This window comes from Algoriphagus aurantiacus (assembly GCF_035156405.1).
Taxonomy (GTDB): Bacteria; Bacteroidota; Bacteroidia; order Cytophagales; family Cyclobacteriaceae; genus Algoriphagus; species Algoriphagus aurantiacus.
In genome coordinates, this window is sequence record NZ_JAXRUT010000020.1 from 57,672 (window position 1) to 115,342 (window position 57,671).

The 57,671-nt window shown below is 40.3% G+C and carries 53 protein-coding genes, 1 tRNA gene and 1 pseudogene (2 of these 55 cut by a window edge); 29 read left to right on the plus strand and 26 right to left on the minus strand.

Features of this window, described 5'->3' with window-relative positions; translation table 11 throughout:
- The 14 genes from SYJ56_RS18235 to SYJ56_RS18300 all read left to right on the plus strand — a co-directional run.
- Positions 1–581: the end of a serine hydrolase domain-containing protein gene (locus SYJ56_RS18235; protein WP_323836610.1), read on the plus strand. The gene continues 1,021 nt to the left of window position 1, outside the view; only the last 581 of its 1,602 coding nucleotides appear in the window; the start codon falls outside the window, past its left edge; the stop codon is at positions 579–581.
- Positions 582–731: 150 nt separating this feature from the next.
- Positions 732–1,361 (plus strand): NAD(P)H-dependent oxidoreductase, encoded by a 630-nt coding sequence (locus SYJ56_RS18240; protein ID WP_323836612.1) that lies wholly within the window; start codon positions 732–734, stop codon positions 1,359–1,361.
- 105 nt (positions 1,362–1,466) lie between these two features.
- On the plus strand, positions 1,467–1,796 hold the full coding sequence (locus SYJ56_RS18245) for an MmcQ/YjbR family DNA-binding protein (protein ID WP_323836614.1): 330 nt from the start codon (positions 1,467–1,469) through the stop codon (positions 1,794–1,796).
- Between the two features lie 81 nt (positions 1,797–1,877).
- Positions 1,878–2,414, plus strand: coding sequence for a DUF2975 domain-containing protein (locus tag SYJ56_RS18250; protein WP_323836616.1), 537 nt, complete (start codon positions 1,878–1,880; stop codon positions 2,412–2,414).
- 3 nt (positions 2,415–2,417) lie between these two features.
- Entirely contained in the window at positions 2,418–2,624 is a 207-nt protein-coding gene (locus SYJ56_RS18255; RefSeq protein WP_323836618.1) for a helix-turn-helix domain-containing protein, read from the plus strand.
- A gap of 77 nt (positions 2,625–2,701) precedes the next feature.
- Positions 2,702–5,038, plus strand: a complete 2,337-nt coding sequence (locus SYJ56_RS18260) for an FdhF/YdeP family oxidoreductase (RefSeq protein WP_323836620.1) — start codon at positions 2,702–2,704, stop codon at positions 5,036–5,038.
- A gap of 266 nt (positions 5,039–5,304) precedes the next feature.
- Positions 5,305–5,517 carry a hypothetical protein gene (locus SYJ56_RS18265; protein ID WP_323836622.1) on the plus strand — a complete coding sequence of 71 codons (213 nt, stop codon included), beginning with the start codon at positions 5,305–5,307 and terminating at the stop codon, positions 5,515–5,517.
- A complete protein-coding gene (locus SYJ56_RS18270; RefSeq protein WP_323836624.1) occupies positions 5,514–6,926 on the plus strand; it encodes a sodium:solute symporter family protein in 1,413 nt (470 codons plus the stop codon). Before SYJ56_RS18265 ends, SYJ56_RS18270 begins: the two co-directional genes overlap by 4 nt.
- Positions 6,916–8,295 (plus strand): glycoside hydrolase family 88 protein, encoded by a 1,380-nt coding sequence (locus SYJ56_RS18275; protein WP_323836625.1) that lies wholly within the window; start codon positions 6,916–6,918, stop codon positions 8,293–8,295. The genes SYJ56_RS18270 and SYJ56_RS18275 overlap by 11 nt, the downstream gene beginning before the upstream one ends.
- Positions 8,292–9,737 (plus strand): oxidoreductase, encoded by a 1,446-nt coding sequence (locus tag SYJ56_RS18280; protein WP_323836627.1) that lies wholly within the window; start codon positions 8,292–8,294, stop codon positions 9,735–9,737. Before SYJ56_RS18275 ends, SYJ56_RS18280 begins: the two co-directional genes overlap by 4 nt.
- Complete coding sequence (locus SYJ56_RS18285) at positions 9,734–10,504, plus strand: 3-ketoacyl-ACP reductase (RefSeq protein WP_323836629.1); 771 nt, start codon at positions 9,734–9,736, stop codon at positions 10,502–10,504. The genes SYJ56_RS18280 and SYJ56_RS18285 overlap by 4 nt, the downstream gene beginning before the upstream one ends.
- A gap of 207 nt (positions 10,505–10,711) precedes the next feature.
- Entirely contained in the window at positions 10,712–10,933 is a 222-nt protein-coding gene (locus SYJ56_RS18290) for a DUF433 domain-containing protein (protein WP_323836631.1), read from the plus strand.
- Positions 10,930–11,271, plus strand: coding sequence for a DUF5615 family PIN-like protein (locus SYJ56_RS18295; protein ID WP_323836633.1), 342 nt, complete (start codon positions 10,930–10,932; stop codon positions 11,269–11,271). Before SYJ56_RS18290 ends, SYJ56_RS18295 begins: the two co-directional genes overlap by 4 nt.
- Before the next feature lie 72 nt (positions 11,272–11,343).
- Complete coding sequence (locus SYJ56_RS18300) at positions 11,344–12,444, plus strand: Gfo/Idh/MocA family protein (RefSeq protein ID WP_323836635.1); 1,101 nt, start codon at positions 11,344–11,346, stop codon at positions 12,442–12,444.
- 298 nt (positions 12,445–12,742) lie between these two features.
- Here SYJ56_RS18300 and SYJ56_RS18305 read toward each other — a convergent pair whose 3' ends face one another.
- The 5 genes from SYJ56_RS18305 to SYJ56_RS18325 form a co-directional block, all read right to left on the minus strand.
- Positions 12,743–13,546 (minus strand): 3-keto-disaccharide hydrolase, encoded by an 804-nt coding sequence (locus tag SYJ56_RS18305; RefSeq protein ID WP_323836637.1) that lies wholly within the window; start codon positions 13,544–13,546, stop codon positions 12,743–12,745.
- A gap of 81 nt (positions 13,547–13,627) precedes the next feature.
- Positions 13,628–14,530 carry a diacylglycerol/lipid kinase family protein gene (locus SYJ56_RS18310; protein WP_323836639.1) on the minus strand — a complete coding sequence of 301 codons (903 nt, stop codon included), beginning with the start codon at positions 14,528–14,530 and terminating at the stop codon, positions 13,628–13,630.
- A gap of 13 nt (positions 14,531–14,543) precedes the next feature.
- Positions 14,544–15,587 carry a phosphatase domain-containing protein gene (locus SYJ56_RS18315; RefSeq protein WP_323836641.1) on the minus strand — a complete coding sequence of 348 codons (1,044 nt, stop codon included), beginning with the start codon at positions 15,585–15,587 and terminating at the stop codon, positions 14,544–14,546.
- 32 nt (positions 15,588–15,619) lie between these two features.
- Positions 15,620–16,672 carry a M42 family metallopeptidase gene (locus SYJ56_RS18320; RefSeq protein WP_323836643.1) on the minus strand — a complete coding sequence of 351 codons (1,053 nt, stop codon included), beginning with the start codon at positions 16,670–16,672 and terminating at the stop codon, positions 15,620–15,622.
- A 138-nt stretch (positions 16,673–16,810) separates the two neighbouring features.
- On the minus strand, positions 16,811–18,694 hold the full coding sequence (locus SYJ56_RS18325; protein WP_323836646.1) for an amidophosphoribosyltransferase: 1,884 nt from the start codon (positions 18,692–18,694) through the stop codon (positions 16,811–16,813).
- A 736-nt stretch (positions 18,695–19,430) separates the two neighbouring features.
- Between SYJ56_RS18325 and SYJ56_RS18330 the strand changes: the two genes are divergently transcribed.
- Positions 19,431–20,834, plus strand: coding sequence for a sigma-54-dependent transcriptional regulator (locus SYJ56_RS18330; RefSeq protein ID WP_323836648.1), 1,404 nt, complete (start codon positions 19,431–19,433; stop codon positions 20,832–20,834).
- Here the strand turns inward: SYJ56_RS18330 and SYJ56_RS18335 are convergent.
- The 7 genes from SYJ56_RS18335 to lepA all read right to left on the minus strand — a co-directional run bounded on the left by SYJ56_RS18335 (position 20,831) and on the right by lepA (position 28,352).
- Positions 20,831–23,359: a hybrid sensor histidine kinase/response regulator gene (locus SYJ56_RS18335; protein ID WP_323836650.1), complete on the minus strand. Its 2,529-nt coding sequence runs from the start codon at positions 23,357–23,359 to the stop codon at positions 20,831–20,833. The genes SYJ56_RS18330 and SYJ56_RS18335 overlap by 4 nt on opposite strands.
- A gap of 45 nt (positions 23,360–23,404) precedes the next feature.
- Positions 23,405–23,947, minus strand: a complete 543-nt coding sequence (locus SYJ56_RS18340) for a DsrE family protein (protein ID WP_323836652.1) — start codon at positions 23,945–23,947, stop codon at positions 23,405–23,407.
- Between the two features lie 75 nt (positions 23,948–24,022).
- A complete protein-coding gene (locus tag SYJ56_RS18345; protein WP_323836654.1) occupies positions 24,023–24,565 on the minus strand; it encodes a HEPN family nuclease in 543 nt (180 codons plus the stop codon).
- Positions 24,566–24,836: 271 nt separating this feature from the next.
- Positions 24,837–24,920: transfer RNA gene (locus tag SYJ56_RS18350), tRNA-Leu, on the minus strand.
- Between the two features lie 126 nt (positions 24,921–25,046).
- Entirely contained in the window at positions 25,047–25,928 is an 882-nt protein-coding gene (locus SYJ56_RS18355) for a bifunctional 5,10-methylenetetrahydrofolate dehydrogenase/5,10-methenyltetrahydrofolate cyclohydrolase (protein WP_323836656.1), read from the minus strand.
- Positions 25,929–26,181: 253 nt separating this feature from the next.
- A complete protein-coding gene (locus SYJ56_RS18360; protein WP_323836658.1) occupies positions 26,182–26,376 on the minus strand; it encodes a four helix bundle protein in 195 nt (64 codons plus the stop codon).
- Positions 26,377–26,558: 182 nt separating this feature from the next.
- A complete protein-coding gene (gene lepA, locus SYJ56_RS18365; protein WP_323836660.1) occupies positions 26,559–28,352 on the minus strand; it encodes a translation elongation factor 4 in 1,794 nt (597 codons plus the stop codon).
- Between the two features lie 214 nt (positions 28,353–28,566).
- Between lepA and SYJ56_RS18370 the strand changes: the two genes are divergently transcribed.
- Positions 28,567–29,106, plus strand: a complete 540-nt coding sequence (locus tag SYJ56_RS18370; protein ID WP_323836662.1) for a DUF4924 family protein — start codon at positions 28,567–28,569, stop codon at positions 29,104–29,106.
- 31 nt (positions 29,107–29,137) lie between these two features.
- Here SYJ56_RS18370 and SYJ56_RS18375 read toward each other — a convergent pair whose 3' ends face one another.
- Complete coding sequence (locus tag SYJ56_RS18375; protein WP_323836664.1) at positions 29,138–31,069, minus strand: AAA domain-containing protein; 1,932 nt, start codon at positions 31,067–31,069, stop codon at positions 29,138–29,140.
- 63 nt (positions 31,070–31,132) lie between these two features.
- Between SYJ56_RS18375 and SYJ56_RS18380 the strand changes: the two genes are divergently transcribed.
- Both SYJ56_RS18380 and SYJ56_RS18385 read left to right on the plus strand, forming a co-directional pair.
- On the plus strand, positions 31,133–31,738 hold the full coding sequence (locus tag SYJ56_RS18380; RefSeq protein ID WP_323836666.1) for an acyl carrier protein phosphodiesterase: 606 nt from the start codon (positions 31,133–31,135) through the stop codon (positions 31,736–31,738).
- Complete coding sequence (locus SYJ56_RS18385) at positions 31,725–32,183, plus strand: hypothetical protein (protein ID WP_323836668.1); 459 nt, start codon at positions 31,725–31,727, stop codon at positions 32,181–32,183. Before SYJ56_RS18380 ends, SYJ56_RS18385 begins: the two co-directional genes overlap by 14 nt.
- A gap of 20 nt (positions 32,184–32,203) precedes the next feature.
- Here SYJ56_RS18385 and SYJ56_RS18390 read toward each other — a convergent pair whose 3' ends face one another.
- The 5 genes from SYJ56_RS18390 to SYJ56_RS18410 form a co-directional block, all read right to left on the minus strand.
- Positions 32,204–32,743, minus strand: coding sequence for an inorganic diphosphatase (locus SYJ56_RS18390; protein WP_323836670.1), 540 nt, complete (start codon positions 32,741–32,743; stop codon positions 32,204–32,206).
- A gap of 90 nt (positions 32,744–32,833) precedes the next feature.
- A complete protein-coding gene (locus tag SYJ56_RS18395) occupies positions 32,834–33,919 on the minus strand; it encodes a hybrid sensor histidine kinase/response regulator (RefSeq protein ID WP_323836672.1) in 1,086 nt (361 codons plus the stop codon).
- The gene (locus SYJ56_RS18400) at positions 33,912–36,008 is read right to left on the minus strand and encodes a 7TM diverse intracellular signaling domain-containing protein (protein WP_323836674.1); all 2,097 of its coding nucleotides are present in this window, start codon (positions 36,006–36,008) and stop codon (positions 33,912–33,914) included. Before SYJ56_RS18400 ends, SYJ56_RS18395 begins: the two co-directional genes overlap by 8 nt.
- Positions 36,005–36,691: a hypothetical protein gene (locus SYJ56_RS18405; protein WP_323836676.1), complete on the minus strand. Its 687-nt coding sequence runs from the start codon at positions 36,689–36,691 to the stop codon at positions 36,005–36,007. Before SYJ56_RS18405 ends, SYJ56_RS18400 begins: the two co-directional genes overlap by 4 nt.
- Before the next feature lie 5 nt (positions 36,692–36,696).
- Entirely contained in the window at positions 36,697–38,964 is a 2,268-nt protein-coding gene (locus SYJ56_RS18410) for an Rv1355c family protein (RefSeq protein WP_323836678.1), read from the minus strand.
- A gap of 196 nt (positions 38,965–39,160) precedes the next feature.
- Here SYJ56_RS18410 and SYJ56_RS18415 point away from each other — a divergent pair, with 196 nt between their 5' ends.
- Positions 39,161–39,634, plus strand: a complete 474-nt coding sequence (locus SYJ56_RS18415; protein ID WP_323836680.1) for a response regulator — start codon at positions 39,161–39,163, stop codon at positions 39,632–39,634.
- A gap of 3 nt (positions 39,635–39,637) precedes the next feature.
- Here the strand turns inward: SYJ56_RS18415 and SYJ56_RS18420 are convergent, their stop codons facing one another.
- Genes SYJ56_RS18420 through porX form a run of 3 tightly spaced genes read right to left on the minus strand, consistent with a single transcriptional unit; the run spans position 39,638 to position 42,835 of the window.
- The gene (locus tag SYJ56_RS18420) at positions 39,638–40,849 is read right to left on the minus strand and encodes an alanine dehydrogenase (protein WP_323836682.1); all 1,212 of its coding nucleotides are present in this window, start codon (positions 40,847–40,849) and stop codon (positions 39,638–39,640) included.
- The gene (gene tsaE, locus SYJ56_RS18425) at positions 40,839–41,270 is read right to left on the minus strand and encodes a tRNA (adenosine(37)-N6)-threonylcarbamoyltransferase complex ATPase subunit type 1 TsaE (protein WP_416377812.1); all 432 of its coding nucleotides are present in this window, start codon (positions 41,268–41,270) and stop codon (positions 40,839–40,841) included. The genes SYJ56_RS18420 and tsaE overlap by 11 nt, the downstream gene beginning before the upstream one ends.
- An 8-nt stretch (positions 41,271–41,278) precedes the next feature.
- Complete coding sequence (gene porX / locus SYJ56_RS18430; RefSeq protein WP_323836684.1) at positions 41,279–42,835, minus strand: T9SS response regulator signal transducer PorX; 1,557 nt, start codon at positions 42,833–42,835, stop codon at positions 41,279–41,281.
- A 59-nt stretch (positions 42,836–42,894) separates the two neighbouring features.
- Between porX and SYJ56_RS18435 the strand changes: the two are divergent.
- From SYJ56_RS18435 to SYJ56_RS18460, 6 genes and pseudogenes are all read left to right on the plus strand, one after another.
- A pseudogene (locus tag SYJ56_RS18435) lies at positions 42,895–44,222 on the plus strand (HD domain-containing protein).
- 17 nt (positions 44,223–44,239) lie between these two features.
- Complete coding sequence (gene lpxD, locus SYJ56_RS18440; RefSeq protein WP_323836686.1) at positions 44,240–45,262, plus strand: UDP-3-O-(3-hydroxymyristoyl)glucosamine N-acyltransferase; 1,023 nt, start codon at positions 44,240–44,242, stop codon at positions 45,260–45,262.
- 38 nt (positions 45,263–45,300) lie between these two features.
- Positions 45,301–46,695 (plus strand): bifunctional UDP-3-O-[3-hydroxymyristoyl] N-acetylglucosamine deacetylase/3-hydroxyacyl-ACP dehydratase, encoded by a 1,395-nt coding sequence (locus SYJ56_RS18445; protein ID WP_323836688.1) that lies wholly within the window; start codon positions 45,301–45,303, stop codon positions 46,693–46,695.
- Positions 46,692–47,471, plus strand: coding sequence for an acyl-ACP--UDP-N-acetylglucosamine O-acyltransferase (gene lpxA, locus SYJ56_RS18450; protein ID WP_323836690.1), 780 nt, complete (start codon positions 46,692–46,694; stop codon positions 47,469–47,471). The genes SYJ56_RS18445 and lpxA overlap by 4 nt, the downstream gene beginning before the upstream one ends.
- A 2-nt stretch (positions 47,472–47,473) precedes the next feature.
- Positions 47,474–48,127 (plus strand): ABC transporter ATP-binding protein, encoded by a 654-nt coding sequence (locus SYJ56_RS18455; protein WP_323836692.1) that lies wholly within the window; start codon positions 47,474–47,476, stop codon positions 48,125–48,127.
- Between the two features lie 25 nt (positions 48,128–48,152).
- Positions 48,153–48,641, plus strand: coding sequence for a hypothetical protein (locus tag SYJ56_RS18460; RefSeq protein ID WP_323836694.1), 489 nt, complete (start codon positions 48,153–48,155; stop codon positions 48,639–48,641).
- A 47-nt stretch (positions 48,642–48,688) separates the two neighbouring features.
- On the opposite strand, the gene SYJ56_RS18465 is transcribed toward SYJ56_RS18460, so the two are convergent.
- Positions 48,689–51,076 carry an endonuclease MutS2 gene (locus tag SYJ56_RS18465; RefSeq protein WP_323836696.1) on the minus strand — a complete coding sequence of 796 codons (2,388 nt, stop codon included), beginning with the start codon at positions 51,074–51,076 and terminating at the stop codon, positions 48,689–48,691.
- Positions 51,076–51,426, minus strand: coding sequence for a DUF4296 domain-containing protein (locus SYJ56_RS18470; protein WP_323836698.1), 351 nt, complete (start codon positions 51,424–51,426; stop codon positions 51,076–51,078). The genes SYJ56_RS18465 and SYJ56_RS18470 overlap by 1 nt, the downstream gene beginning before the upstream one ends.
- Before the next feature lie 106 nt (positions 51,427–51,532).
- On the opposite strand from SYJ56_RS18470, the gene SYJ56_RS18475 reads away from it, so the two are divergent.
- The 4 genes from SYJ56_RS18475 to hemN all read left to right on the plus strand — a co-directional run bounded on the left by SYJ56_RS18475 (position 51,533) and on the right by hemN (position 55,802).
- Positions 51,533–52,411, plus strand: a complete 879-nt coding sequence (locus tag SYJ56_RS18475; protein ID WP_323836700.1) for a DUF58 domain-containing protein — start codon at positions 51,533–51,535, stop codon at positions 52,409–52,411.
- Positions 52,404–53,300 (plus strand): hypothetical protein, encoded by an 897-nt coding sequence (locus SYJ56_RS18480; RefSeq protein WP_323836702.1) that lies wholly within the window; start codon positions 52,404–52,406, stop codon positions 53,298–53,300. Before SYJ56_RS18475 ends, SYJ56_RS18480 begins: the two co-directional genes overlap by 8 nt.
- On the plus strand, positions 53,281–54,324 hold the full coding sequence (locus SYJ56_RS18485; RefSeq protein ID WP_323836704.1) for a vWA domain-containing protein: 1,044 nt from the start codon (positions 53,281–53,283) through the stop codon (positions 54,322–54,324). The genes SYJ56_RS18480 and SYJ56_RS18485 overlap by 20 nt, the downstream gene beginning before the upstream one ends.
- A gap of 119 nt (positions 54,325–54,443) precedes the next feature.
- A complete protein-coding gene (gene hemN, locus SYJ56_RS18490; RefSeq protein ID WP_323836706.1) occupies positions 54,444–55,802 on the plus strand; it encodes an oxygen-independent coproporphyrinogen III oxidase in 1,359 nt (452 codons plus the stop codon).
- Here hemN and SYJ56_RS18495 read toward each other — a convergent pair.
- The 3 genes in view from SYJ56_RS18495 to ccoG are tightly spaced (at most 24 nt apart) and all read right to left on the minus strand, a layout consistent with a single transcriptional unit that may run on beyond the window.
- Positions 55,799–56,500, minus strand: coding sequence for a sulfite exporter TauE/SafE family protein (locus SYJ56_RS18495; RefSeq protein WP_323836708.1), 702 nt, complete (start codon positions 56,498–56,500; stop codon positions 55,799–55,801). The two genes, hemN and SYJ56_RS18495, sit on opposite strands and share 4 nt — an antisense overlap.
- Positions 56,501–56,926 (minus strand): FixH family protein, encoded by a 426-nt coding sequence (locus SYJ56_RS18500; RefSeq protein ID WP_323836710.1) that lies wholly within the window; start codon positions 56,924–56,926, stop codon positions 56,501–56,503. It lies immediately after the preceding gene.
- Positions 56,927–56,950: 24 nt separating this feature from the next.
- On the minus strand, positions 56,951–57,671 hold the 3' portion of the coding sequence (ccoG, locus tag SYJ56_RS18505) for a cytochrome c oxidase accessory protein CcoG (protein WP_323836713.1). The gene runs 692 nt beyond the window's last position; the window shows 721 of its 1,413 coding nt (coding positions 693–1,413); its start codon lies off the right edge, out of view — the gene reads right to left on this strand; its stop codon occupies positions 56,951–56,953.

Sequence of the window (57,671 nt, forward strand, 5' to 3'; positions counted from 1 at the left end):
TCCCTAGATTAAATACCAATGGAGACTGCGCTATTATGAGCGGATATGGTTTTGGACTGGGAATATATCAAAACTGCAATGGCACTAAATGGGTTTCTCATGGAGGGGCTTTACCTGGGTTTGGGAGTAATTATCGATTCTTCCCCGAGTTTGGGATTGGGATTATGGCTTTCTGCAACCTGACTTACACTACCCCATGGCCACTAGCAGAGATTGAGGCTTTGCTTTATGAAAAAGGGGTAATGGAGCCAAGAAAATTACCAGTTTCAGATATTTTAGAAAAGAGAAAAAATCAGTTAGTAGTTCTAATTCAAACGGGAAACAAAGAGCTTGAAGAATCCATATTAGCTGAAAACTTCTTTTTGGATCGCTCAAAGGAGAATCGTTATGCCGAGTATAAAGCTATTTTAACTCAAGCAGGCGAAATCAAAAACGTCACCGCTGTAAAACCTCGTAATCAACTTCGCGGCAGCTTCACACTAGAAGGAGAATATGGAGATGCTAATATTTTCTTTACCCTGACACCAGAGAAGGAACCAAAGATCCAACAACTGGATATCAACTTCAAAAAGAAGGAGTAAATAACAGCTGTTCACTATTTCATTTGAATCTTAGTAACACCCATGTATATACATTTATCTCCTAAACATTGAACTTTGAGATACATACTTTGTTTACAAATCATGGCTTTGGGCGAAAACTCACAGGCAAGAAAACTAAACCAAGAAATTATGCAGGTACTAGAAAATCTGAAATGGCGATATGCCACCAAATCAATGAATGGGATACCAGCCCCTCAAGAAAAAGTTGATTACATCCTAGAAGCAGTTAGGCTTTCAGCTTCTTCCTCAGGGTTGCAACCCTATGAAATTTTGGTGATCACTGATCAGGAAGTAAAAGAGAGAATCAAACCTATTGCTTGGAATCAAAGCCAAATCACAGACGCGTCACATGTACTCGTATTTGCTGCTTGGGACGATTACACACCTGAGCGAATCAACAGCGTTTTCAAATACAACAACGAACAGAGAAATCTCCCAGACTCTGTCACTGATGACTATCGTAACAAACTTATAAATTCATATACAGCCAAAACTGCTGAAGAAAACTTCAATCATACTGCCAAACAAGCCTACATCGCGCTTGGCACTGCATTGATAGCTGCTGCTGAGCAAGAAGTAGATTCGACTCCTATGGAAGGTTTTGATGCTGCCGCGCTGGATGAAATACTGGATCTAAAATCAAAAGGACTTCGAAGTGTGGTAGTACTACCTCTAGGTTATAGAAATGAGGACAAAGACTGGTTGGTCAACATGAAAAAGGTGCGTACACCCACCGAAAAATTTGTAACAGTTATCTAACTGGACAATTATTCTCACTTGCAAAGCGGATTGGGCAATGACTCAATCCGCTTTTTTATTTTGTGCCGGGAAATCGTGAACTTAGGAATGACAACAATTTCCTCAATGATAACTCCTGAATCATTTGCCCAGCTGGCACTTTCTTTCCCAGAAACTGAAAGTGCTCCACACTTTGACCGAACAGCATTTAAAGTGGTAAAGAAGCGGATATTCGCAACTTTACATGAGAAAAACCAATCAGCGAATCTGATACTTTCGCTAGAAGAACAAACTGCTTTTTGTGAATTTGACTCTACTTCCATCTATTCCGTTCCCAACAAGTGGGGAGAAAAAGGCTGGACTACTTTTGAGCTTCAAAAAGTCTCGAAGGAGGTGATTTTCGAAGCTCTGAATTCTGCCTATTTGGATGTAATCAAAAAGAAGACAAAAAAGTAGGCATAAAAAACAATTTCAAATTTATTGTTTTTCAATAAATATCCATTGATATTTGATTATCATTTATCAACTATCAATGATATGAAATTGAGAAAAAAGACAAGTACAGAGCAAATACTGAAAGTGATGCAAGCTTTGGCCTGGATACCCTTTGTAGCCTATGGAATTGAAACAGGCGCAATTATCATCTCTTTTATCATTAGTCTTAACAATCCTATTGCATCCCAAGATCTTTATCTGGGGCTCGATTATTCTGCGATTAGAGATCATAGCTTTTGGTATTATGTATGCGCCGTCAGCTTGCGAATAAGCATCCCAGCCATGCTTTGTAATGTGTGGATTTTGGCATTGCAAGCCATAAGAAAGGTAAATCTCAGTAATCCTTTCCAAGAGTATGTTGCATTGAAGCTTGAGAAAATCGGCTATGCTTTATTTTCTACATGGGTTCTGATGATGGTGGCCAATGGATATTTTGCCTGGCTTCACAAAGTGACAGGAGAAGTATTGGAAGTTTGGTCAAGTAGCCAGTTTATCTTTATGTCAGGGCTGATATTCATTATTGCTCAGATCTTCAAGCGAGGAGTAGAAATTCAATCCGAAAATGAACTAACCGTATAAGCCATGCCTATCGTAGTAAATCTTGATGTGATGATGGCAAAGCGAAAAATGTCACTAAATGAGCTTTCTGAGAAGGTAGAATTAACATTGGCAAACCTCTCTATTCTCAAAACAGGAAAGGCAAAAGCAGTCCGATTTAGCACCCTTGAGGCAATTTGTAATGCGCTTGACTGCCAGCCTGGAGATATTCTGGAGTATAGGCCAGAATAGAAAATCACATGTATTGTGATCTTTGATGCGATCATATTTCTTTAACTTTAAGCAACTCCCAAGAGAACTATCAGCCCATGCCCTCATCAATAAGAAAAAATATTCAGACTCAAAGCTCCACCGATTTTACAGGTATTGAGTTGAAAAAACCAGCTTCCTATGCTGCGGGATTCACGGGTATAAAAGTCGCACTGCAACACACCTTCAAAGAAATGGGAGTGATAAAGTCGCTCCAGACACTTTCTCATATGAACCAAAAGGATGGTTTTGATTGCCCTGGCTGCGCTTGGCCAGATTCAGAAAACCGATCCAAACTAGGAGAATACTGCGAAAATGGAGCAAAGGCTCTGGCTGAGGAGGCTACTTATAAGATGGTTGACAATGCTTTTTTCTCTAATTATTCTGTACAAGAAATATCACGCTGGTCAGATTACAAAATCGGGCAAAGTGGCCGATTGGTCGCTCCCATGCACTTGAAACCAAACTCAAATCACTATGAGGAATGTACTTGGGAGGAAGCTTTTAGAGTCATTGCAGATCATCTTCATGCACTTGACAATCCTGACCAGGCAATTTTCTATACATCAGGCAGATCGAGCAATGAAGCTGCATTTTTATATGGTCTTTTTGTCAGAGCTTTTGGTACGAATAATATGCCCGACTGCTCAAATATGTGCCATGAATCCAGTGGAATTGGGCTTTCGGAAACTTTAGGTATAGGCAAAGGCTCAGTGAAATTGGAGGATTTTGATAAAGCAGAAGTGGTGATGGTCATCGGACAAAATCCAGGAACCAACCATCCAAGAATGCTTTCTGCATTAGAAAAATGCAAGCGAAATGGCGGCAAAATTATCAGCATTAACCCACTTCAAGAAGCAGGGTTGATTAGATTCAGAAATCCTCAGGGAATAAGTGGAATGTTACTGACCGGACACGGCTTGACAGATATTTATCTTCAGGTAAAGATCAATCAGGATGTGGCACTTTTAAAGTTGATTGAGAAAAAACTAGCTGCATTGGATAAATCCGACGGGAATGTATTTGACCATGAATTCATCGAGAAATACACCGAGGGGTACGAATTACTCCTAGCTCATCTAGACACTCATTCTGAGCAAGAATTACTGGAACTATGTGGAGTGCAAGAGAAATTGATAGATGAAGCAGTAGCACTTTTAGCGAAAAAGAACAAAATCATTATCTGCTGGGCGATGGGGCTGACACAGCACAAAAATGGCGTGGACAACATCAAAGAATGTGTAAACCTTCTGCTGCTAAAAGGAAGTTTGGGGAAGCCTGGCGCCGGAACTTGCCCAGTTCGAGGACATAGCAATGTACAGGGAGATCGAAGTGTGGGGATTATGCATTTTGTATCCAAAGACCTTAATTCTGCCATCAAAAAAACTTTTGGCTTTGACGCACCTACCCATGAAGGAGTAGACGTGGTCAAAGCGATTCCAGCTATGTACGAAGGAAAAGCAAAGATTTTCGTTGGCTTGGGAGGCAATTTTGTATCTGCTGCATCCGACACGGAATACACTGCCAAAGCACTTCAAAACTGCGAACTTACCGTTCAGATCAGCACCAAGCTAAACCGTAGTCATTTGGTAACTGGAAAAACCGCCTTGATTTTACCCACGCTTGGAAGATCTGACAAGGATTTAAAAGACGGAAAGCAACGGCATTTCACTGTGGAAAACAGTATGGGAATAGTTCATCAGTCCAAAGGCTTTCTGGATCCAATTTCTGACGACATCAAAAGTGAACCCGAGATAGTGGCAGGCATTGCTTCGGCATTTTTCAAAGGAAACCATCCTGTGAAGTGGAAGTTGCTCGGTTCAAATTATGAATTGCTTCGGGAAAAATTAGGAGAAGTGATCACTGGATTCAAAGACATGAATTCAAAGTCAGCAGGTTCTGGGTACTACTTGCCAAATAATGTAAGGGACTTGGATTTCAGTAAACTACCAAATCAAAAAGCCCAGTTCAGTAAAACAGAACTTCCCTTCCACAACCTGAAGGAAAACGAATACTTATTGATGAGCATACGCTCTCATGATCAGTTCAACACGACGATCTATGGCCTCAATGATCGATATCGAGGCATTCATAATGAACGTAGAGTGCTTTTTATGAATGAATCAGACATGGTTCGTGAAGACCTAAAAAAAATGGATATAGTCAATATCCTAAGTAATTATGATGGGCAAGAGCGCAAAGTTTTTCAATTTTTAGTCATCCCCTATCGAATTCCACAGGGTAACCTAGCTGCCTATTTCCCCGAAACAAATCCACTGGTTCCAATCCAAGAATACGCCATCAAAAGTAATACTCCTATTAGCAAGTCTATCCGTGTGGTCTTGGAGAAAGCCAATGAAATCGAGCATGGCGAAGATCGTCACAGAGTGGGATGATTATCTACCATAGACGTTTGTGTCATGCTCGATTCCATGGAATCCATTTCGTAAGAAAATCAATGCAGCGCATCACCACAGGTTAGAATTAAAAAAGATAATTGCTATTTTAAGCCGACCTTAAAATGATTTTTAGGTCAAACCCGAATTATCCAAAATAACCATAACCTATTCCCATGAAATCGAGCATGTCATAAACGACACAGGGAGGGATAATTATCCTTAAATGCGAGATTCCATGTGACCATTAAAAAAATCATAAACACATGAAATCCAAACAATGGAAAACACTGGTACTTGCTGTGATTGTCTTGACAGTAGGCGCTTTCCTGTTTTTATTCAAAGAACACAAACTTGAACCTACGCTGGCTGGAATCCCTTTCACCTTTTGGACCGGTCTTCTTATCAGTATCCTTGTGGTATTCGCCACGTTTTTAGGATCTAAATTTTTCCCATTTGAAGATCCCAAGAAGCAATGATTGGATGGTTAATATTCTTCTTCACGCTATTCCTAGCCATGCTAGGCTACGCTTCTTATCGATCGTACAAGAAAGATCGAACTTCTGATGATTTTATTTTCGCAGGTTCCAACATAGGTACCATTTTAGGTTTCTTGACATTCTCTGCTGCATTATTCTCTGCCTTCACTTTTATGGGAATGCCGGACTTCTTCCGAACGCATGGCGTAGGCGCATGGATATTTCTGGCGTTATCGGATGCCCTGATGGTATTTTTCCTGATTTGGTTTGGATATGCTTTAAGAAAACGTGCTTCAATTAACGGATACAAAGGAGTAGCCGGACTGATGAAATCTTGCTATGGCAATTCGTTTGCCGGCTATTTGGTATTCGCCAGTGCCTTCCTATTTCTCATCCCTTATGTAGCCATCCAAATCCGGGGGATCTCCATCTTTTTGGATGCCGCCTTCCCTGACATGCTCCCTTACTGGTCTTGGTCAGCATTACTGGTATTCATCATGCTGATTTATTCTGAAATCGGCGGGCTCAAAGCCATAGTGTATAGCGATGCAATCCAAGGTGTGATCATGCTAACAGTGATTTGGATTATTGGAGTGACTTGTCTTCAAATGAGTGGGGGACTGGAATCAGGTTTGGCAAAAGTATCAGAAACAAATGCTGATCTATTGACTCTTCCAGGTCCAAAAGGCTTATTTACCAGTCCATTCCTGATCGCTTCCGCCATAGCAATTGTGCTGATACCAGTTTCTCAGCCACAATTCACTACCCGCTTGGTGGTCATGAAAAATTTAAAATCCGTACATCGGATGGCATATGCCGTAGGGATTTTCGCGATTCTGGTAATTTTACCAACAGCATTTATAGGGCTCTATGGAGCTATCAAATATCCTGATGCAAGTACAGCAGATTTCCTGACCAATGCACTCTTATTTGACCAGGCGGTTCCCGTTGCTGCCTTGGCTGTGGTGGGCTTATTCGCTGCCTGTCTTTCTACCACCAATGCACAGATTTTCGCATTGGGCACAGAGCTTAGGTCCATGCTTTCCGGATCTGACAAATCCAACATGCGGGTCACCAAGATTTCAATCTTGATCTTCTCATTGATCGTTTTGGTATTTTCAACTTATATGAGCGATGAATTGGTATTGCTGGCACGCGTGAGTTTTGCAGGCACATCAATGATCGCTCCTGTGGTCCTGGGAGCTGTGATATTCAAAAACCCTCCCAAAGAACTGATCTGGCTATCCACTTTCGCGCTTTCCACTTTCGTATTATCACTTGTAGGAGTCGTCCCTACTATCATCTCAGGATATCCACTGGATTTCTTGATGTATTGCGTACTCTTTGTTATAACTTTTATCTTGATGCTACGCCATCACTTGACTCAAAAAACAACTCATGAAGCTTGATTCTAACATTTCAATAAACCAATTAGAAAGGTCCCTCAAAAGATTTTGGGAGCTTTCTGGAGAAAAAATTAACTTGATTGAAGCCTCATTCGACACAGCTAATGGCGCTCCTGTTTTCACCGAAAAAGGAAAATATGTAACCCGAGGCTGGACAGAATGGACCCAAGGCTTTCAATACGGTTCAGCAATTCTCCAGTTTGACGCCACGGGAGATGAGCAGTTCCTGAAAATCGGACGGGATAATACATTGAATAAAATGGCTCCCCATCTCACACACACGGGGGTTCATGATCACGGCTTCAACAATGTAAGTACTTATGGAAATCTACTCCGGCTAATCGAAGAAAAAAAAATAGAGGGTACAGATTGGGAGAAAAATTTTTACAAACTAGCGCTGAAAGTTAGCGGAGCAGTGCAAGCAATGCGCTGGACTTCTACCTCTGATGGTGGCTATATTTATTCATTTAACGGACCACATTCCTTATTTGTGGACACCATTCGTTCATGTCGCGCTTTAGTGGTTTCGCATGCCTTAGGCCATGTATTGCAGGGGGAAAATGACAAGAGAATCTCACTTATTCAACGGGCAATCCAGCATATTCTGAGTACAGTTCGCTATTCCATTTTCTATGGGAATGGTAGGGACTCCTACGATGTCCCCGGCAGAACTGCGCATGAAATTATCTTCAACACCAATGACGGAAATTACCGCTGTCCGAATTCACAGCAAGGCTATACTGGATTTAGCACTTGGACTCGCGGACTTGCCTGGGCTATCTGCGGACTGGGTGAAACGCTGGAAATACTTGAGCAAATCGATGAAAACGATTATTCAGCAGTCATTTCCAAAAAAGACTTAATCAAAGAACTTTCTGAAGCCGCAAAAGCTACCGCTGATTTCTATTTAGCCAATACCCCTTCGGACGGGATTCCCTATTGGGATACTGGAGCGCCCGGCTTGGCTAAAATGGGAGATTACCTCAACATAAAATCAGATCCATTTAATGCACACGAGCCAATCGATTCTTCTGCTGCCTGTATCACTGCTCAGGGATTTGTCAGAATCGGAAATTGGATGAAAAACTCAGACCCTGCACGATCAGACAAGTACATTAAAACAGGAATTCAGATCGCAGAAAATCTTTTTTCCGAACCTTATTTATCCACTGACCCAAGTCATCAGGGATTAATTTTGCATTCTATCTACCATCAGCCAAACGGCTGGGATTATCGTCCCGATACAAACAAAGCTCCGTATGGCGAATCCTGTATGTGGGGTGATTATCATGCACGGGAACTTGCCTTGCTTCTGCAGCGCATGCAAAAAGGCGAAAACTATTACAGCTTCTTTAACTGCGTTGGCAAATGAGCACTGGAAAATATAAACCACAATACCCGCGTGTTGCCCAGCTAAAAACGGGAGAAAACCTGCGCGAACATTTCGACAAAGAAGGAATCTCCTTAGATTTTGATGAGGAACTAAAGTCGGGATCTGCTTCACCATTTGCGAAAACACATACCACACGAGCAGGTAACAGGATTGGAAATTCATTCTGCATCCTTCCAATGGAAGGCTGGGATGGCACTACCGATGGCAAACCTACAGAACTCACCAAAAGACGCTGGAAGAACTTTGCGATCAGTGGAGCTAAATTATTGTGGGGATGCGAAGCTGTGGCTGTACAACCTGCCGGTAGAGCAAATCCCAATCAGCTTATGATCAATGAGAAGAATCTGGCTGATTTTGAAGGGTTGTATCAACTAGTTAAGAATGAACACAAGAATGTTTTTGGAAACTCAGATGATTTGCTAACTGGCCTGCAACTCACGCATTCAGGCAGATTTTGCAAGCCGAACAGCAAAACCAAAATGGAGCCTAAAATTCTCTATTCTCATCCGGTTTTGAATAAGAAATTTGGTCTATCAGAGGATTATCCGCTGATGTCCGATGGAGAAATATCCGAATTGATCGATGCCTATGTAATTGCCGCAGTGCGCGCACAGAAGACCGGATACAAATTCGTCGACATCAAGCATTGTCATGGCTATTTAGGACATGAATTCTTAAGTGCTTATGACCGTGAAGGAAAATATGGCAAGTCAATCGAAAACCGCACGCGCTTTATCCGAGAGATCGTAGCGGGAATCCGAGCTGAAGCACCAGGCTTAGAAATTGGTGTTCGCATGAGCATTTTTGATTGGATGCCTTTCAAGCAAGGGCCAGAAGGAATTGGAATTCCAGCCACCGAAAGTCCCTATAAATATGCCTTCGGTGGAGATGAGTCTGGTCAGGGAGAAGATCTCAACGAGTCTTTCCAATTTCTTAAAGAACTAGAAAAACTCGATATAGAATTGCTGTGCACTACAGCTGGGAGTCCTTATTATAATCCGCACATTCAGCGTCCGGCACTATTCCCCCCTTCTGATGGGTACATGCCTCCTGAAGATCCGCTGCATGGAGTAGCGCGCCAAATAGCTGCTGTAAGCGAGGTGAAGAAAGCCTTCTCTAATTTCTATGTTGTGGGTTCAGGATACTCTTACCTCCAGGAATGGCTACCAAATGTAGCGCACCATGTATTGGACGCAGGAAAAGCAGATTCCATTGGTTTAGGAAGAATGGTATTAAGCTATCCCGAATTGCCAGCTGATGTCATAAAAGGAACTCCTATGAAGAGAGCAAAGATATGCCGCACGTTCTCAGATTGTACAACTGCCCCGAGAAACGGGATGATATCAGGTTGTTTTCCTTTGGATCCTTTTTACAAAAAAATGGAAATACACGAAACACTTAAAACCATCAAAGCATCATGAGTCGAGTAGCATTAGTCACCGGAGGATCGCGTGGGATAGGTTTAGGAATAGCCCGAAAACTGGCTGAAGAAGGCATTGACTTAGCTATAAATGGCGTGCGCGAGGAGGAAAGCGTAATGACAGCACTGGAAGAACTGAGAGCTTTAGGTGTTCGAGTAGAATATCTTCAGGGAAATATTGCCTCGCGAGAGGATCGGGATTCGATTCTAACAGACTTAAAATCCAAGTTTGGAAACATAGATATTCTGGTAAATAATGCCGGTGTGGCACCCAGGACTAGGAGTGACTTTTTTGAGGTTACCGAGGATGATTATGACCACCTTATGGATATAAATCAAAAAGGCACTTTTTTCTTAACTCAAGCTATCTCAAAATGGATGGCCGAACTGAAAAAAGAAATGCCAGCATCAGAGATCTCCATCATTAACATCACTTCCATATCTTCTACTGTTGCCTCCACTACGCGTTCATCTTATTGCATGTCAAAATCAGCACTGTCCATGTTATCCAAAGTTTTGGCTGTGAAAATGGCGGAATTTGGAATTCCTGTTTATGAAATTCGCCCAGGAGTAATAGAGACAGACATGATCGAAAAAGTCCGTGAAACCTATCATCAAGCTGTGAAAAACGGGATGACGCTTGAGCCGAGGATGGGAGTTCCTGAGGATATAGGGAAAGTGGTTGCCGCTTTAGTGAGAGGTGATCTCCCCTATTCCACCGGTCAAGTCATTTCTGTAGATGGCGGAATGACTATTGCGAGGATGTGATAACAGTTTCATCTGTTTATAATTGATTTTTAATGGTCAGATAGCCTGTCCCGTCCCGATAGTTATCGGGATCGATTCGGGAGAATTTCGCAGGGGTCTTATAATCATCCCTCTGTGTGACGCTTCTGTCATGCTCGATTTCAGACTATTAAAACAACATCAAAACTATTTCGTAGACTTTCTTACCTGAGTTTACGACCTTTAGCTATGGAATTTAATAAGTATATCGAAATCAATCCCACCAAACGATTTGGTCAACCATCTATCATCGGTACTAGAATTTCGGTGGCGGATGTTTTAAACTGGCTGGCAAGCGGGATGACTAAAGAAGAAATCATTTCTGATTTCCCTGAATTATCCTTAGAAAGTATCAACGCATGTTTATTTTTTGCTGCAACTAGGGAAAAACACCTAGGAATTGCATCATGAAGCTTCTGTTCGACCAGAACATTTCGTATAGAATTGTCAAAAATCTTTCAGATATCTATCCAGAAGCGAAGCAAGTAAGAGAATTAGGGATTGAAGGCTTTACTGATCGAGAAATATGGGAATTCGCCAAGAGTGGAGATTTCATTATTGTCACCTTTGACGCTGATTTCTATCATTTCTCCCTTGTCTGGAATCACCCTCCAAAAATCATCTGGATTCGTTCAATTGTCCAAACCACCCCGGTAATTGAATCTTTATTAAGAAAACATTTGCGAGATATAGAACTTTTTAAGGTTGACTCCACCCTCTCTTGTCTCGAATTAATTGGAAAGCAATAAAAAGTAAATTCAATCACTTTCTTGCAAAGCCAATCCATTTTCTCGATTTTTTAGTTCTTAAACCCAAATCCCATGAAAGCCCTCTTCATTTTCAGCTTCTTCATTTTAGCCCTTAGCACTCAAACTTTTGCGCAGCAGAAGCGAACAAAGATCGGAGTAGCCGGTCTTACGCATGGACATGTGGGTTGGATTCTGGAAGCGAAGGATCGTGCTGATTTGGAGATTGTCGGAATCGCCGAACCGAATAGAGAATTAGCGAAAAGGCTTGCAGAGCAGCATGGGATTTCTATGGACCTGGTATTTGATTCCCTGGAGGAAATGTTAGAAAAAACGAAGCCTGAGGCCGTTACTGCTTTTGGTAATATTTATGATCATCTTGCTGTAGTAGAAGCCTGTGCCCCAAAAGGCATTCATGTGATGGTAGAAAAGCCTTTGGCTGTAAGCTTAGAGCATGCTCAAAAAATGAAAGAGCTTGCGGAGAAACACAATATTCACCTTATCACCAATTACGAAACCACTTGGTACCCGAGTACTTTTAAAGCTTATCAGATTCTCCAAAATGGAGAAGTCGGTGACCTGCGTAAAGTGGTGGTGCGCGATGGACATCGAGGGCCTAAAAAAATAGGAGTGAGCGATGAGTTCCTGGAATGGCTGACTGACCCAAAACTGAATGGCGGAGGTGCAATCATAGATTTTGGATGCTATGGAGCAAATCTGGTCACTTGGTTGGAAAATGGAAAACGTCCAAAATCAGTGACGGCAGTGACTCAGCAACTTCAAGCCGAAAACAATCCAAATGTGGATGATGAAGCTACCATTATCCTTAATTATGAAGATTCACAGGCCATCATTCAAGCTTCATGGAATTGGCCAATTGGCAGAAAAGATATGGAAATCTACGGACTCACAGGCGTTATCTACGCAGATAATCCTACTGATCTGAGAGTGAGAAAAGCAGAAGGATATTCCGGGTTTGAAGAAAATGAGTTCAAATTAGAATATGAGAATACACCTTTCGAAGATCCTTTCACTCTTTTCCTAGCTGTGATCAATGGGGAGCTGACTCTGGATGAGTATGCCCTCCCCTCACTGGAAAACAACATGATTGTAGTAGAAATCCTTTCTGCTGCTGTGGAAAGTGCCAGGACAGGTAAAACAGTGTATTTGAAGTAGAGTTTGTGAGACGGAAGACAGGAAACTGAAGTAGCCTAATTTTTAGCATCTGGCTGACCTATTAGGTATAGCATTTATTTATTATTCCAAAATAAAAAGCCGTTCGTGAGGACACGAACGGCGGCAATAGGATAAACGAATGGCGGAACTATGTTATAATAAATTACTGCACTTTGACAGAACAAACGACAGTAATCTAAAGGACTAATTCATACAATCTCTGCTCTAAGTCCTTGATTCTAAAATCTTGACTCTAGTATCTGAAATCTTGATACTTATGTCTTACTACTAGATCTTCTTATAGCTCTTTAATCTTCAGATTCTTAAAGACCACTCCCTGCCCTTCACTCTGCAATCCGATATATCCTTCGGTTAGCGCTTTACCATCCACTTTGTATTTGGGATCAAAATTAGCAGCTACTCCTCCGCCGATCTGAGGCTTGGTGTACTGAAGTACTGTATCTCCATTCACCATATGAATTACTAATGAATCGCCGTACACGATCAGGTCAGCCTTCACCCATTCATCCCATTTGAAAGTTGGAGAAGTAGAATTGATACAGTGACGTGGATCTTTTTCACCTTCGAAAAATACATCCGTACCTGGCGAGCACATGTTTCCTGTAGGCCTAGAAACCCCTTCCTCTTCCTCTGCCAGCATTTGCCACTCCACAGAAATAGGCCAGTCCTGCTCTTTCAATATTGTTTCTGGTGCTTGTGAATGAAACATTACCCCGCTATTTCTATAGGTGTAGCTGGCTGCATCTTCCAGCCATTGATCGGTAAATCTATATTCCCAAGTCATATGGAAGGCTGAAAAAGGCTTCTTGTAAAACAAATGCCCATAGCGGTCATTGAAGCCCTCATTGTAATCATCGTAATTCACGGCTATTGTGCCATCTACTACTCGAAATGTATTTTGATAATTATCGCCAGTTTCATGATGATAGATTTTCGGTGTCCAATCTTCCAGATTTTCACCATTAAACATCTCAATCCATTCTGCTTTTGGTTTTTCTGCAATTTGATTTTCACTTTTCTCTGACTTACAAGAAATCAAGGCACTTCCCAAAATGGAAGCTATTAGTACTTTTCTAAACATGGATGTAAAAGTTGATATAAAAAGATAGAGGGTAAGGTAAGAAATTCTGGAATTAAAAAAGTCAGTTTGGGATGAGTGAACTCAATCCGAGGAAATTTGGCAAGGTTTAAATGATTTGCCAGTCACAAACTTAAATGCATGTTTTTCTATCGTAGCCGTGACTGTTTCAGGAGTATTCATCATTTCACCATCAATCTGAAATTTTGCCCCTTCCAAATTTGTGATATGACAACTGGATACACTCCACGAATATATAGCTTCCAGTTCATCCAGATCGCCTTTCATAAATGCCACTGTCACTTTCACATAATCCTCAGCAGACTCTGGATTGAGTGATATCACTTCAAATTTACCATCATCCATAATGCCTTTGCAATTAATAATTGCACCTGTCCCATATTTATCTCCGTTGGCGATCACTATCATCTTTGCCGTGATGTCTATCGTTTCATTGTCCAACTTCAATTTGAATTTTTTCGACTCTGAAGTAAATATCTCCGACAATGAATTTTTGAAATAACCGAACATCCCCCGAGAATCATCTTCCTCAAACTTTTTGATCAGGTTTGCATTCATTCCAAAATCTGCCAAGTGCAGACATAGTTCTCCATTGATATGAATTGCATCGATATTGTGAACTTTAAAGTCACGAACAGCCTCCCAACCATCAGCAATCATATCAATTCCCATGCATTTTGCCAATCCATTGGCCGATCCCATCGGAATAATGGCCAAAGGCACATCTTGCTCTTTCAGGCTTTTGGCTACCATTTTCACTGTACCATCTCCTCCTCCTATTATTACAAGCTCAGGTTGATGTTTTTGAAATTCTCTCAGTACCAACTCATCATCCTTCTCACCTGTTGTTTCTACCAGAAATGGTGTAAAATTAGGAAGCTTCACTTCAAGCATCTCTACAATTTCATCCCTTTCAAACCCATTAGAACCAGATATTGGATTAAACACAAAAAGACAGTTTTTCATAATCTAGCGCTGGCTATTTAATGCTCATTTCGTGTTCTAAAATCTGTATTGCCTCTTGGGAGCTTTCAATAAAATGAAAATTGGTTTGAGAAATAGCCTTCTCCAGGTTTTGCCTCCTATCCGAGTCCAACTCATCAACTAAGCGGATAAATACTCCTTTCACGCGATTGGGGTGCTTCTCAATTACCTCTGCGTAGATTTCCGGATCTTTTTGCCCACTATCACCAATTAAATAAAAGGACATTTCAGGATACAGCTTAAAAAGCAATTCTATCTTTTCGAACTTGTGATTATGATTACCTCCTCCCGATTTCCATACATTGGATAGGTTAATATGCTTGTCTTTGAGCAAGATCGGCCCATTTGGAATATGGCGGAACCGCAGAAAATCCTTGATCAAATCAAATAATGACCAATCACTGCTGGATACATAGAACATTGGATATGAGCCATTTTCGGTTAGTTTTTTATAAAACTCAGATACGCCAGGAAGAGGTCTTCTGGTTAATGCATTTTTAGATATGGAGAGCCAAAATTTTTTCCCTATGTCTGTAGAATGAGAAATGATAATAGTATCATCTATATCAGAGATGGCGCCTACGCTCCCTGAATATCTTTCGACCTCCATTGTAGCTGTAGAAGTCGAAGATTTCCTAGTGACTGGCTCTAGTACTACGAAGGTAACCATCTCATTATGTGTATCAACGGGTCTGGAATCCCCGATCTGTAACTCAAATACCCCATCATCGTCAGTTGCCACAGTATAGCTTTTCTCTTGAAAAGTAATTTCTACTTTAGCCATAGAAACAGATGATCCAGCATACCTTCTTACTGATGCGATGATATTAGATAGCCAATTATTACGGGAAGAAGGCCTTTTCTGCGTATAAGGCTTAATTACTCTCCCCTTGAAAAAAACATCTGTGTTGTTTCCAAAGGCTAAAAAAGGCTCTACTTTTATTTTATCCTGCTTGTTAATACCCATTAAATAAACTGCTAGTTGATATGCCATTATAATGGCAATAATCACGCAGATAATAATGGATATCTTTTTCATACCAATGGGGCAGATTACGTTACCTTACTGAATCAATACTTCCAATCGTATTGATCAATCTGTTCCAGACAGGCTTTTAACAACGCAATAGATTCAGCTATATCTTTTTTGTTAGCCATTTCTATTACTTGATGTAGATGTCTAGTTGGGATGGAAATAGCTCCTGCTATAGCTCCTTGCTTACCCATTCTCTGCACACCTGCTGTATCAGTACCTCCTGCAACCAAAATCTCAGGCTGCCATGAAATCGAAGCCTTATCAGCAGTCTGCTTCATAAATTCCACCATACGATAATCGCAGATCGTCATGGCATCCATAATCTTAATAGCTGTGCCTTTTCCTAGTTCTGTCACTTTTTCATGAGCCTGAGCTCCCGGCACATCAAAAGCAATCGTCGTATCCAGTGCAATTCCGAAATCAGGATTAATTCCATGTGCAGCCACATTAGCACCACGTAGACCAACCTCCTCCTGTACAGTAAAGGTAGCATACACGTCATATGCTGGATTTTCCAATTGCTTGAGTGTTTCAATTAAAATAAATACAGCTACTCGGTTATCGATCGACTTACAATTCACACAATCACCCATTTCGATTAATTCCCGATCTCTTGTCACAGGATCTCCAATAGTGATATATTTCTCAACCTCCTCCTTAGACATTCCTAGATCAATAAAAAAGTCTGTGGTTTTCGGGAGTTTGGTTCTTTCTTCAGCTGACATCACATGAATAGGCTTGCTACCCATTACTCCTACCAAATCCTTTTTACCATGGACAATCACACGCTGTGCAGTGAGTGTCTTAGGATCAAAGCCTCCCAAAGTATGAAACCTTAAAAAACCATTATCATCAATGTGAGTAACGATAAAGCCGATCTCATCCATGTGAGCGGCGATCATTACCCGCTTACCATCAGGATTTCTCTTGCCTTTTTTGACGGCAATTACATTTCCTATGTTATCTACTTTGACCTCATCCGCCAGTGGAGTGACTAAGTCAATTACTAAATCACGAACTCTTTTCTCAAAGCCAGGTGCTCCGGCTATTTCACAAATTTCCTTTAAAAGGGCTACGTTTATGTCCATTATCTATTTTATCTTAGTGGGTGAAATTAATAATTTGAAATGTCTTGAAAGAAAAAAGGCACAAAGAATAACTTCAATGTGCCTTTAATAATAAGTTTTTATGCCCTAAATGTGCATAAGTTATATTTGCCAAAAATATTAGTAAGCTCTTACAGTCTTGCCTTCCATGAAATTGACAAAAGACTTATTTACTACTCTCATCCCACCTGTGGTAGGATAATCCCCAGTAAAATACCAGTCGCCAAGATGATCTGGGCAGCATTTGTGAAGGTTGCTTACTGTCTGGTAAATCACTTTCACTTCAGCCTTAATATCTTCATTGGTTACTATCTCGGAGATTTTTTCAGATATCTCATCATCGGTAAAAGAGTTGTAAACACCTTTTACAAAATTTTCAGTAGAATAAGGTGACGCTACACAAGAATCATACACCTGATCTAACGTGTTTTCGATTTTTCTCTCTTTAAGCAAAGCCAAAGCTGCTCTGAAAGCAATGAATTCCTTCATCTTAGACATATCTATGCCGTAACAGTCAGGGAACCTGATCTGAGGAGCTGAAGAAACGATTATGATGCGCTTTGGATTTAGCCTATCGAGTGTAGTTAGAATACTTTTCTCAAGTGTGGTACCCCGGACAATACTATCATCTATCACTACAAGCGTATCAATACCCGACTTGATCACCTCATAGGTAGTATCATACACATTGGCTACTATCGTATCGCGATCCTCGTCATTAGTGATGAAAGTCCGCAATTTCACGTCCTTGCTTACGAGTTTTTCTACTCTGGGACGGAAATTCAGCAATTCATCCAAATCACCCATATGTGGCTTACCATCCACGAACACCTCTCTACGCTTAGCTGCTAAATAATCCTCCAACCCTTCAATCATACCAAGAAAAGCAGTTTCAGCGGTATTTGGAATGTAGGAAAACACAGTATTCTTAAGGTCGAAATCAATCGCTTTCAAAATCTGAGGAATTAAAGCTCTACCGAGGTTTTTCCGCTCTTGGTAGATATTTGGGTCAGTACCTCTGGAAAAATAAATCCGCTCAAACGAGCATGATTTCTTCTCCCTAGCAGGCATAATTTCTGATTCTGCATATGAGCCATCCTTATTGATAACCAAGGCATGGCCAGGCTGAATCTCCTTGATGGAATTAAAATTGATATTGAATGCCGATTTGATAGCAGGCTTTTCAGAAGCAACTACAATCACCTCATCATCAGCATAATAATACGCGGGACGAATGCCCGAAGGATCTCTCACCACGAAGGCTGAGCCATTCCCGACGATACCAGCCATAGCATAGCCCCCATCAAAATCTCTACAAGATCTCCTGAGTATCCTAGCCATATCCAATTCATTTTCAATCAATTGCGTGATCTGCTCATTAGAGAATTGGTGCTTGTACTTATCAAAAATGCGTTGATTTTCCTCGTCAAGGAAGTGGCCAATTTTCTCCATCACTGTGACGGTATCGGTTTTCTCCTTAGGGTGCTGACCTAACTGCACAAGCTTGTCAAAAAGCTCCTCTACGTTAGTCATATTGAAGTTACCAGCCATTACTAGGTTCCGGCTTCTCCAGTTGTTTTGCTTTAGGAAAGGGTGACAAGTCTCTATCGAGTTTTCGCCGTGCGTCCCATATCTCAGGTGCCCAAGCCAAACTTCCCCAGTAAAAGCAATATTCTCTTTCAGCCAATTACCATCCGTAAGGGCATCATGGCCTCCGATTTTCTTGGCTTTTTTGTATTTACGGTTGATTTTGTCAAAGATGTAATTGACGGCTGACGGCTCAATTGATCTATATCTGCTGATATATCGAGTCCCAGGCTTGGTGTCAATCTTGACATTGGCGACACCCGCGCCATCCTGACCTCTATTGATTTGTTTTTGCATCAAAACATAGAGCCTGTTAGAGGCAAAAGCTGCTGTTCCATACTTATCAATGTAATATTGGGCAGGTTTTCGCAATCTAATCATTGCTATGCCGCATTCGTGTTTGATAGCGTCACTCATAGAGTCTGGCAAATGTTATTTTGAAGATTCAAAGGTAGTTGTTTTCTGAAGATAATCTGGGCTAAATAAGTTCTCTTTACTTCCAATAAATTTGGAAATCAGAGCCTATTTTGATCTATCTCAAATGAGCACCATGCATACTTATGCGTAGTTTTTAAGGGATTTTATAAGGACATTCCAACATCACTACTCCTGAATTCAGCCTAAATCAGTCCTATCTCCCGATAATCGAAGTCGGCACAAGGATGGACAACTAACTAAGCCAAGGTAATATGGGCTGATAATTGTTGGTTTTCCCTGGAATCCAAAATCCATTTCACATCTGTTGAAAGCTGTTTAAATTTCTAAATTTATTTTTGGGTCATTCGTCTTCGATCTACCATTTCAGAGAACACAGCAAGCACAAACGTAGCAGGAACATGAAAACCATAACCTGCGACAAAAAGATAAGTGATGAATTGAACTAGAAGCTTTAGCCAAACTAATCAAGCAGCAATAGCTGCACATAATAAGACTTCTGGCTTACGTATCCTAAAAGCTTGATAAATGTTGCATTTTGATGGCACATTTCGAAACGAAGTCCTATTAGGTTACAAACCTGAAGTGGAAATCGCGAAAAAATATTATCGTTAAGGGATAGAAACTCGAGATTAGTTGCCCAATTACCCAAGTTATAATGCATCGTGCACTTGTCTGGTGCTTTTTTTGTTAATTGGTTTTACAAAGAAAGTTATTCATGAAGCATATATTATTAGTAGAGGATGACCTGACTTATTCAAGGATAGTTAAAACTTTCCTGGAGAAAAATGGATTTACAGTTCAGACTGCCATCAAGGTCAAAGAAGCTCAACAACTTTTTAGCAATTCTAAATTCGATTTGATCATCGCCGATTTCAGATTGCCTGACGGAACAGGGATGGAATTGCTTCAGTGGTCAAAAAGCAACTATCCACAAACTCAGGTTATTCTTATCACTCACTACTCGGATATAAGAATTGCTATCAAGGCCATGAAATTAGGGGCTTTCGAATATATCACTAAACCAATAAACCCCGATGAGCTTTTGGCAACAGTGAAAGAATCCCTATCAGCTAAAATACCTGACACCAGGTCAGTCGATACTACCGCTATCCCCTCTTCTTCTCCTAAGAAAAATTTCAACAGTAGCTATGTAATTGGTAGCTCAATAGAAGCTGAAAAACTAGAAAAGCATATCCAGCTGGTCGCACCAACTGACCTGAGTGTTCTTGTTTTGGGAGAAACCGGGACAGGAAAGGAATTTATTTCAAAAAGAATTCATGATTATTCCACCAGAAAAGACGGCCCTTTTATCGCGATAGATTGCGGAGCTTTGCCCAAAGAACTTGCTGGAAGTGAACTATTCGGTCATGTAAAAGGAGCTTTTACAGGAGCACTGGAAAATAAAACGGGCCACTTCGAAATGGCAAATGGCGGCACTATATTTCTGGATGAAATCGGAAACTTAAGCTATGAAGTTCAGATACAATTACTTAGAGCAATCCAAGAAAGAACAATTCGGAAAATAGGTGGCAATAAAGAAATCCAAATCGATGTACGAATTATAGCAGCTACAAATGACAATCTAATATTGCAGGCAGGAGATGGACATTTCAGAGAAGATTTATACCATAGGTTGAACGAGTTTACACTAAGTGCTATTCCGCTTCGAAGCAGAAAAGAAGATCTCGAAGACTTCGCAGATCAATTCTTGGAAGAGAGTAATGAGCGACTCGGAAAAAGTGTCAAAGGCTTCACTCCTGAGGTTTGGGAGATATTTCTTGGCTATGATTGGCCAGGCAATTTGCGGGAATTACGTAATATTATCAAACGCGCCGTACTCCTATCATCGGAATCTCATGTGGAGAAAGAAGCGCTGCCTGCGGATTTGTATGAAGCATATCCTAGCATAGAGGGGACAAGGGGAAGTCATAACTCCTTATCAGGCAAGGCAGATTTACCTTCTCCTAAAGATTACAAATCCCAATGGGTAGAGCAAGAAAAGGAATTGATTCAAAAAGTACTGATGGACACTAAGTTCAACAAGTCGAAAACAGCACGAATTCTCAATATGGATCGTAAGACGCTTTACAGTAAAATGGAAAAATACGGTCTAGACTAACTTTCTACGCTTGCTGTGTTTTTGATGGTCTCGGTAAGCGCAGTCAGCAAGATGTTTACTTCCTCATCTAGCTGATTTAGCGTATCACTGAGACCATTTTTATTTCCTATTTTCAAACTGTTTTCCACCCTTCTGGCAGTATGGCCGGCAGAACTTTTTATTTGTCCCAGTCGACTTCCAAGTTGATGACAGATCTCAAGTATCTGGTCATAGTTATCATTCAATCTGGCCTTTTTCATCTTGTTGAGATCATTTCGGGTCTCTATCACCAATTCCCGCACTATATCCTGTAGCAATATTTCATCCCCCATGCAGAACCTCGCCAAATCTTTCAACTGAAATAAACTGCTGTCTGATTCGCTAATCTTCTTACTCATAGGCGTATCTTTCACTACATGATCTGGGAAAAATTTACCCAAACACTCAATCAAAACCCGCTCTTGGAAAGGCTTGAAAATAATCTCCGTGAAGCCACTGTCCATCATTTTTTCTCGCTCCTCCACAAAGACATTAGCCGTCATCGCTAGAATCGGAATTTCCTTGTACTTGTCAATAGATCGTAACTTTTTTACAACATCAAAACCTGAAAACTCAGGCATCTGTATATCCAAAATCGCAAGATCAAAATCAATCTCTACAAACTTATCGCGGAAATTGGTTCCACCAGGATAGGAGATGATCGATGCGCCAAAGTAACTAAGAATAGTTTCCAAATATCGTATACCCACCTTGTCATCATCCACTAAAAGGATTCTTACCCCAGACAGCTCAAGAGAAACTACTTCATCCGGATTGAATTCTACTTGCTGAGATTCGGTACAAACCATTGGCAATTTCACCAACATGGAAGTACCCCCATGCTCCACACTTGAGGCAGTAATCTCACCCTTCATCAGAGATACCAGGCGCTGCACAATCGCCAAGCCTAGTCCAGTCCCTCCATATTTTCTTGAGATCGAAGTATCCGCCTGATCAAATTCCCGGAATACCTTCTCAAGCACTGCAGGAGACATTCCGATACCGGTGTCCTTAATTTCCACAGTTAGTACATCTTTCTCCCACCCCACTTTTACACAGATTGACCCTTCTGAAGTAAATTTAAATGCATTGCTTAGCAGATTATTCAGTATTTGCTTGAGTCGCAGTTGATCTCCGACCAGCCACTTATCTTCAGGAAGATCCAACGACCATTCAAAATCGACTTTCTTCTCGGAAGCCTGCAACTCGAAGAAATTCTGCAAAGAGGAAAAAAGCAATTCCGGATCAAATGGATGTGACTCCAACTTCAATTTACCCGCCTCCAACTTTGAGAAATCCAGTACTTCATCTACGATTTCCATTAGGGTATCAGAAGCAAAACCTATCATTCTCAGGTGAGATTGTTGACCGGAATCCAGCTCAGACTTTTCTAGCACAGACCTATAGCCCTGAATCACATGAAGAGGATTTCTAATTTCATGACTCATATTAGCCAAAAACTCCTGCTTGGATCTCGCAAGCTGCTCTGATTTTTGTCTGGAAGCCTCAAGATTTTCCTGATATTTTTTAGTTATTTTGATCTCTTTCAATATTGAATAGACCATAATAGCCGCTCCTATTACTGCCAAGATCACAATCATGATCAAGATATAGGTCATATCGTAGGTCAGCTCATAGGCCGAATCGTTTTGCCTATCAGATTTCACTACGGCGCGCTGCTGAAGGGTGGTTACCAGATTTTGAATTGTATTGATGATCTCGCTTTGGCTGACAGAAATATCAGCTTCCATTTTAGCAAGTCTTTGTCTTTGCAAAGACTCTTCTCTGTTGACTCTATTTATTACCCCTTTAATATTGTATAACACACTATCCAAGGTTTGCTCAGGAGGTAAATTGGGGTCACGGAGATTTTGTTTCTGCAAGTCGCGCAAATACGCTATAGACTTGTCATTCTCCTTTGCAATAATTGTCTTTTGCTCTTCCTTATTAGACTTGGCTTCCTGACGGGAAGTAATCTCCTGCTGAAGCTCATTAAAAAGATAGTCTTTAGGATTGATTTTTTCTATAGGTTGCAGCTCCAAACTAGCTGCACGTCTTCGAATTCCAAGCTCCACTTTATTGAGTGCTTCTTGTGTGAAATTCCGATTCGCCAGGTTGGTCTTTATTTCATACAGGTTAATAAACCCTACGATAAGGGTATCCAAATTAGTTTGCACGCTATGGATATAGGAGTTCTCAAGGGAATCTTCGGCTAATGAGCCTAATTCCCTTAGCTTTTTCTTCAATGAAATGATACTGGAATCCTGAACCCTAAAGTCCTCATCAATTCTGGAATGATCCACTTGCGTAATCTGGATAATCTCAGCCTGAAGCTCAATAAGAAGATTAAGTTTTTGATTAGGCGAAGCCAGGTCCTTCATGGTATCAAGAAGCCTATTCTGAGTATAAAAAGTCAACCCTGCCATTCCGATCAGGAAAATGGCGGATATGAAAAAGCTGGTAACGACTTTCCCTGCTGTACTGGAACTTGGGAATTTTCTCTTCATCAAAAACACATTACCCTAGGAACCAATAATTATTCCAACTGGATATTAAAATTTAAAGACAGTATAACCTTTTGGTACATACGTAGTCACAGTGGTCATGGCCGAAAGTGCCACATCTACCCCTAAGTATAAATCAGCTTTTTTGAAGCCTCTGGCATGCAAGGATTGCCCACAAACGAGCACCTCTACACCCGCTGCCTCCAATGCCTCGTACACTGGAAGATTTGGGTTGTCTGTATTGAAACGCTTATTATACTCCTCATTATTCAGCAAAGTGAAGATCGCCCCACCATGAACGACTACCTTCACATGCATACGCTCTTGAGAAACACCAGCAAGGCCATGAAGATTCATCATGCGAGCCACATTATCTACCCAACGACTGATTTCAGCATTTTCTGCACCACCCGTGGACATATCCACTAAGATATAATAATCCAAGCTTGCATCTGGCCTTTCGATGGCATCCGGCACATCATAGATTCCTCCAAACCCCTTTACAAGAGGAAATTGGGCTGTTTGGGCAAAAGTAAACTCAGTAGCCAGAAAAGTAAGACAAAAGATAGCCGAAGCAAATAAACGAGTCATAAGTCAGTAATTAGGCTGAAAATGTAAGGAAAATAACGGGGAGAAGGGAAGGGGTTGGTGGAAAAATATACTTCTTTAAGGATTCAGATCATTCCTGTCAATGGCTTGCAAATGCCCTACATATCTCCTAAAAATATTTTGAAACTGCTCTAACAAATAACCCATACCACTTAGTGGGACAACTATTTCACATACTCTAGAACCACTTTCATTTTTATCTAAAAAGTTTACAGAAACATTCGGTTTAAATGTGACTCTAGCGTGTGCAACAGCATTACGAATATGTCTCACAAAATCAATAGACTTTGAATCGGATTCGTAGGTTGAAGAGGCTTTCAATTTAATTAGATCAATAAATTTATTTAAATTATCGAACTCAGCAGGAAATTGATTCTCTAACAATTGTTTAGGCATTACTAACATTGCATATAAAGTCATTAGTAATGCACCTTGATTATCAACTTGTATTTGCTTTAAAGAATTTTTTATAAATGGATCTCCAAATTTCATTTGGTCATAATAATCTGATTCGAAAAAATTGTTATTCTTTAATTCAACCAACAAAACGGTAGTGAAATGAGCCTGAAGTAGTAAATTATCTTCTTGAGATAGAGTCATAATTATTCTTTAAATATTCAATGGCAATATACCTTTACAAGCCTAAACAAAACTATTCCGTTCCACCGTTCGTGCAAGACGTTTCCCTATTTCTATTTGTTAGTCCTGCAAGGCAGCCACAAGCCGAGGTACGCGAAAATAAACAAGTCCAGCTTCTGGAGAAGCAGGATAACTCAGCGACCTCCGCGAAAAACTCTGCGTCCACCGCGGTTAAATATCCAAAATTATAAATAAAAAAGCCTCAACCGAATAAACGATCAAGACCTTTATGTGCGCACGAGAAGATTCGAACTTCCACACTACTTAAAGCACCAGCCCCTCAAGCTGGCGTGTCTACCAGTTTCACCACGTGCGCGGGTTAACAGATTGCAAAAGTACCCGACTTGCCTATTCCATGCAAATCCGATTCAAACCTTTTACGTTTATTTTCTTTGGAATTACCATTAGGCCTCTGTTCGTGTTCCACGAACAGAACTAACTATCACCCGTAAACTTTCTTTTCTGCCGCCAAGAGCGTATTGTATAGCAAAGACGCTATCGTCATCGGTCCAACTCCACCCGGCACCGGAGTGATCGCAGAAGCAATCTCAGCTACTTCGTCAAACTTCACATCTCCAACCAATTTGAAACCAGACTTCTTGCTGGCATCTTCGATTCTATGGATTCCCACATCGATTACCACCGCACCAGGCTTGACCATATCGGCAGTGACAAAATGAGGTTTGCCCAAAGCTACGATCAGGATATCAGCAGTTTTGGTGATTTCCGGAAGATTGGCAGTTCGGCTATGAGTCAGTGTCACCGTTGCATTTCCAGGATAGCCATTTCTAGCCATGAGAATACTCATCGGACTTCCAACAATATGACTTCTACCGATCACCACGCAGTGCTTGCCTGATGTCTCAATATTGTATCTCTTAAGCAATTCGATGATCCCATAAGGAGTTGCCGCCACATAAGCTGGCCAGTTCAAAGCCATACGTCCTACGTTTGCAGGGGTAAAACCATCCACATCCTTTTCAGGCTTGATCTTATCGGTCACTTTCTCCACAGAAATATGCTTAGGCAAAGGAAGCTGAACAATCAATCCATCGATTGACGGATTTTCATTGATATCAGCAACTACTTTCAGCAGTTCTGCTTCAGAGACATTGTCATCCAATCTCACCAAGGTGGATTCAAAACCACATTCTCCACAAGCCTTCACCTTTGCATTCACATAAGTTTGGCTGGCACCATCACTGCCCACGAGAATAGCCGCTAGATGGGGAGTTTTGCCTCCTTCGGCTTTGATTTCCGCTACCCGAGCAGCAATTTCTGATTTGATTTGTGATGAGGTGAGTTTCCCGTCAATTAAGATCATTTGATTTACGAATTACGATTTTGGATTTACGAGATCCTCTGGAACTCCAACCCTTGAATTATATTATAAAGCATCTTAGAAGCTATTTAATTATTATTTCGTTCAGCAGTCTCCACACTTTTAACAAAGATTAAAATCAACTGGTTACATTCATTCTGTAGACCAACTATTGCTTGACTATCCAGATGAAGCTTAGCTTTTTCAATAATCTTGATGGCTACACCACTTTCTCTCAGTTCTTTCAGCACCACTTTCATCTTATGGAAAAATCCTTTCGGGATTCTCCAGACTGCGCTTCCCCATAATTCAGAGCTGGTGAAGTACCACTTCGGAGAAGCTGATTTGCCATATGGTTTCCAGCTTTGGAATTCACCATGGAATCGGTAAAGGAAATAATAGCAGCAGCGAACTCGATTAATCGATTCTCTAAATCATATTTCCTTTCCATGGGCAAATATTTTTAGCAGCTCGTCCTTAGAGAATTATTTCTTTATTTGATATTTAGCGTCCGTGATAAAACTTTACTTCATTATTCGAAATTCAGTATTCTACATTCGATATTAAAATGCATAAATAATGAACACCGAATGATGAATATTGAATGTTGAAGTGGCAGAAACCATCTTCGAGTTAATCTAACTTCAGCACGGCCATAAATGCCTCCTGAGGCACCTCGACGTTACCGACTTGTCTCATTCGCTTCTTACCTTTTTTCTGCTTTTCCAGGAGTTTACGCTTACGGGATATATCACCACCATAACACTTCGCCAATACATTTTTACGCAAAGCTTTCACTGTTTCTCTGGCAATGATTTTCTGTCCGATTGCTGCCTGAATAGCGATTTCAAACATCTGACGAGGTACAAGTTCTTTCAATTTCTCACAAAGTCTTCTGCCCCAATCGTATGCTTTATCTCTGTGAACTACTGCGGAAAGTGCATCGACCGGCTCACCGTTTAGCATCACATCAAGTCTTACCATGTGTGAAACTTCGTAGCCTTTCAGTTCATAATCCAAGGAAGCATAGCCTCTTGAAATAGTTTTCAGCTTATCAAAGAAGTCAAAGACAATCTCCGCCAAAGGCATATCAAAAGTAAGTTCCACACGCTCAGAAGTCAGGTAAATCTGATTTTTGATCTGCCCACGCTTGTCCATGCAAAGTGTAATCACTGCTCCTACATATTCAGAGGCAGTGATAATGGAAGCTTTCACATAAGGCTCTTCGATATGCTTCATCCTCGTTGGATCCGGCATATCTGATGGTGCATTGATTACCTGATAGGTATCATTGGTCATCAGCGCTTTGAACTGAACCGAAGGCACCGTGGTAATCACAGTCATATCAAATTCACGTTCCAGACGCTCTTGAATAATCTCCATGTGAAGCATTCCCAAGAATCCGCAACGGAATCCAAAGCCCAAAGCCATGGAAGTCTCAGGCTCCCATACTAGGGAAGCATCATTCAACTGAAGCTTCTCCATCGAATAGCGAAGCTCTTCATAGTCTGTAGTCTCTACAGGATAGATACCTGCAAAAACCATTGGCTTCACGTTTTCAAAACCTTGGATAGCTTTATCGCAAGGTCTTTTAATATGTGTGATGGTATCACCTACTTTGATTTCCTTGGCTACTTTTACTCCAGAGATCAGGTAACCTACGTTACCGGCGCTCATGGTTTGCTGAGGTATTTGGTTTAGTCCCAAAATCCCAATTTCATCCGCCTCGTATTCCTTCCCTGTGTTGACAAATTTGATTTTATCGCCTTTGCTAAACGTACCATTGAAAATTCTAAAAATTACCTCCACACCGCGGAATGGATTGTAAACCGAGTCAAAAATCATCGCTTGAAGCGGTGCATCCGGATCTCCTTTTGGAGCAGGAATTCTATTCACCACAGCTTTCAGGATATCGTCAATACCTACACCTGTTTTGCCGGAGGCTAAAATAATATCTTCTCTATCGCAGCCGATCAAGTCAATCACTTCGTCTGCAACTGCCTCCGGATCTGCACCAGGAAGATCAATTTTATTCAATACCGGAATGATTTCCAAATCATGACCAAGGGCCAAATATAAATTGGAAATAGTCTGTGCTTCCACACCCTGAGATGCATCCACGATCAACAAAGCACCTTCACAGGCAGCAATAGACCGGGAAACCTCGTATGAAAAATCCACGTGACCTGGAGTATCAATCAGATTGAGCGTGTAAACCTCCCCCTCATGAGTATATTTCATTTGGATCGCATGGGACTTGATCGTGATCCCACGTTCTCGCTCCAGATCCATATTATCCAACAACTGGTTCTGCATATCGCGATCTGCGACAGTATCGGTTTGCTGCAGTAACCTATCCGCCAATGTACTTTTCCCATGATCAATATGGGCTATAATACAGAAATTCCTTATTTTTTGCATATCCATTCTTGGCGCAAAAGTAGTAAATATCTAGTAGATAAGAGAATTTTCAAACTCAATGATCAAGTTTCGACGACCCAATTCGACTAGTGACCTTCGTCTTTGCGAGAAGTGAGGGACGAACGACGAAGCAATCTCAAGGTATTAAAGATTGCTTCGGTCATTCTTCCCTCGCAATAGTGCAGTATTCCCTAACTTTGCACTTTCAAAATCCAGTAAAATGCAGTCAGTAGCCGAAAACAAAAAGTCCAACAATATTGCCGAATACATTATCTACATGTACCAAATGGAGGACCTGATCCGATCTTACCAAGGAAATGCTGATGAAATCAAAACCTTTGTAGTGGAGAAATATCCCGTTTCGGAGGATGCGAAAAAGGAGATAACAGTTTGGTATTTAAAACTTCTAGCCCAGATGAAATCTCAGGATATTTTGGAAAAAGGACATTTGGAGGAATTGAATGTGATAGTTTCTGAGCTAGCCCAAATCCACTGGAATCTGCTCAAAACTGACCCAACCTATTTTGAAGCTTATGGAAAGGCCAAACCATTTATCCTCGAAGCAGTAATGCAAGCAGAAGGCCAAGACTTGGGAAATGAAATTCAAATCTGCCTGAATGGAGTTTACGGCTTATTGCTTTGCAGGCTTCTTGGGAAGAAAGTAACCGATGAGCAATTGAAGTCAGCGGACGCTTATGGAGACGTCCTCAGCACACTGAGCTATCATTACAAAGTGAAGAATTCTATTTCGAAGAATTGATGAAATAGGGATTGTAAAATCTTCTGATTCTTCAATTCCCCATAAATTCCCACACACTCCTATACCCTTCATGCTTCTCAAAATACTGAAGTAATTTATCGAAAAATGGATGCTGAGCCAGCGTACTGCTATCTCCGATCAGCACCAACTTGCGCCTTGCACGGGTCAAGGCCACATTCATCCTACGTGCATCAGCCATAAATCCTATTTCCCCCTTCTCATTAGACCGGGTAAGGGAAATCATCATCAGATCCCGTTCTTGACCTTGAAACCCATCCACAGTATCTATGGTAATTAGCTCTTTAAGTGCATGCAAACTTGGGTAATCGCCCGTATCAAAAATCAATGCTCTCAATCTCCGCACCTGCGCTCCATAGGGCGCAATCAGTCCAATAGTCCAACCTTCTTGTTGGAAATTGGTTATCCCAATTCTTTCCACCAAATCATTTAGATAGTTAGCCGCGAATAAGGCTTCCTCAGGATTGAAGGTACTCAGACTTTCTGTCTCCTGCTGATCAGTATAGCCTGCTCCGGCTGTATCGATCCATTCTATGACCGCATTTTCTGCTGGAAAAACATGAGCTTTCGTACATTCATCAGCAATCAATTTCCCATCGTAAAATTGCTCATTAGAAAAGCCCATAATCACTTCAGGCATTCTGTATTGTACCTGTAGTATTTGCGCGGCTTGGGGTTTTCTAGCGATCACTTTCTCAAAAAGCGTCTCGGCAAGCCCATCTTTTGCTGCCTGATAGGATTTGATAGTTGGCGGCAGTTGACAGTGATCGCCTGCAAAAACCACCTTCTTGGCCTTCAAGATCGGAATCCATGTCGCGGCTTCCAATCCCTGGGCTGCCTCATCAATAAAGACTACGTCAAATTCCATCCCTTTCAGATTGTAAGACGATGCGCCGACTAGTGTACTTGTAATAACCTTTGTCCTCTGAAAAATATCGTACTGAATATATTCTTCCAGCGATTTGGATGCCTCCCGCAGCCGGGAAACTTCTGCATACATCAACTTGCGCTGAGCTCGCTCCTCGTGACCAAAGTTGCGTTTGTATTGTTTAGCAAGTTTCAGGTATTGGTCGGTTTCTTTGCGAAGCTTTTTCAGATCTCGGTAGCTTGTGTGAAAGGCCGTTTTGGCGTCCAAGGTCTGGTTAAGAATTTTTTCCTCCACCCGAGCTGGATGTCCAAGACGTAGCGTTTCAATTCCCCGATCAATCAATTTCTCTACCAACAAATCCACCGCAGCATTACTTGGTGCACACACTAAAATTGATTCTCCAGCGATCACGGCATCCTGAATAGCTTCGATCAAGGTGGTTGTCTTTCCTGTACCAGGAGGGCCATGGACTACCGCCACATCCTTCGCATTTGCGATAAGTTCACAAGCTTGATTTTGCGAGAAATTGAGATTGGCTTTTGGAGAAATGCGCATTTCAGAAAACTGAGGCACTTTTTCACCCAGCAAAATAGCTTTCAGTTCATCAACCCGCTTGTTTTCAGACGAGATAACTTTCTTCAGTGCGAACTCCATTTCCCGATAGCTAGCCTCATCAAAGAGCAAATCAACTCCCAGCTTACTGCCATGCATCCATTCTGGCAATTCATCAGCTTGCAACGTGACGGTCATGGTATTTTGCTTTACAAAATTGATCACACCATTCACCCGGTTATCGGAAGCATCATAAGACTCATGAGTAGTAAAAAATGATACAGATTTGCCGGAATTAAATGCAGAAGCATAGTTAGAATCTGAGCGCTCCACTTCTACCAGCAGCCGCTCCCCCATTCCAATTTTGCTCTTTTTGAGCTGGATTGGATGCCAGGTGATTCCTGATTTTTTCTTGTCTGCGAGAGAGGAATTTAGAAATTTCTGTTTGTATTGGGCGAGATCTTCCTGCCATTCCAGTTTTAAAAGTTTCAGACCTTTCTTTAATTCCTCCGTGACTTTGTCCATCAATGTGTATTTTAGCCCGAAACTAATGAAAACCATCCGTGTTTTCCACACCTAGCAATTCCTATGAACTACTTAGCACACGCATATCTTTCATTTGGCCAAGATGAAGTGCTAGTAGGTAATTTCATTGGGGATTTTGTGAAGGGGAAAATGATGAATAACTTTCCTTTGCAAGTCCGGAATGGCATTAAACTCCATCGGGAAATAGACATGTTTACCGATTCACACTCGCTTGTAAGAGCAGGGCAGAGTTATCTGAGGCCTAAATTCGGTCATTATTCCACGGTGATTACAGATATTTACTTTGATTACTTCCTGGCAAAAAATTGGTCAAAATACTCCGATTTACCCTTGGCAGAATTTACGCAAAACACATTTGCTACATTAAACCGCTACCAACAGTATTTCCCAGATCGCTTTGCAAGCATGTTTAAATGGATGGTGCAGGACAATTGGCTTTTGAAATACGGAGAAATTGAAGGCATCCAACAAACACTAATTGGAATGTCCCGCAGAACGCGCTTTGACTCCAAAATGGAAGTGGCACATCTTACTTTACAGGAGAAAGAAGAAGAATTTCAAGTCATATTCTTCGCTTTTTTCGAGGAATTGGAGACTTTTGCACGAGAGAAATTAATAGAAATCCAAAATTCAAATGCTGGTTATTAAACCAAAATTATCCACTTACATTTCATTAAGCCTGGTGCTGCTGATTCTTATTTCCGGGTTGATATTTATCCTCAGAGACTTTGCCTACAAAGGGAGTTTTGGAATCTGGTTCTACCTGATTGCCTGCACCCTGATCACCTTGGTAATCTTGATGCTTTTGGTAAAAATGCTTGCCGGATACCGGTTTATTACAGCAGGAAGAGACCAGATCATAGTCAAATTGCCCCTGAGAGGATACAGCAAAACATATCCAGTTACCCAGATTCTAGCATGGGAAGAGGAAATCGTGCTAGCAAATAAAAAAGAATTCCGGCAGGTAACCATTGCTTTCACAGACCGTCAATCCATCTCTGTATCCAATCACGAGCATGAAGCCTATAAAGACTTGGTGGCTTACTTGGCTAAAAAAGCCAGTAAACAAAAGGTGAAAAGTAAAAAAGCCTGAGGTCTATCTCAGGCTTTCCATTATTTTCTAGTTCGGAAATTTGAATCGTAAAGATCAACGCTTTCTCTTATGATTCGCATTGCATCTTCTTTACCGAGGAAGTCTTCTACTTTCACTTCCTTATTTTCGAGTTTCTTATAATCCTCAAAGAATCTATGTACTTCCTTCATCAAATGCGGAGGAAGGTCGTCAATATCATCGATATAATTTACCGACTGGTCACCAGCAGCTACTGCAATGATCTTATCATCTGCTTCACCTCCATCAATCATTCGCATCACACCGATCACTTTGGCTTCTACCAAACACATGGAAGGAATATCGATTTGAGAAATAATCAGAATATCTAATGGGTCATGGTCTTCACAGAAAGTCTGTGGAATAAATCCATAATTTGCAGGATAATGAACCGCAGAGAAGAGCACTCGATCTAGCATCAGCATGCCGGTTTTCTTATCCAACTCGTACTTTCCTTTGCTACCCTTAGGTATTTCAATGACACCTGTTACAAATTCAGGGGCATTTTTCCCAATGTTGACGTCATGCCAGGGATTAATCATAATATTTTGAATTAGTTAGTAAAAAGTTAAGCTTCTCACAAAGCACGTGCAAAGATACAGTTTAGCGTGAAAATGCCCAGAAACATCCTATTATTTCATATTTGGCAAGGTGACTTTGAACGTAGCCCCTTCTCCAAACACAGACTCCAAATTAACTTTCCCTCCCATTTGCTCTACGGCTTCTTTGACCATATAGAGTCCTAAACCTGTCCCAACATTCTTTTGAGTAGCTCGGGAAAATAAATTAAAGATATCAAGATGATGTTTTTCCTCTATTCCTATTCCATTATCTGATAGGGTAATGATAGCCTCTGATTCGGCTACATCTATACTCAGACCTATCTTGTTGTCACTTTGATCTCCTTTCTGGAATTGGACTGAATTGCTAAAGAGGTTATTGAGTATTACCCGAATTTTAGAATCATCTGAGAAAAAAGCATGCGCTTGGTTGATACGAATATCAATCTGAATATGATCAATCATAAACTTTAATCTGTAGGCACTTAATTGCTGATTGACTACATCATTAAAATTAATTTCGGAAACTTTATTGTCAATTTTAGTGGACCTGTAGAAGTCTAGCATTTTGTAGATGAAGTCGTCCAACTTACCAGTTGCGCTATCTATCATGTCAAAATACTCATTAGCAGCAGGATCTTTGAGTTCCATTTTGGCCAGCTTCGACACACCTGAAATACTCATCAGCGGACCTCTTAATTCATGAGATAAACTGTAAACAAATTGGTTCATCTCAGAATGAAGCTTCTTGAGTTTTAGATTTTTATCCTTCAGTTCTCGCCGCATAAAGTATATATCTGCAGCATTTTTGATGGAATTTTTAATCTGCTCGATATTCCATGGCTTATCTATAAATCGATATACCTCTCCCTTATTGATAGCATCTATCACGGAAGCTATATCTGAATAGCCAGTAAGTAATATTCGGATAGGATCAGGATTGAACTTAACCAACTCTTCGAAAAACTCCGTACCAGTCATCCCTGGCATTCGCTGATCAGCAATAACCACATGGATTTCTTGCTCTCTGGCAATTTTTAACCCTTCATCAGCATGAATGGCGGTATAAATTTTAAAGTCCTTTCTTAAAGTAGCTCTAAAAGACTTTAGATTATTGTCTTCATCATCTATATAGAGGACATGAATTTTATCATTCATAGCGTTGGGTACTTTGATAAATAGGAAGGGTTATTTTAAATGTAGTCCCCTGGCTCTCTTCCGTAATTACTTCCAGCGTTCCTTTGTGATTTTCAATAATAGAATAAACTATTGAAAGCCCCAAACCTGTTCCTTTACCAACAGCTTTGGTAGTGAAAAAAGGTTCAAAGATTCTTTGCTTCACTTGTTCAGGCATACCTGGACCATTATCTATAATTTCAATAGTAACAAAATCTCCTAATGATCTGGTCCTAAGTTCTATTTTAGGATCATCAATGGTCTCTATATGGTCAGCCAAGGCATGAACTGCATTATTAATGATATTCATAAATACCTGGTTGATTTTACCCGCTAAACATTCTACCAAAGGCAACTCAGCGAAATCGCGAATGACACGGATTTTGGGAGGCATCGTGCTGTTCAATAAGATAACCGTACTATTAATCCCATCGTGAATGTCCACCTTCTTCATATCCTGTTCATCTACACGGGAAAATAATCGGAGTCCTTTTACTATTTCTACTGTTCTCCTAGCACCATCATCCATTCCTTTTAGCAATTGCTCCACTTCATCCAAGACATAATCAAGCTCTAAATCCTCCTCAAGTTGCTTGGCTTGTTTCTGCGAATCCAATGTAAACTCCTTTGCTCCTGTGGTTCTATAAAACTCTATTACTTCCATAATGTCCTTTAAGTCCCGTTTCAGCGGCATGATATTAGAACTTACAAAGTTGATAGGGTTATTGATCTCATGGGCAATTCCCGCAGTCAGTTGACCAAGGGAAGCCATTTTTTCTTGATTTACCAGCTGGCTCTGGGTATTCTGAAGATTACGAAGTGCTTGCTCAAGTTCATCAGTCCTAATTTTAACCTTGTCCTCTAGCATTATGTTTTGCTCGCGAACCAGTTGTTCATTTTCTGCCAGGATTAATAGGCGCTCTGCTTGTTCTTTTTCCTTTTCCTTCTTAAGGATATTGATTTTATCGGCTAGCGCAAAAGAAAGTAAAAGCGCTTCACATGCAGAACCAAAAGTAAATATATAATTGGTGAAGAAATTATTGGGTAAAATATTTAGATCTGTAAGTAAAAAAATAATCATACTCGTAATTAACAAAGACCAAGAAATCAGGAAAAATTTAGCAGGTCTATACCCCTTTTTAAAGCTATATATAGAGATGAAAAGGAGATAGAAAGGGACTATTCCTAAAAACACCTGTAAAACCCGAACTCGTGAATTAATAGATCCTAGATCAAACAAGAAGGCTAAAAAAACTAAAATATAAATACCTATAATAGACAGTCCTACATCCCACAGTTTTTTATTGAAATCCTTAATAATCAAAAACTTAAGAGAGTAATAAATCCCAACTATATTTACTAAAACGGTAAATAAAAAATAAGAATTTTGTTTCAAAAACACACTTTCTGGCCAAAGATAAACATCTAAATACCCTGCTATAACTCCCTGTGTCATCCCTACAACTAAGATATAGGTAATATATATCCCATATATCTTATCCCTAGTGGAGAACCATAGAAATAGATTGTAGAAAAACATGGCAACAACAATACCGAAATACACCCCAAACAATACATTCCTCTCATCTATTGTTAGCTGAAAATCACTTTCGTCAAAAAGGTCAATGGGCACTGTAACACTTCCATAACTACTTATTTTAACGTAATAGGTTAATCCTTGCTTCAGAGAAAGTCTTGTAATATTAAAAAAGCTCCCATAATCATCCTTTACAAAATTCATCCTGCCAAGTGAGGCGACAAGCTCAGCATTAGCATCATAAACCTCAATATCAGTTAACATCGGGTTACTAAAGCTTAGGAAAACTTCGTCTGACAGATCATCCCTAACTATCAGTTTTATATAAAGAGATTTCTCAAAATGTCCTAATGAGATGTACTGATTATTGATAGGCAAAAGTGAATCAGAATCGTAATCAATAAAAGATTCTATATCGTTTACAGATTTTGATTCCAAGACATAGCCCAAGAATTTAAAATCCTGCTTATTAGACTTCATAGCACAAGAAGAAAGAAGAGCTAAACAAGTGAGGTATAAAAATATTTTTGTCATTCTATGTAAGATGTATATTCAAGCATTACTTTTCTTCCACGATAATTCTCCTCTATCACTAATCGATCATTATTGCGAATCATTTCCACTGACTCTCTAAATTCTGGAGAAGTTAGGGGAAGGTTAATAGCGTCATGTAACTTCATCGCGGTAGCTATCAGATCCAATTTTGGATAATAAAAAGTACCATTATTGCCAATCTGGGTTAAAATCTCATAACCAGTTTCATGCCCTAACTTGACGGTGGTTGGCGCCAACAAAGCATACAGAGAAGTGAGACCTAACTTTGGCGCTAATGCAAGACATGCTTTTGACATAAATATAGCTCCAATCCCTAATCCTGTTATTTTTCGTGAATTCCATAAGCCACAGATTTCACCTGTACCCGAATCTATATCCTCACTAATAATGTTTTTGATAGAATTATCAAGATCTTCTATTGCTTCTTCTATAGGTAGTTTAAATTGAGAATTAGCTTTATGAACTCTTGCTCCGCCATAGATCAAACTATCTTCAACAGACTCCACTATTACCACTATCACATCAGGATTCATTACCCATGAGTTATTGGCAGAAGTGACTTTTTTCACACCGATACTTTCAAGTACCTGAGTGTGTCCTTCTATAAACTTTTGACACCTTTCTGGGTCATCGACTGCCTTAAATGCAATAAGTTTAAACATTTGATCTATAGAATAATCAAGCTTTCTGAAACATCCCTTCTAAAAGCACGCATTGACGGATCACTTGCTTTGTTTATTCTTACCATAAACATCTCCTCCCTTAGCTTATTGAGATTAAATATAGTATTGAGTTGGCTTTTGAAATGTAAAATTTGTGATTTTTCTGATGGTGTAAACCCTGTATTCTCCTGGCGATTCACTCTATGAAAAATAAATAAAGAGGCTGACACAGGTTGAATACTAAATCCAGATAGGTTTGCTTTCATCCAAATCCTCTGTAAGGCTGCACCTGACTTTAAAAAGGCCTCTGGATTGTATTCATCAGCCTCTAACATCATGACTGCTGAAGATGTAAGTATCGTTTGATCGGAAATTTTGGTCAATCCATACCCCAAATCATTTTTCCTGAAAAACTCAACTGTCCCAGGATCACGAACTAACCCAATAGCGGCTCTCTCAGTGTTTCCCAATTCTAACGTGGCTATATCAATACCATCTTTTGTGTCTTTAGCTTCATCATCAGACCAACGGATTTCATTCATGAAATCTGAATACCCTTGATCATGTAATAAACGCAAGCGATCCATTCCTCCAAGAATTGGGGCAAGTTTTTCTAAATCTTCGACATAATCGCTCACTTCAAGAGTAATTCCAAGCTCATTGGCTAAAGATTTGAACTCCTGTATTTCCTCAGGAGTTATAAGCTCTCTCTTTTCATTTTTGCGATTAGTACATCTCAGATCTATCCCCTTAACTAAACTACCATTAGAAATACAAATCGGCTTATCCGATTTTGAGTTAAAGACAATTGATGCTATTGCATCTTCGCCAAAATCATGAATATGATAGTGGACAGTAATATCTATGCTCAAGTCAGCAGTGACTAGTTTGATTATTTCCAATGCTGCACCAAAAGCGAGTAGGGATCCAGTTCCTAGATAATCCAAAAAAGACTCGCTCTTATCTTTATCATGAATCAAATGCAGCACTCCTCTTTGATCAAATATCCATTTCCAAGGCTGGCAATTACCACCTGAAGGAGCCGTATTTGCCTTTTCAATCAAAAAAATCAGTTCTTTCTTAGCCAATATATAGGCAGAAGTGAGATCACCTTTTGGAACTAGACGAATAAATTCAGCCTCAGTTTTTTCAGATTTGCTTGTGTTAAAAGAAATTGTTTCGTGATCTTTTTTAATTAATTCATCAAGATCTACATAATACCTCCCAGATTCTAATTTCTCACCAAGTAGCAACTTTCGTGAAGCATGTGAAACTGAGGCACCTCCCAAATAAACTGCGGAAGCAAGTTGTGGCCATGAAGCTAAGGTTTGATTCACTTCTAGCAAGGAGACTTTCATTCGGGTAGAAACAGTTTTGATACCCGTTATTTTTAGGGCCATAGGGACTTTTTGCTGGCTAGTCAGGCCTTGAAGATTTGAATAATTTAGGTTCCCCATTAAGCCATGAAAAATCTCTCTTTTAGGCTCTAAATCGAACCTCTCTACATCCAACATTCCACGATCTGATGTTTCCATAAGAACAGGAATTCTCTTAGCCCGCGCCCTTTCTCTGGCCAATGCTTTAATATCTAAACTATCACACTCATCGATCAACAAGTCTAAATCTCCCCCGTTGGACAGGAAGTCTTCGATGTTGGATTCGCTTATACCGCCTCTGAACAAGGTGATTTTCAAGTAGGGATCAATTTCCGAAATCTCTCTCGCGGCCAAAACAACTTTCTCAACTCCCAGATCTATCACTCCAGCCTTGATTCTATTGAGATTACTCAATTCCAACGTGTCAAAATCCGCCAATCTCAATTCTCCGCATCCTCTCTCTAAAGCTATAGCAAACGCAATACTTTGACCTACAGAGAGTCCGATGAGCCCAATTTTCTTTTTCCTTAACTCTTGCTGCTCGTAAGGAGTGATTTTATAATTGTTGCGTTGCGTCCTTACTCGAATAAAATCTTCTTCAGGAAGTAACCTTACAAGTACCTTCTTCCAGGGAAAGTAAACCCAATTGCCATAGCTATCCCTTTGATGGTCAATAAAAAACTGTGTAACCAAAGCTGATAATTCGGTCTCTGAAAATGATCTGGAAGGGTTAATAGCCTTCAGCAGTTCTCCTACTTGATCATCTAACTGATCAACTAAGCGGACCTCGGGACTATTAAACAACTCCTTGAAAATCATTGAATCCGAAAAATCTGTTGGTTTAAAGATCAATGGAAACACTTGATCTTCAAGATAAATCTGTGTGTTACTAAACATTTTTTACTATCAGGGGTGATAAAGTGGAGTAAAGTTAATTTTTTCAACTATAAGTCCAATTTTTTAATACCCTTTATAGTATAACTTTTTTTTTGTACTATACTTTACACAATTTCATAAATTAGTGATAGATTTATTTTTATAAAAAAATCTATTTGATTGTAACGGATCGATAGATTTTAGACAAATTTGTCAGATGGAAACCAAGCCTCAAGAAAAAATTAAAATCCTCTATGTAGATGATGAAGAAAATAATCTTCAGGCATTCAAGGCAACTTTCAGAAGAGACTATCAAATTTTCCTTGCAATTGACGCTCCGTTAGCCCGGGAAATTCTTTCCAAAGAGGATATAGATATTATTATTACGGATCAGAGAATGCCTGGTGAAACCGGTGTTGAATTTTTAGAATCAATAATTCCTACTTACCCAAACCCAATTCGGATTTTACTTACTGGATATACTGATATTCAAGCTGTAATTGACGCGATCAATAAAGGTCAAGTTTATCACTATTTAACTAAGCCTTGGGAAGAAGATTATCTAAGGACTGTTATCAAAAATGCCTACGAAATATATCAACTCCGCAAAGAAAACGAGATTTTAACTAAGGCATTAATCAAGGCAAATGATCAGCTAGAGTTTATTTTAAGACAAAATCTTCTCTCTTAATTACTAATACCTAGCAGCCAATAACAACTGAAGTTCTTTATGGCTGATACCAAACTTCCTACCTAGATAGGCATTAGTCAAGCTCCCTCTATAAGTATACACTCCCCTCAAAAACCATTTGTAGTTGAAAATCATCTCTTCGGCACCGCCTAAGTCTGCCATTTGAAGAATAAGTGGTGTAAAAATATTACTTAAAGAATAAGACGCAGTTCTAGCTACACGTGAAGCTATATTCGGGACGCAATAATGAATAATATCATGTACCTGGTACACAGGTTCATCATGTGATGTCATCCTTCCTGTTTCTATACAACCACCCTGATCAATTGCTACATCAATAATGATACTTCCATGCATCATGTTGGCTACCATTTCTTCAGATACTACAATTTTATTCCGACCCTTCTCTGCCCGCAAAGCACCAATTACCACATCTGCTTCAGAAAGCGCTTGATTCAAACTGAAATTGTCAATCGTAGAAGTATATATCTGCTGACCGAGAAGCTGTTTTAGCCTTCGGAGTTTATATATATGATTATCAAAAACCTTAATATTTGCACCTAATCCCAAAGCGGTTCTTGCAGCATATTCTGCAACGGTCCCAGCTCCTATGATCACAACTTGCGTAGGCGGCACTCCCGTCACCCCTCCCATTATTAACCCCTTGCCATTGTTTTCACTAGACAGGTATTCTGCAGCAATTAACATTACAGTACTTCCGGCAATCTCTGACATTGCCCGAACTACCGGCATTCCACCTACCTTATCTTCCAGATATTCAAATGCCACAGCCGTGATTTTCTTTTGATTGAGTGTTTGAATAAACTCCTGACTTTGTCGTTCAAGCTGCAATGCAGATATCAAACAACTGCCAGTACTCATAAAGCCCAACTCCTCCTCTGTAGGTGGATCGATCTTTAATACTACTTGTGACTCAAAGACTTCCTTCTTGGAACTGGTGACTTTTGCGCCTGCATCCGAAAAATCCTGGTCTGAGAACTTTGATTGCAAGCCAGCTCCTGCTTCCACGACTACACTTATACCATTATTTGAAAGCAACCCAACCGATTCTGGGGTGATTACTATGCGCTTTTCTTGAGTTGAGACTTCCTTAGGCAGTCCAATTACCAAAGAGTGATCTCTGTTTCTAACCTTCGATGGAGATTCTTTTGGGATTAGTCCCACGGCTGTTAGTTGATCTATTTCAGCTGGCATTCTCAATGTGTTGTAATTTTAGGCTTCGTTTTGTCTCGGAGTCATTGCTGATCCGAATTAGGAAAAAGTTATCAGGCAAAAATGCAGCTATTTTTTCAGCCCATTCTAGCCAACAATAATTTCCGCTATAAAAATACTCTTCTATTCCGATATCCAAGGCTTCGGTAGGATCATCCATCCTATAAAAATCAAAGTGATAAAAAATCTCACCGCTTTGATTTTCATAATGATTTACGATCCCAAAAGTAGGGCTGCTTACTTGATCTGTGATTGAAAATGCTTTGGAAAGTGCCTTTATGAGAGTGGTTTTTCCAGCTCCCATATCGCCCTGAAACACCCAGACTTTCTCATCAGCAGCCGCTCCTATCACAACCTTAACCGCTTTTTCAATATCCGTTAGCTCGTATGTAAAGTGGGTCAAATGCTCAATTATTTAGGTGACAAATGAACGATCGGAATGATCATTTCCTCCAAAGATACACCGCCGTGCTGAAAGGTATCCTTATAGAAGTTCACATAATAATTGTAATTGTTGGGGTATGCAAAGAAATAATCCTCTACTGCAAACACATACGTAGAAGAAACATTCAATCTAGGCAACTTAGCGTCTTCAGGTTTTTTGATTTCAAAAACTTTGCCTTGTTCAAAATTCAGATTTTTGCCTTGCTTATACCGGAGATTTGTAGTCACATTTTTATCTCCAATGATTCTATAGGGTCTATTCACTCGCTTAGTTCCATGATCAGTGGTGATGATCACTTCGGCTCCAGCATCATGGATCTTTTTCAATAATTCAAATAAAGAGGAATGCTCAAACCAACTTGTAGTCAAAGATCGGTAAGCTGACTCATCTGGCGCTAGTTCCCGGATCATTTTCATATCCGTCCTCGCATGTGAAACCATATCCACAAAGTTGTAAACCAATACATTCAGGTCATTTTGAAGAAAAGTATGGAATTGCTCCAGTACAGCTTTGCCCTGATGGGCTTGAATAATTTTGTTATAGCTAGACTTGATTGAAAGTCGGTTTTTCTCCAAATTGATCTTCAACCACTCTTCCTCGAAGTTATTTTTACCTTCATCTGAATCCTCGTCTTCCCAGAAATTTGGATAGAATCGTGCCATATCCATGGGCATCATACCACTGAAGAGCGCATTCCGCGCAAAGGCTGTAGTAGTAGGCAAAATACTATAATAGGTATCCTTGTCTTTTATATTAAAATAAGGCGCAATGATTGACTCAATATCCTCCCACTGATCTAACCTGAAATTATCAATCACAATAAAGAAAAGAGGCTTTTTCTCTTTGAGCTGAGGGAAAACTTTTTTCTTCATCACCTGATGAGAGAGCAGAGGTTTCACTGGATTTTTTTCTTCCATCCAGTCTAAGTAATTCTCTTTTATGAATTTGCAAAAATTGGAATTCGCTTCAATCTTCTGAGATTCTAATACAGGAAGCATGTTTTTATTTTCAGTATCATCGATCTGCATTTCCCAATACGTCAACTTTCGATAGATTTCTGCCCAATCTTGATGATCCTCCGCATCACCAAAAGCCATGCTTATATTCATGAAATCTTGCTGATAACTTTGGGTAGTGCGTTCGTCGATCAATTGCTTATTTTGAAGCAGCTTCTTCACAGAGAGCAAAATCTGATTTGGGTTAATTGGCTTGATCAGATAATCCGCGATCTTGCCACCAATCGCATCGTCCATGATATGTTCTTCCTCACTTTTTGTGATCATTACCACAGGTACTTGAGGTTTGATTTGCTTGATTTGCTGCAAAGTTTCAAGTCCAGTCATTCCAGGCATCATTTCATCCAGAAAGATCACATCAAAATTTTTGGATTCCACCTCCTCTATAGCATCCACACCAGAATTCACAGTAGTAATAGCATATCCTTTCTGTTCTAAAAAAAGAATATGAGGTTTGAGCAAGTCGATTTCATCGTCAGCCCAGAGTATGTTGAATTTTTGAGACATTTCAGGTTCCGTTTCTTTTAAAATTATAATTACTTTTGAGGCAAACAAAAAAGGCCTCCTTGAAAAGCCAGAAGATTCTAAACGACCCGGTTTATGGATTTATCACAATCCCTAGCGAGTTGATTTTTACGATTATTGACCATCCTTATTTTCAACGATTACGGAGAATAAAACAACTGGGCCTGACTGATTTTGTCTATCCCGGCGCTCTCCATACCCGCTNACGATTATTGACCATCCTTATTTTCAACGATTACGGAGAATAAAACAACTGGGCCTGACTGATTTTGTCTATCCCGGCGCTCTCCATACCCGCTTCCATCATGCGATTGGGGCAATGCACTTGATGAGCATTACACTAGACAATCTACGAATAAAAGGCACTGAAATCACAGATAAGGAATATGAAGCCGCGCTAATTGCTATTCTATTGCACGACATCGGACACGGGCCTTTTTCGCATGCCTTAGAATATAGCCTACTCAAGGGCATTCCCCATGAAGAGCTTTCTCTATTAAGTATAGAACTCCTTAATCAAGAGTTTGGTGGCAAACTTGACCTTACTTTAAGAATATTTAAGAATCAATACGAACGAAAATTCTTCCATCAACTGGTTTCCAGCCAGTTAGACATTGACCGATTAGACTACCTACAGCGCGATTGTTTTTTCACCGGTGTATCCGAAGGAACTATCGGTGCTGACCGCATCATCAAAATGATGGATGTGAAAAATGATCAGGTGGTCATTGAAGAAAAAGGGATCTATTCAATAGAAAATTTCTTGAGTGCTCGACGCCTGATGTATTGGCAGGTGTACCTACATAAGACCACGGTCAGTGCAGAGAAAATGCTTATCAAGCTTATACAACGAGCGAGGTTTCTACGTCAATCAGGCACACGGTTTACAATCACTGAGGAATTTGATTTCTTTTTGAACCGAGATATATCCTTGTCTGATTTCCGAACCAATCCAGCTCTTTTACGCTTATTTCTCGAAATGGATGATCTGGATATCTGGGGAGCTGTAAAGCTTTGGAAAAACCATCCGGACTATGTCTTGAGGAACATTTCTCAGATGTTTTTGACGCGAAATCTTTTCAAGATCACCTTGACAAACGAGCCCTTTTCTGCCGAGGAAATAGCTCATCTAAAAGAAAAGACGATTGCCAAACTTCAGATCCCAATAGGTGACTTGGATTATTTCTTTTCTCATGGAGCTGTGAGCAACTATGGGTATTTGGCAAAAGATAGGATCAATATCTTGACTAAAAAGGGAAAGGTAATTGATGTAGCTCAAGCAGCTGACTTACCGAATATCAAAGTCATGAGTAAAATCGTAGAGAAACACTATGTATGTAAGGCCAAAAGCCTAAATTTAAATTATTAACTCCGTTTATATTGTTTATGGAATTTACCCTCGGACAAATTGCTGCAATCCTACAGGGAAAAGTAGAAGGCGATGAAAGCCAAAAAGTATCCCGATTGGATAAAATCCAGGAAGGCAAACAAGGAGGCATAAGTTTTTTAGCTAATGAAAAATATACTCATTATATCTACGAAACGGAGGCTACCGCAGTAATTGTCTCTGATAACTTTATTCCGACCAAAGCGCTTAAAACCAATCTAATCCGTGTGGCGGATGCATATATTGGTTTCACTAAACTGCTTGAGGCTTATGCTATGATGATGAAGAGTAGCATCGTAGGTGTCGAAGAACCCTCTTTTATGGATTCAACCTCTCAGATGGGAGAGCAAGCGTATCGAGGAGCATTTTCATATATAGGAAAAAACTGTAAAATCGGAGCATCAGTTAAGCTATATAGTCATGTGCATATCGGAGATCGTGTGCAGATAGGTGACAATACAATCATTCATGCCGGGGCAAAAATATGTGCTGACACGATAATAGGCAATAATTGTGAAATTCACCCTGGAGCTGTTGTGGGTTCTGATGGGTTTGGTTTTGCACCACAAGAAGATGGCACGTACAAGGCAATCCCACAAATAGGAAATGTAATTTTAGAAGACAATGTGAGTGTGGGCGCAAATAGCACGATAGATTGCGCTACTATGGGATCTACCTTGATCAAAAAAGGCGCGAAAATCGACAATCTGGTACAAATCGCACACAACGTGGTCATCGGTGAGAATACAGTCATCGCCTCACAAACTGGCATCTCAGGCTCAACAGTAATCGGGAAAAACTGCGTAATAGCGGGAAAAGCGGGAATTGTGGGACATATAACTATCGCAGATAACACAACAGTTGGCGCCAATACGGGTGTAAGCAAGTCCATTACAAAACCAGGAACCACCTTATTTGGGTACATTGGATTCGATATGAAAACCTTCCTAAAATCTTATTCTATTTTCAGAAAGCTAGGCACAATAGAAGACCGCATAAGAGAACTAGAAAAAAAGCAGTAAATTTGCAGCCCTTAGCTTGCTGAACGGTAAAAAATCAGATGAAAGTAAAACAACACACCATTAAAAAACAGGTGGAATTATCCGGAGTGGGCCTCCATACCGGTGTGATTTCTAACATGACATTTCTTCCTGCACCTCCAAACCACGGATATAAATTCCAACGTGTTGACTTGGAAGGCAGACCAACCGTGGACGCTGATTGCGATCTAGTGGTTGATGTATCAAGAGGAACTACCTTGGAGCAAAATGGTGCTAGGGTTTATACGGTAGAACATGTTTTGGCAGCATTGGTTGGATTAGAGATAGACAATGTTCTTATTCAATTGGATGGTCCTGAACCTCCTATTATGGACGGGTCCTCTATTCAGTTTATCGAAGTCCTGGAAGAAGCTGGACTTGAAGAGCAAAATGCGCTACGAAGATTCTTTGAAGTGCAAGAAAGCATTCAATACAAAGACTCCACCCGCGAAGTGGAAATGGTGGCTCTGCCTACTGACAACTATCGCGTGACTGTGATGGTAGATTATAACTCTCCAGTGCTAGGCAGTCAGCATGCTTCTATTACAGATATTGGACAATTTAAATCAGAAATAGCTTCATGTCGTACGTTTTGCTTTTTGCATGAGCTAGAAATGCTTTACAACTCTAACTTGATAAAGGGTGGGGATTTGAACAATGCCATCGTTGTGGTGGATAGAATAGTTGAGGAAAAGGAGTTAGTTAACTTGGCTAAGATGTTTAATAAGCCAAAAGTTGAGGTAAGGAAGGAAGGCATTTTAAACAATGTCGATCTACGCTACCGTAATGAGCCAGCTAGACATAAGTTACTTGATGTGGTTGGAGATTTGGCCCTAGTAGGACGTCCATTAAAAGCTCAAATTTTAGCAGCCAGACCTGGTCATGCTGCCAATGTAGCTTTCGCTAAAAAATTAAAACGTGCTATGGAAAAATTTGGCTCTTCGCATATCCCATATTACGATCCAAAACTCCCTCCAGTAATGGATATCAATCAGATAAGTAGCATTTTGCCGCATAGGTATCCGTTTCAGTTACTAGACAAAATTATTTATCTAGACAATACAGTAGTAGCAGGAGTAAAAAATGTAACGATTAACGAGCCTTTCTTTATGGGGCACTTCCCTGCCAATCCGGTGATGCCAGGCGTATTGCAGGTAGAGGCGATGGCTCAAACTGGTGGGATTTTAGTATTGAGTACAGTGGATGATCCAGAAAATTACTGGACTTATTTTCTGGGAATTGAAAACTGTAAGTTTAGAAAAATGGTTCTTCCTGGTGATACTCTCATTTTTAAATGTGAACTTTTGGCCCCGATAAGAAGAGGTATAGCAAAAATGCGTGGTGAAGCTTATGTCGGAAATACGCTAGTATGTGAGGCCGTAATGACAGCAAGCATAACCCGAAAAGAATCATGATCAGTACTTTAGCTCATATTGACTCAAAAGCAACAATAGGAAAAAATGTTCATATAGATCCTTTCACAATGATCGGTGAGAATGTCACTATTGGTGATAATACTTGGATCGGGCCAAACGTCACTATTTTTTCGGGAGCAACAATAGGAAAAAATTGCAAGATTTTCCCAGGAGCTGTAATAGCAGGAATTCCTCAGGATTTGAAATTCCAAGGGGAAGATTCTACTGTCATGATCGGAGATAATACTACGATCAGAGAGTGTGTTACTATCAGCCGAGGCACAGTAGAGAAGCAGACCACTGTCATCGGAAGCCACTGCTTGCTAATGGCTTACGTACACGTGGCGCACGATTGTGTGATCGGAAGTCATGTTATTATTGCAAACTCTGTGCAAATCGCCGGACATGTTTCCATTGATGATTGGGCGATTGTTGGTGGATCCAGTGCTGTTCATCAATTTGTGAAAATTGGAATGCACGCCATGGTTTCAGGTGGTTCTTTAGTCAGGAAAGATGTCCCTCCCTTCACCAAAGCAGCCCGCGAACCACTTTCTTACGCAGGTGTAAATTCTTTAGGACTGAGAAGACGAGGTTTTTCAAGTGAATCTATTGCCCACATCCAGGAAGTATATAGATACCTTTTCCTAAATAGCATGAACAACAGTCGGGCTTTGGAAGAAATCGAAGTGAATCTACCTGCAACAAAAGAAAGAGATGAAATTCTGAATTTCATTCGCTCTTCCGAGCGCGGCGTGATGAAAGGCTACATCAATTAAATATGCTAAAAATCCACTTAGAAGAAGCCTCTAAACGCTTCCAATACGAATGGGTTTTTAAAAATCTAAACCTTGAACTATCTCAGGGCAATTCTTTAGCTATAACCGGAAGTAATGGTTCAGGAAAATCCACTTTACTGAAATGTCTTAGTGGAGCAATTCCTATTACTTCAGGAAAAATAGATTATATAGTAAATGGGAAATCAATCCCGGAGACAGATTGGTTTTCTCACTTGTGTATTTCTGCTCCCTACATGGAAGTTCCTGAAGAATTCAGCCTAGAAGAATTGCTCAATTTCCATTTTAAATTCAAAAAACCTCTGAAGGGGATTTCCTCAAAAGAAATCATTGAGCAGCTTTACCTTACGCAGCATAGTTCTAAGCCTGTAGGACAGTTTTCCTCGGGAATGAAACAACGCTTGAAATTAGGCTTGGCTCTTTTTTCCGATGTACCTTTTATTCTACTAGATGAACCTACATCCAATCTTGATCGCAAAGGAATTGAATGGTATCAAGAGATGATGGCTCAATACGGGAAGACTAGAATTCTAGTGGTTTGCTCAAATGAACCACGGGAATATGAATTTTGCCAACAAAAAATTGCCCTAGAAGACTATAAGTCAAAAACAGCTTTAAACTTAAATAGCTACCTTTAAAATGTCTGGTATAATTATTAAGCATATGAAATCACTTTTTTTTAGATTATTCCTTCTGACTTTCGGCCTGATTACAATTCAAAGTTGTGGTGGAGAAGATCCAGACCCTGATCCACCTGTAAAAACAGTTGAGGAGATTGCAACTGAAGCTTTGACTGGCACTGGCTCACAAGCCTGGGGCATAGCTGGAGGAGGATCTGTATTGCGCGACGGAGTGGCGGTAACGGATTTGTATATGGAGTTTGAACTGGTATTGAAATCAGGATCTGCAAAGACCTACACTTCAATAAATAACAATGATCTTTTTGATGCCACAAACACTTGGACTTTTTCAGGGACTAACTTCGATAAATTCATGCTATCTGGCGTCAAACCAGCCGCTGGAAGAGAAATCTCCTTCACCCAAAACAATGATAATTTAACCCTCAACTTTACTATTACAGCTCCCGGGGCTAGAATTAACGCCGTTTCGGCTGTGGCAGGTAGCTATACTTTCAATTTGCTAAAGCAATAGATTAAAAAACCACTTGGACCAAAAAGGGGAGCGAAATCGCTTCCCTTTTATTTTAATGTCACTAGCGTAACTCCCGCTCCGCCACGGTCAGCATGTTCATCCTCCATATGTTGGACTTGGCTCATTTCTTTCAAGAAATTACGAGTCAAATCTCTCAGAATCCCATTGCCCTTACCATGTACAATCCTCAGATCTTTCAATCCGAGCATAAAACCTTCATCAATGAATGTCTGGATTAATGAGAGAATCTCTTCACCTCTCTTACCTCGTAAGTCTAGATTAGGTGAATAATCCATCATTTTATCATTGGTATTGTATCCACTCCGGGAGACAGCTGCTTTCTTTTCTTTTTTGACTTCACCCTGTGATATTTTCTCCAATCTGGAAAGTTTCACTTTTGACTTGAGCTCTCCAATCGAAACTTCAATTTCACTTCCTTTGACCTGAAGTACTTCTGCTATTGCACCATTGTCTTTGACTCTCACCCAATCCCCTACGGTAATCTTACCAGCCAAGACCTTAATCTCAGGACTTTTGATAATGTTCTTCTCCGGCTTCACCTTTTCCTTGAATTCCTCCAGATCTTTACGGACCTGCTTCGTAGCTTCCTTATCTGCCTTGCCTTCTTTGATCTCGCGGATGGTGGCTTCTATCTTCTTGTTTGCCTGATCAAGCAATTGCTTCGCTTCCTGCTTTGCCTCTTGGAGATAGCGTTTTTTTGTTGTCTCCATCGTCTCTTTCAGTTCATTATATTCCTGAAGGCGGGTTTTCAGCAAACGCTCCTTGGCTATGACATCAGCCAATAAGGTGGAGTATTGGTTTTTCTCATTTTCTACTTGCGTCAGCAACCTGTCATAGCGAACACGCTCCTCACCAATTTGCTCTTTGGCATACTTCAAAATCTCTTTAGGAATACCGATTTTTGAAGCAATCTCTAACGCAAAAGAAGAACCCGGCTTGCCTATTTCAAGCTGATAAAGCGGCTCTAACTTGTCCACATCATAGCGCATGGCGCCGTTCACCATTCCCTGGTTTTTGTTTGCAATTTGCTTCAAATTCCCATAATGCGTAGTAATTACACCATAAGCACCCAGTCTATTCAGTGCCAAAAGAATGGATTCGGCAATCGCTCCACCAAACTGCGGCTCTGTTCCCGTTCCGAATTCATCAATGAAGAGGATTGTTTTTTTATTCGCAAAAAGAGAAAAATGCTTCATGCTCATCAAGTGAGAGCTGTAGGTACTTAGGTCATTTTCCAAGTTTTGTTCATCACCGATATCTATAAAGAAATTATCAAAGAGAGAACTTTTAGAATCAGGATGAACAGGAATCAATATGCCACACTGAAGCATGTACTGAAGCAATGCGACTGTTTTCAGGGTGACTGACTTTCCACCAGCATTTGGCCCCGAGATGACTAGCAATCGCTCATGACCTCCTAATTTCACATCCAGTGGGACAATATTTTTCCCTTGAGACTTCAGTGCCATTTCCAAAATTGGATTTCTGGACTTAGTCCAAGTTAACTGTCTTTCCTTAGTGATCTCGGGTCGGCAGCTATCTGTTTTCTGCGCAAATTTTGCTTTGGCACGAATAAAATCCATCAAACCCAGAAAATTGGTAGCCTTCCTCAGCGCTGGAATAGCTGGACGGATTTTATCAGTCAATTGAATCAGGATCTTGATAATCTCCCGACGCTCCATGTATTCTAGATCTCGTATTTCATTATTGATATCCAAAGCTTCCTCTGGCTCCATGAATACAGTCTGTCCTGTGGCCGACTCATCATGGATAAATCCACGAAGCTTTCTCTTGTTTTCGGCAGCTACAGGTATCACCAGTCTTCCTGATCGAACAGTAATCGCAGAATCTTCCGTAGTTAGCCCTTTGGCTCTTGCTTCTTTGAAAACCCGCTCCATTACTTTGCGTAAGCGGCTTTCTTCATAAAGAATCTGAGTTCGAATTAGCTGCAACTCCTTACTTGCATTACTTCTCATCTTGCCTTTCTCATCGATAATCAGCTCAATGGATTTGAGCAGACTCATGTCAAGATCCATCAGCAAACCAAGTAATTGGCTTAGTACAGGATATTGTTCTTCTCTTTTCTGAAAAAAAGAAATACAGCCTCTGAGTGTATCCAGCGAAAGTTTTATCTCATAAAAATCCTCTACATCAAGAAAAGCATTTTCCAACTTCGCTTTCTCTAAATAGGGATTGAGGTTGGTGAAATTGGAAGAGGGAAAAAACTCACCAGAAATCAAAATCTGGCGGAATTCTTCTGTCTGGTCAAGTAATTTGGTGACTAAATTATAATCTGAAGAGAAAGCCAGACGATCTACATACTGCATTCCAAGCGGAGAAGAGCACTCCACTTTTAGTAGTTCTTTGACTTTAAGGAAATTTACTTTTTGTTCGAGATTGCGTGGGTATAGCATTAGAATTGGTCTATAGTTCCTCCGGAAGATTCTCTAACTATAAGAGAATCTACCACACGGGAATAAATCTGTTCCATTTCAGCAGGGTCGCGGAGATAATACAACATGCTCTGGGTGAAAACCGAATCGCTCACCTCATGTTTGACAAAAACATCTTTTTCCAGCAAATTATACAGCACAATTGATGAATCATAGGCTACAGGCATTGCGCTCGTAAGTCCCTCTGTAAGATGAATATCTATTAGCACTTCCACCATCTTATCCTGAGGTAATAACCCTTCTGGCTTATTGCCAGAACCACAACTTGCAAGAGCGAGGATGCTAAAACTTAGTATTAGAAATCTTTTCACAGGCCAAAATTAGGTTTTTTTAACGGAAAATCTCCCCACCCTTCATGTAAGTGAAATTTTATAATTCAGCTTAGAAGCATAACTTAGGCCGTTCAAATCACCATTCATGAACGAATTATTCAGCAAGCTCAGAAAATACGAAATCATGATCCGAAAGGTGGCTAATAATCACCTGCAGGGAGAATACCAGTCACTTTTCAAAGGGTCAGGGTTGGAGTTTGATGATCTTCGTCCTTACCAGTATGGAGACGATATCCGTACGATTGAGTGGAAAGTATCTGCTAAGGGACACGGGACTTTTGTCAAAACATTTCGTGAAGACAAAGAACAGTCCGTTTTCTTTCTCTTAGACATAAGTGGTAGCCAGGATATCGGTCAGCCAGGTAACAAGAAAATTGATCAGGGAAAGATCATTGCTGGGGTATTGACCCTCGCAGCTGTGTTTGAAGGAAGTCAGATTGGCCTTATCAGTTATTCAGATCAAAGAGAAAAATTGATACTCCCATCTAAAGGGAGTAAACAGGGTGTGAAAATGATCCGTGGAATCTTTGATCACGAGAACATCTCTCTGAAAACAGATTTGAACTCCATGTTCATGTTTGCTCTTAATCTTATCAAGAAAAGAGCAGTGATCGTCATAATTTCCGATTTCATCGACGAAGGGTACGAACGCCCATTTCGAGCACTTGCAGAGCGTCATGATGTGGTCGCTATTCAACTCACTGACCCGCGTGAATCAGTCTTGCCTTCATTGGGAATTATCCCCGTTTTCGACAAAGAAAAAGGTAAAACTACATGGGTGAACACCGCCTTTGGAAGTTTTTCTAAAAAAATAGCAGATACCTTTACCTCCGAGCGGGAGCATCTAAAGGATATCTGCAAAAAGAACCAAATAAACTATCTAGCTATCGATACCTCTCAAGATATCGTAGGTCCGCTTCTCGAGCTATTTAAGTACCGAAACAAAAGCATGAAACGTGGCTAAAACGCTCAAACTCTTTTTCTTTCTTATTCTACCATTCCTGAGCAATGCACAGCAGATCACTGTAGACGGCTATTTCATGCAAGATTCTGCTAAGATAGGAGAGCGGGTAGGCTATGTGCTGAAAGCAACTTACCCTGCTTCGACACAACTTATCTTCCCTGATTCTACCTTCGATTTTTCGCCATTGGTTTTATTGGAAAAGAAAACATTCATTTCCAATACGCAGGACAGTGTAACTCAGGATAGCACAATTTACTACCTCTCAAATTTCTCTCTGGATCCAAGTTCTTACTTGACTTTGCCAGTATATGAACTAGCCAGATACGATAGTGTGGTGCACTACCCGTTAGAGGCAGAATTAAAGTTAAAGCTTACCCTAGATAGCATTCCTGAACAGTTGGTGTTTCAGGAAAACAATATTTATCAACCACTCGAAAAGTCTTTCAACTGGATTATTATAGGAATTATCCTCGGCGGAATTCTTCTTTTATTAGGCGTTCTTTATTTCCTATTTGCGGACAAAATCCAGGAGTACTGGAAGGAAAGACTAGAGAAAAGGCGCTGGGCTCAATTTGAGAAAAGATGGAAAACCCAAACCGCACTTCTTACGGAAAATCCATCAATTGAGTCTGCCGATGAAGTGATTGGGCTATGGAAAGGCTATATGGAGAGCATCACCAAGCTCCCAGTGAAAGAATGGACCTCTAGTGAAATAGGGATTCGGCTGGATAATCAAGAAATCTTCAAAGCACTTCGAGCTATTGATTTGATCATTTACGCAGGAGAATCTTCAAAAAGTGAAGAAGCAACAACTTATCTTCTAGAAGTGGCAAGACGCAACTACCAGGAAAAACAAACCAAAATCAAGCATGAGAGAGCAGCTGTCTGAATTCTTTAGCTGGTCCTGGTTTCTGCCTGAGACCTTCAAGAGCTACGAATGGGAGAATCCGATTTTACTCAATTTAATCTGGATAATTCCTCTTTTCATACTTTTCAGAACCTTCGTGAAGTTCCTGAAAAAGCCAGTTTTGGAGCTTTCCCTTCCCAAGCGTATAGCAAATAACAATCCTTGGACTTATTTACGTCTTATCCCTGCAGGTTTTTTCTACCTCTTTCTAATCATGCTGGTAGTTGCGCTAGCTCGTCCTCAGCGAAGCAATGAGCGGGTAGAACAATATACTGAGGGAATAGACATCATGCTTGTACTGGATATTTCGGAATCCATGGACCTGCAGGATTTCACCCCAAACCGCTTAGAGGCAGCAAAAGCTACAGCCATCGAATTCATAAATGGTCGTGTTGGTGACCGAATAGGAATGGTTGTTTTCGCTGGTGAAGCCTATTCGCTAGCTCCTTTGACTAATGATTATGAATTGCTCACAGACCTTGTTAAGGAAATTTCATTTAGCATGATGGAAGCTAAAGGAACGGCAATAGGTTCTGCACTAGCTGCTGGTACAAACAGGATGAAAGAATCTGAGTCAGCATCCAAAGTAATGATCCTCTTGAGTGACGGAGAAAGCAATGCGGGAAATGTAGATCCGTTATTTGCCGCAAACCTTGCTTCAGCCTTGGATATAAAGCTTTATACAATCGCCATGGGAAAAGACGGCTTGGTCCCTTATGGCACAGATTTCTTTGGGAGGCCTCAAATGGTAGAGAGTTATCTCGATGAATCCACACTGCGGGAGATTTCAAAAATCGGAAATGGGGAATTTTTTAGAGCCGCCGATAAAGGTACTTTAGCTTCTATTTTCGATAGAATTGATACACTTGAAAAAACCGAAGTAATCGAAAACCGCTACAAAGAAACTGCCGATTACTATCGTATATATCTCTTTTGGGGATTGATTCTATTCTTTGTTTGGCTTGGCCTGAAAAGTACTTTCCTTAATAACTTCCTGCTCGATTAATTTTAGGTTGTTCAAGGAATGGAAAAATATTCAGTTTATGATTTTAGTCACATTCAGGCATTTCAGATATCACTCTCTGAAAGAACATTAAAGGCTTACTTTGCATAAAGGAAATCTATATGCAAATCTCAGCCGAATTAGTTAAAAAATACAATAGCCAAGCTCCTAGATATACATCCTATCCTACCGTTCCTTTATGGGAAAACAACTTGGATTCGAATGATTGGAATGAACTTGTAAAGAAGGCTTTTCAAGACTTTGGCGAAGAAGATGGTATATCTATTTACATACATCTGCCTTTCTGCGAAAGCCTTTGCACCTACTGCGGCTGCAATAAACGGATAACCAAAAACAATAACGTAAAAGCTCCCTATATCCAGGCACTTTTGGCTGAATGGGATAACTACAAAGCGATTTTTGCAGGTAAGGCAAAGATTGCTGGAATTCACCTTGGTGGAGGAACTCCCACATTTTTTGAACCATCTGAACTAAACCTGCTAATTTCAACAATACTTGTAGGAGCTGAGATTTCACCAAATGCAGAATTTAGCTTTGAAGGCCATCCAAACAATACAAGTTTTGAACATCTAAAGACACTCAAAGACTTAGGCTTCGACCGTGTCAGTTATGGTATTCAGGATTTCAACGAGCTAGTTCAGACAACAATTCATCGAATTCAGCCTTTCGAAAAGGTAAAAAATGCTACTGACTCTGCTCGCATCTTAGGTTATACGTCTATCAATTTTGATTTAATATATGGACTACCGCATCAGACGCAGGAAACCATGGAAGACACATTCAGCAAGGTTCTTGAGTTGAAACCGGATCGAATTGCATTTTATAGCTATGCACATTTGCCAAGTGCATTTCCGGCTCAGAAAAGCTTTGAGAAATTTCTCCCTGCGGAAAAAGAGAAAAGAGAATTATATGAATTTGGTAGAGTTCTCCTGTTAAAAATGGGTTACGAGGAAATAGGAATGGATCACTTTGCACTTCCCAATGATGCTCTTTTTATAGCTAAAAATGAAGGGAGGTTGCATAGAAACTTTATGGGATACACTACTTTGCCTTCCAAAATGCTAATTGGCTTGGGAGCAAGCAGTGTGAGTGATATCTATTATGCCTATGCCCAAAATGAAAAAGGAATTGAAAAATACCAATCAGAAGCATTAAATGCCAATTGGACATTACAAAAAGGACATAAACTTTCAGACTTGGATATTCAGATAAGACGAATAATTCTTGATTTAATTTGTAAAAAGCAAGCTGAAATACCCACCGAAATTTGGGAAAAGTTTACAGAAACTCAGATTTGGAATCTTCAGGAAATGGAAGGGGACGGGCTTATTTCTATACATAATTCCAGTGTCAAAGTGAGCGAGGAAGGGATGAGTTTCATTCGGAATATTTGCTCTCAAATCGATATTAGACTTGCAGAAAATCAAAACAAAAAAGTTTTATTCAGCAAAACGATTTAGCGACACATCGTGATCTCAATCTGCTTATTCCCATAATCAAATACTTGAAGGTCTGGACTAAAGAACATTCCTAATCCTAATCCTCTAAAAATAAAAAGGATGCCTATAAGCGCACCGATATAAGGAATTGCTTTCTGGAATTTTTGTCTCATTTGAAAAGAGACCAAAGAGCCTGAGTACATCAGGACAAGCAGTAACGGAATCGTTCCTATCCCAAAAAAGAACATGTATGTTGCTCCTAATAGGGGACTTTGCAACCCTAAAGCAGCCACCAAAGCCATATAAACCATGCCGCAGGGAAGAAGGCCATTGGCTAATCCCGTAGCTAGAAATGCAAAAGATCCACCAGCTTGGAGAAACCGGTTCAACTGTCTTTTAACCCAATTTACGATTCCGGAAAGAGCTGGAATAGTTAAGAACTGATCGGCTTTTTTATGACTAAGTGCCAAAATCAAGATCAGTAATCCAATGGCAATTGAAAAACCTTGCTGCACTCCTGCTAATGATAGCGAAAAACCTAAGCTACCCACGAGTAGGCCTAGAACTGCATAGGTGATGCTACGTCCAATATTATAAAGTATTTTATGATAAAAGAAGGATGATTTACCTTTGCCTCCCACCGATAAAGCAATCGGACCACACATTCCAACACAATGAAATGAGCCCAGAAACCCAAGTAAGAAGGCAGTCCAAAGCATTTAGATAGTGATTTCTTTCTCTTGATAATGATCAACTCCATTTTCAGACCAACTAAGCTGAACCTTCCAGTAGCCTGTTTTCAGCTCCTTTAGCGATACCTCCGTTTTTCCTGAATGGGTGACTTCCACGTTGATATTCTGATCCAAGGAAGAATCAGAAGGACGAAAAAGCTGCAAAGAACCTTTTGCTCCATTGGGAAGGTCAAGTTCAATTAGTTGGTTTTGAGGGTTATAAAAGATTACTTCTCTGTCCAGTTCCATTGCCGATTTGGATTCATCGATTCTGTCTTGGTATTTGATTTCTTCCTCGTAGTAATTTTCAGTCACCAGCTCAATTCCATCCATTCGCACAGATATAATCACCATAGTCATAATCAGTGCTACAAACCCTATAATAGTAAGTACTATTCCCTTTCCCCAATTCATGATTTCCTTAGTTAAATATCAAGCTTATTTTACCGGAGCAGTGAAATTTGTCTCTATTTGGTCGATTTCCTCTCCCTTATGAAAAAGAGCTAATTCTACTTTCTCCTGGTTCACCTTTACTTCATTCTGATTTCTCACCAAAAAGAATCTACCCTCAAATTTAGACTGAGCTTCTAATACCAATTGCTGCACACCAACTATTTCAACACCTATTCCTTCAGCCAACGACTTAAGTTCTACCTCTTGCGGCTCAAAGGTTTTATTGATCAAGGTTATTTGATAAAGATTGGTGACCATGCCGTCTTCGCGTTCTTGGTATGTCATACCCGGAAATCTAGTAATAGTAGCAGAAATATCATCTCGCGTAGCAATCAGAGATACAAATACTGCGATCAACAAAACCAAAACAACAATATAAGATTTAACTCTGCCGGTGAGTAACTTTTGAAAGCCCTGGTTAATACTATTCTCTGATGCATATCTGATCAGGCCTGTAGGGCGATCTACCTTGACCATAACTTCATCACAGGCATCTATACAAGCTGTACAGTTCACACATTCCATCTGTATTCCATTACGGATATCTATACCCGTCGGGCATACCTGAACACAGAGACTACAATCCACACAATCTCCTTTATCTATATTATCGGCCGCATTTTTACGAATGGGTGCCCGTGGCTCTCCCCGGACATAATCATACATCACATTGATGGAATTATTATCCAGCATCACACCTTGAAGT

Excerpts from the sequence above, each read along its gene's own strand:
- SYJ56_RS18455 (WP_323836692.1), top strand. The coding sequence starts at position 47,474 with ATGCTAAAAATCCACTTAGAAGAAGCCTCTAAACGCTTCCAATACGAA.
- SYJ56_RS18330 (WP_323836648.1), top strand. The coding sequence starts at position 19,431 with ATGAAGCATATATTATTAGTAGAGGATGACCTGACTTATTCAAGGATA.
- SYJ56_RS18285 (WP_323836629.1), top strand. The coding sequence starts at position 9,734 with ATGAGTCGAGTAGCATTAGTCACCGGAGGATCGCGTGGGATAGGTTTA.
- SYJ56_RS18290 (WP_323836631.1), top strand. The coding sequence starts at position 10,712 with ATGGAATTTAATAAGTATATCGAAATCAATCCCACCAAACGATTTGGT.
- SYJ56_RS18415 (WP_323836680.1), top strand. The coding sequence starts at position 39,161 with ATGGAAACCAAGCCTCAAGAAAAAATTAAAATCCTCTATGTAGATGAT.
- SYJ56_RS18305 (WP_323836637.1), bottom strand. The coding sequence starts at position 13,546 with ATGTTTAGAAAAGTACTAATAGCTTCCATTTTGGGAAGTGCCTTGATT.
- SYJ56_RS18390 (WP_323836670.1), bottom strand. The coding sequence starts at position 32,743 with ATGATTAATCCCTGGCATGACGTCAACATTGGGAAAAATGCCCCTGAA.
- SYJ56_RS18475 (WP_323836700.1), top strand. The coding sequence starts at position 51,533 with ATGAACGAATTATTCAGCAAGCTCAGAAAATACGAAATCATGATCCGA.
- SYJ56_RS18420 (WP_323836682.1), bottom strand. The coding sequence starts at position 40,849 with ATGCCAGCTGAAATAGATCAACTAACAGCCGTGGGACTAATCCCAAAA.
- SYJ56_RS18255 (WP_323836618.1), top strand. The coding sequence starts at position 2,418 with ATGCCTATCGTAGTAAATCTTGATGTGATGATGGCAAAGCGAAAAATG.
- SYJ56_RS18360 (WP_323836658.1), bottom strand. The coding sequence starts at position 26,376 with ATGGAAAGGAAATATGATTTAGAGAATCGATTAATCGAGTTCGCTGCT.
- SYJ56_RS18270 (WP_323836624.1), top strand. The coding sequence starts at position 5,514 with ATGATTGGATGGTTAATATTCTTCTTCACGCTATTCCTAGCCATGCTA.
- porX (WP_323836684.1), bottom strand. The coding sequence starts at position 42,835 with ATGTCTCAAAAATTCAACATACTCTGGGCTGACGATGAAATCGACTTG.
- SYJ56_RS18280 (WP_323836627.1), top strand. The coding sequence starts at position 8,292 with ATGAGCACTGGAAAATATAAACCACAATACCCGCGTGTTGCCCAGCTA.
- SYJ56_RS18245 (WP_323836614.1), top strand. The coding sequence starts at position 1,467 with ATGATAACTCCTGAATCATTTGCCCAGCTGGCACTTTCTTTCCCAGAA.
- SYJ56_RS18445 (WP_323836688.1), top strand. The coding sequence starts at position 45,301 with ATGAAAGTAAAACAACACACCATTAAAAAACAGGTGGAATTATCCGGA.
- SYJ56_RS18410 (WP_323836678.1), bottom strand. The coding sequence starts at position 38,964 with ATGTTTAGTAACACACAGATTTATCTTGAAGATCAAGTGTTTCCATTG.
- SYJ56_RS18465 (WP_323836696.1), bottom strand. The coding sequence starts at position 51,076 with ATGCTATACCCACGCAATCTCGAACAAAAAGTAAATTTCCTTAAAGTC.
- SYJ56_RS18405 (WP_323836676.1), bottom strand. The coding sequence starts at position 36,691 with ATGTTTAAACTTATTGCATTTAAGGCAGTCGATGACCCAGAAAGGTGT.
- lpxA (WP_323836690.1), top strand. The coding sequence starts at position 46,692 with ATGATCAGTACTTTAGCTCATATTGACTCAAAAGCAACAATAGGAAAA.
- SYJ56_RS18380 (WP_323836666.1), top strand. The coding sequence starts at position 31,133 with ATGAACTACTTAGCACACGCATATCTTTCATTTGGCCAAGATGAAGTG.
- SYJ56_RS18400 (WP_323836674.1), bottom strand. The coding sequence starts at position 36,008 with ATGACAAAAATATTTTTATACCTCACTTGTTTAGCTCTTCTTTCTTCT.
- SYJ56_RS18260 (WP_323836620.1), top strand. The coding sequence starts at position 2,702 with ATGCCCTCATCAATAAGAAAAAATATTCAGACTCAAAGCTCCACCGAT.
- SYJ56_RS18500 (WP_323836710.1), bottom strand. The coding sequence starts at position 56,926 with ATGAATTGGGGAAAGGGAATAGTACTTACTATTATAGGGTTTGTAGCA.
- SYJ56_RS18250 (WP_323836616.1), top strand. The coding sequence starts at position 1,878 with ATGAAATTGAGAAAAAAGACAAGTACAGAGCAAATACTGAAAGTGATG.
- SYJ56_RS18295 (WP_323836633.1), top strand. The coding sequence starts at position 10,930 with ATGAAGCTTCTGTTCGACCAGAACATTTCGTATAGAATTGTCAAAAAT.
- lepA (WP_323836660.1), bottom strand. The coding sequence starts at position 28,352 with ATGGATATGCAAAAAATAAGGAATTTCTGTATTATAGCCCATATTGAT.
- SYJ56_RS18395 (WP_323836672.1), bottom strand. The coding sequence starts at position 33,919 with ATGAATGATAAAATTCATGTCCTCTATATAGATGATGAAGACAATAAT.
- SYJ56_RS18265 (WP_323836622.1), top strand. The coding sequence starts at position 5,305 with ATGAAATCCAAACAATGGAAAACACTGGTACTTGCTGTGATTGTCTTG.
- SYJ56_RS18310 (WP_323836639.1), bottom strand. The coding sequence starts at position 14,530 with ATGAAAAACTGTCTTTTTGTGTTTAATCCAATATCTGGTTCTAATGGG.
- hemN (WP_323836706.1), top strand. The coding sequence starts at position 54,444 with ATGCAAATCTCAGCCGAATTAGTTAAAAAATACAATAGCCAAGCTCCT.
- SYJ56_RS18320 (WP_323836643.1), bottom strand. The coding sequence starts at position 16,672 with ATGGACATAAACGTAGCCCTTTTAAAGGAAATTTGTGAAATAGCCGGA.
- SYJ56_RS18335 (WP_323836650.1), bottom strand. The coding sequence starts at position 23,359 with ATGAAGAGAAAATTCCCAAGTTCCAGTACAGCAGGGAAAGTCGTTACC.
- lpxD (WP_323836686.1), top strand. The coding sequence starts at position 44,240 with ATGGAATTTACCCTCGGACAAATTGCTGCAATCCTACAGGGAAAAGTA.
- SYJ56_RS18275 (WP_323836625.1), top strand. The coding sequence starts at position 6,916 with ATGAAGCTTGATTCTAACATTTCAATAAACCAATTAGAAAGGTCCCTC.
- SYJ56_RS18325 (WP_323836646.1), bottom strand. The coding sequence starts at position 18,694 with ATGAGTGACGCTATCAAACACGAATGCGGCATAGCAATGATTAGATTG.
- SYJ56_RS18370 (WP_323836662.1), top strand. The coding sequence starts at position 28,567 with ATGCAGTCAGTAGCCGAAAACAAAAAGTCCAACAATATTGCCGAATAC.
- SYJ56_RS18375 (WP_323836664.1), bottom strand. The coding sequence starts at position 31,069 with ATGGACAAAGTCACGGAGGAATTAAAGAAAGGTCTGAAACTTTTAAAA.
- SYJ56_RS18485 (WP_323836704.1), top strand. The coding sequence starts at position 53,281 with ATGAGAGAGCAGCTGTCTGAATTCTTTAGCTGGTCCTGGTTTCTGCCT.
- SYJ56_RS18495 (WP_323836708.1), bottom strand. The coding sequence starts at position 56,500 with ATGCTTTGGACTGCCTTCTTACTTGGGTTTCTGGGCTCATTTCATTGT.
- SYJ56_RS18315 (WP_323836641.1), bottom strand. The coding sequence starts at position 15,587 with ATGAAAAAGATATCCATTATTATCTGCGTGATTATTGCCATTATAATG.
- SYJ56_RS18460 (WP_323836694.1), top strand. The coding sequence starts at position 48,153 with ATGAAATCACTTTTTTTTAGATTATTCCTTCTGACTTTCGGCCTGATT.
- SYJ56_RS18340 (WP_323836652.1), bottom strand. The coding sequence starts at position 23,947 with ATGACTCGTTTATTTGCTTCGGCTATCTTTTGTCTTACTTTTCTGGCT.
- SYJ56_RS18355 (WP_323836656.1), bottom strand. The coding sequence starts at position 25,928 with ATGATCTTAATTGACGGGAAACTCACCTCATCACAAATCAAATCAGAA.
- SYJ56_RS18385 (WP_323836668.1), top strand. The coding sequence starts at position 31,725 with ATGCTGGTTATTAAACCAAAATTATCCACTTACATTTCATTAAGCCTG.
- SYJ56_RS18345 (WP_323836654.1), bottom strand. The coding sequence starts at position 24,565 with ATGACTCTATCTCAAGAAGATAATTTACTACTTCAGGCTCATTTCACT.
- SYJ56_RS18300 (WP_323836635.1), top strand. The coding sequence starts at position 11,344 with ATGAAAGCCCTCTTCATTTTCAGCTTCTTCATTTTAGCCCTTAGCACT.
- SYJ56_RS18240 (WP_323836612.1), top strand. The coding sequence starts at position 732 with ATGCAGGTACTAGAAAATCTGAAATGGCGATATGCCACCAAATCAATG.